At 72.0% G+C, this 55,280-nt stretch carries 53 protein-coding genes (1 of these 53 running past the window's edge); 16 read left to right on the plus strand and 37 right to left on the minus strand.

The genetic code is table 11. From position 1 onward, the window contains the following. Positions 1-194: 194 nt before the first annotated feature. From ACWDEN_RS05225 to ACWDEN_RS05235, 3 genes are read right to left on the minus strand one after another with little or no spacing between them, the layout of a single operon-like run. On the minus strand, positions 195-1,034 hold the full coding sequence (locus tag ACWDEN_RS05225) for a sugar phosphate isomerase/epimerase family protein (RefSeq protein WP_450857336.1): 840 nt from the start codon (positions 1,032-1,034) through the stop codon (positions 195-197). Beyond that, on the minus strand, positions 1,031-2,182 hold the full coding sequence (locus ACWDEN_RS05230; protein ID WP_450857338.1) for a dihydrodipicolinate synthase family protein: 1,152 nt from the start codon (positions 2,180-2,182) through the stop codon (positions 1,031-1,033). The genes ACWDEN_RS05225 and ACWDEN_RS05230 overlap by 4 nt, the downstream gene beginning before the upstream one ends. Continuing rightward, a complete protein-coding gene (locus ACWDEN_RS05235) occupies positions 2,179-3,330 on the minus strand; it encodes a Gfo/Idh/MocA family protein (RefSeq protein ID WP_351608800.1) in 1,152 nt (383 codons plus the stop codon). The genes ACWDEN_RS05230 and ACWDEN_RS05235 overlap by 4 nt, the downstream gene beginning before the upstream one ends. 222 nt (positions 3,331-3,552) lie before the next feature. Here ACWDEN_RS05235 and ACWDEN_RS05240 point away from each other — a divergent pair, with 222 nt between their 5' ends. Continuing rightward, on the plus strand, positions 3,553-4,611 hold the full coding sequence (locus ACWDEN_RS05240; protein WP_351608803.1) for a LacI family DNA-binding transcriptional regulator: 1,059 nt from the start codon (positions 3,553-3,555) through the stop codon (positions 4,609-4,611). On the opposite strand, the gene ACWDEN_RS05245 is transcribed toward ACWDEN_RS05240, so the two are convergent. Together ACWDEN_RS05245 and ACWDEN_RS05250 are read right to left on the minus strand one after the other, a co-directional pair. Beyond that, on the minus strand, positions 4,597-5,826 hold the full coding sequence (locus tag ACWDEN_RS05245; protein ID WP_351608805.1) for an FAD-dependent monooxygenase: 1,230 nt from the start codon (positions 5,824-5,826) through the stop codon (positions 4,597-4,599). The genes ACWDEN_RS05240 and ACWDEN_RS05245 overlap by 15 nt on opposite strands. A 134-nt stretch (positions 5,827-5,960) precedes the next feature. Continuing rightward, positions 5,961-6,224: a hypothetical protein gene (locus ACWDEN_RS05250; protein WP_450857341.1), complete on the minus strand. Its 264-nt coding sequence runs from the start codon at positions 6,222-6,224 to the stop codon at positions 5,961-5,963. Positions 6,225-6,611: 387 nt separating this feature from the next. Between ACWDEN_RS05250 and ACWDEN_RS05255 the strand changes: the two genes are divergently transcribed. Together ACWDEN_RS05255 and ACWDEN_RS05260 are read left to right on the plus strand one after the other, a co-directional pair. Further along, complete coding sequence (locus ACWDEN_RS05255) at positions 6,612-7,541, plus strand: bifunctional helix-turn-helix transcriptional regulator/GNAT family N-acetyltransferase (protein WP_450857343.1); 930 nt, start codon at positions 6,612-6,614, stop codon at positions 7,539-7,541. Positions 7,542-7,581: 40 nt separating this feature from the next. Continuing rightward, positions 7,582-8,382: a sugar phosphate isomerase/epimerase family protein gene (locus ACWDEN_RS05260; RefSeq protein ID WP_351608813.1), complete on the plus strand. Its 801-nt coding sequence runs from the start codon at positions 7,582-7,584 to the stop codon at positions 8,380-8,382. Between the two features lie 178 nt (positions 8,383-8,560). Here ACWDEN_RS05260 and ACWDEN_RS05265 read toward each other — a convergent pair whose 3' ends face one another. Continuing rightward, positions 8,561-9,178, minus strand: a complete 618-nt coding sequence (locus ACWDEN_RS05265) for a hypothetical protein (protein WP_351608815.1) — start codon at positions 9,176-9,178, stop codon at positions 8,561-8,563. 113 nt (positions 9,179-9,291) lie between these two features. After that, a complete protein-coding gene (locus tag ACWDEN_RS05270; RefSeq protein WP_450857345.1) occupies positions 9,292-11,280 on the minus strand; it encodes a glycoside hydrolase family 3 protein in 1,989 nt (662 codons plus the stop codon). A 225-nt stretch (positions 11,281-11,505) separates the two neighbouring features. Between ACWDEN_RS05270 and aroA the strand changes: the two genes are divergently transcribed. Further along, on the plus strand, positions 11,506-12,741 hold the full coding sequence (gene aroA / locus ACWDEN_RS05275; RefSeq protein WP_351608818.1) for a 3-phosphoshikimate 1-carboxyvinyltransferase: 1,236 nt from the start codon (positions 11,506-11,508) through the stop codon (positions 12,739-12,741). A gap of 12 nt (positions 12,742-12,753) precedes the next feature. Here aroA and ACWDEN_RS05280 read toward each other — a convergent pair whose 3' ends face one another. The 4 genes from ACWDEN_RS05280 to ACWDEN_RS05295 all read right to left on the minus strand — a co-directional run bounded on the left by ACWDEN_RS05280 (position 12,754) and on the right by ACWDEN_RS05295 (position 19,145). Continuing rightward, positions 12,754-13,149, minus strand: coding sequence for a hypothetical protein (locus ACWDEN_RS05280; RefSeq protein ID WP_450857348.1), 396 nt, complete (start codon positions 13,147-13,149; stop codon positions 12,754-12,756). A gap of 141 nt (positions 13,150-13,290) precedes the next feature. Beyond that, positions 13,291-17,019 (minus strand): ABC transporter ATP-binding protein, encoded by a 3,729-nt coding sequence (locus ACWDEN_RS05285; protein ID WP_450857350.1) that lies wholly within the window; start codon positions 17,017-17,019, stop codon positions 13,291-13,293. A 111-nt stretch (positions 17,020-17,130) separates the two neighbouring features. Then, positions 17,131-18,159, minus strand: coding sequence for an esterase-like activity of phytase family protein (locus ACWDEN_RS05290; protein WP_450857352.1), 1,029 nt, complete (start codon positions 18,157-18,159; stop codon positions 17,131-17,133). A 65-nt stretch (positions 18,160-18,224) separates the two neighbouring features. Beyond that, positions 18,225-19,145: a serine hydrolase gene (locus ACWDEN_RS05295; RefSeq protein ID WP_351608827.1), complete on the minus strand. Its 921-nt coding sequence runs from the start codon at positions 19,143-19,145 to the stop codon at positions 18,225-18,227. A 146-nt stretch (positions 19,146-19,291) separates the two neighbouring features. On the opposite strand from ACWDEN_RS05295, the gene ACWDEN_RS05300 reads away from it, so the two are divergent. Continuing rightward, positions 19,292-21,544: a glycosyltransferase family 39 protein gene (locus tag ACWDEN_RS05300; RefSeq protein ID WP_450857354.1), complete on the plus strand. Its 2,253-nt coding sequence runs from the start codon at positions 19,292-19,294 to the stop codon at positions 21,542-21,544. A gap of 59 nt (positions 21,545-21,603) precedes the next feature. Here the strand turns inward: ACWDEN_RS05300 and ACWDEN_RS05305 are convergent, their stop codons facing one another. Genes ACWDEN_RS05305 through ACWDEN_RS05315 form a run of 3 tightly spaced genes read right to left on the minus strand, consistent with a single transcriptional unit; the run spans position 21,604 to position 23,476 of the window. Next, on the minus strand, positions 21,604-22,101 hold the full coding sequence (locus ACWDEN_RS05305; protein ID WP_450857356.1) for a hypothetical protein: 498 nt from the start codon (positions 22,099-22,101) through the stop codon (positions 21,604-21,606). 41 nt (positions 22,102-22,142) lie between these two features. Continuing rightward, positions 22,143-23,027 carry a hypothetical protein gene (locus ACWDEN_RS05310; protein ID WP_450857358.1) on the minus strand — a complete coding sequence of 295 codons (885 nt, stop codon included), beginning with the start codon at positions 23,025-23,027 and terminating at the stop codon, positions 22,143-22,145. A gap of 32 nt (positions 23,028-23,059) precedes the next feature. After that, positions 23,060-23,476 carry an ATP-binding protein gene (locus ACWDEN_RS05315; protein WP_450857360.1) on the minus strand — a complete coding sequence of 139 codons (417 nt, stop codon included), beginning with the start codon at positions 23,474-23,476 and terminating at the stop codon, positions 23,060-23,062. Between the two features lie 204 nt (positions 23,477-23,680). On the opposite strand from ACWDEN_RS05315, the gene ACWDEN_RS05320 reads away from it, so the two are divergent. From ACWDEN_RS05320 to ACWDEN_RS05330, 3 genes are read left to right on the plus strand one after another with little or no spacing between them, the layout of a single operon-like run. Next, on the plus strand, positions 23,681-24,532 hold the full coding sequence (locus ACWDEN_RS05320; RefSeq protein ID WP_450857362.1) for a helix-turn-helix domain-containing protein: 852 nt from the start codon (positions 23,681-23,683) through the stop codon (positions 24,530-24,532). Positions 24,533-24,540: 8 nt separating this feature from the next. After that, complete coding sequence (locus ACWDEN_RS05325; RefSeq protein WP_351608835.1) at positions 24,541-24,756, plus strand: DUF397 domain-containing protein; 216 nt, start codon at positions 24,541-24,543, stop codon at positions 24,754-24,756. Beyond that, positions 24,753-25,169 carry a DUF6210 family protein gene (locus ACWDEN_RS05330; RefSeq protein ID WP_351608838.1) on the plus strand — a complete coding sequence of 139 codons (417 nt, stop codon included), beginning with the start codon at positions 24,753-24,755 and terminating at the stop codon, positions 25,167-25,169. The genes ACWDEN_RS05325 and ACWDEN_RS05330 overlap by 4 nt, the downstream gene beginning before the upstream one ends. Here the strand turns inward: ACWDEN_RS05330 and ACWDEN_RS05335 are convergent. Together ACWDEN_RS05335 and ACWDEN_RS05340 are read right to left on the minus strand one after the other, a co-directional pair. After that, positions 25,166-26,056, minus strand: coding sequence for a helix-turn-helix domain-containing protein (locus tag ACWDEN_RS05335; protein ID WP_450857365.1), 891 nt, complete (start codon positions 26,054-26,056; stop codon positions 25,166-25,168). The two genes, ACWDEN_RS05330 and ACWDEN_RS05335, sit on opposite strands and share 4 nt — an antisense overlap. Continuing rightward, positions 26,053-26,856: a peptidoglycan-binding protein gene (locus ACWDEN_RS05340; protein WP_450857367.1), complete on the minus strand. Its 804-nt coding sequence runs from the start codon at positions 26,854-26,856 to the stop codon at positions 26,053-26,055. Before ACWDEN_RS05340 ends, ACWDEN_RS05335 begins: the two co-directional genes overlap by 4 nt. A gap of 344 nt (positions 26,857-27,200) precedes the next feature. Between ACWDEN_RS05340 and ACWDEN_RS05345 the strand changes: the two genes are divergently transcribed. Beyond that, positions 27,201-27,575 (plus strand): hypothetical protein, encoded by a 375-nt coding sequence (locus tag ACWDEN_RS05345; protein ID WP_450857369.1) that lies wholly within the window; start codon positions 27,201-27,203, stop codon positions 27,573-27,575. Positions 27,576-27,644: 69 nt separating this feature from the next. Here the strand turns inward: ACWDEN_RS05345 and ACWDEN_RS05350 are convergent, their stop codons facing one another. Genes ACWDEN_RS05350 through ACWDEN_RS05360 form a run of 3 tightly spaced genes read right to left on the minus strand, consistent with a single transcriptional unit; the run spans position 27,645 to position 31,842 of the window. After that, positions 27,645-29,333, minus strand: coding sequence for a thiamine pyrophosphate-binding protein (locus ACWDEN_RS05350; protein ID WP_351608849.1), 1,689 nt, complete (start codon positions 29,331-29,333; stop codon positions 27,645-27,647). Between the two features lie 23 nt (positions 29,334-29,356). Next, positions 29,357-30,325, minus strand: a complete 969-nt coding sequence (gene speB, locus ACWDEN_RS05355; RefSeq protein ID WP_055706451.1) for an agmatinase — start codon at positions 30,323-30,325, stop codon at positions 29,357-29,359. A gap of 56 nt (positions 30,326-30,381) precedes the next feature. After that, positions 30,382-31,842 (minus strand): sodium:solute symporter, encoded by a 1,461-nt coding sequence (locus ACWDEN_RS05360; RefSeq protein WP_450857372.1) that lies wholly within the window; start codon positions 31,840-31,842, stop codon positions 30,382-30,384. A 115-nt stretch (positions 31,843-31,957) separates the two neighbouring features. Between ACWDEN_RS05360 and ACWDEN_RS05365 the strand changes: the two genes are divergently transcribed. After that, positions 31,958-33,499, plus strand: a complete 1,542-nt coding sequence (locus ACWDEN_RS05365; protein ID WP_450857374.1) for a helix-turn-helix domain-containing protein — start codon at positions 31,958-31,960, stop codon at positions 33,497-33,499. Between the two features lie 10 nt (positions 33,500-33,509). Here ACWDEN_RS05365 and ACWDEN_RS05370 read toward each other — a convergent pair whose 3' ends face one another. The 13 genes from ACWDEN_RS05370 to ACWDEN_RS05430 form a co-directional block, all read right to left on the minus strand. Further along, positions 33,510-34,184, minus strand: coding sequence for a response regulator transcription factor (locus tag ACWDEN_RS05370; protein WP_351608857.1), 675 nt, complete (start codon positions 34,182-34,184; stop codon positions 33,510-33,512). Between the two features lie 86 nt (positions 34,185-34,270). Next, the gene (mslH, locus tag ACWDEN_RS05375) at positions 34,271-35,593 is read right to left on the minus strand and encodes a lasso peptide C-terminal Trp epimerase (protein ID WP_450857376.1); all 1,323 of its coding nucleotides are present in this window, start codon (positions 35,591-35,593) and stop codon (positions 34,271-34,273) included. Beyond that, complete coding sequence (locus tag ACWDEN_RS05380; protein ID WP_450857378.1) at positions 35,590-36,315, minus strand: DsbA family protein; 726 nt, start codon at positions 36,313-36,315, stop codon at positions 35,590-35,592. The genes mslH and ACWDEN_RS05380 overlap by 4 nt, the downstream gene beginning before the upstream one ends. Positions 36,316-36,320: 5 nt before the next feature. After that, entirely contained in the window at positions 36,321-36,884 is a 564-nt protein-coding gene (locus ACWDEN_RS05385) for a MauE/DoxX family redox-associated membrane protein (RefSeq protein WP_450857380.1), read from the minus strand. Between the two features lie 11 nt (positions 36,885-36,895). Further along, positions 36,896-37,765 carry an ABC transporter permease gene (locus tag ACWDEN_RS05390; RefSeq protein ID WP_450857382.1) on the minus strand — a complete coding sequence of 290 codons (870 nt, stop codon included), beginning with the start codon at positions 37,763-37,765 and terminating at the stop codon, positions 36,896-36,898. After that, positions 37,762-38,727, minus strand: coding sequence for an ATP-binding cassette domain-containing protein (locus ACWDEN_RS05395; protein WP_450857384.1), 966 nt, complete (start codon positions 38,725-38,727; stop codon positions 37,762-37,764). The genes ACWDEN_RS05390 and ACWDEN_RS05395 overlap by 4 nt, the downstream gene beginning before the upstream one ends. After that, entirely contained in the window at positions 38,724-39,152 is a 429-nt protein-coding gene (locus ACWDEN_RS05400) for a lasso peptide biosynthesis B2 protein (protein ID WP_351608862.1), read from the minus strand. Before ACWDEN_RS05400 ends, ACWDEN_RS05395 begins: the two co-directional genes overlap by 4 nt. Beyond that, positions 39,149-39,412, minus strand: coding sequence for a lasso peptide biosynthesis PqqD family chaperone (locus tag ACWDEN_RS05405; protein WP_351608865.1), 264 nt, complete (start codon positions 39,410-39,412; stop codon positions 39,149-39,151). Before ACWDEN_RS05405 ends, ACWDEN_RS05400 begins: the two co-directional genes overlap by 4 nt. Further along, complete coding sequence (locus ACWDEN_RS05410; protein WP_450857387.1) at positions 39,409-41,220, minus strand: lasso peptide isopeptide bond-forming cyclase; 1,812 nt, start codon at positions 41,218-41,220, stop codon at positions 39,409-39,411. Before ACWDEN_RS05410 ends, ACWDEN_RS05405 begins: the two co-directional genes overlap by 4 nt. 57 nt (positions 41,221-41,277) lie before the next feature. Then, complete coding sequence (locus ACWDEN_RS05415; RefSeq protein ID WP_351608870.1) at positions 41,278-41,406, minus strand: aborycin family tricyclic lasso peptide; 129 nt, start codon at positions 41,404-41,406, stop codon at positions 41,278-41,280. Positions 41,407-41,523: 117 nt separating this feature from the next. Further along, entirely contained in the window at positions 41,524-42,276 is a 753-nt protein-coding gene (locus ACWDEN_RS05420) for an ABC transporter permease (RefSeq protein WP_450857389.1), read from the minus strand. Further along, a complete protein-coding gene (locus ACWDEN_RS05425) occupies positions 42,269-43,171 on the minus strand; it encodes an ABC transporter ATP-binding protein (protein ID WP_351608876.1) in 903 nt (300 codons plus the stop codon). The genes ACWDEN_RS05420 and ACWDEN_RS05425 overlap by 8 nt, the downstream gene beginning before the upstream one ends. Positions 43,172-43,300: 129 nt before the next feature. Continuing rightward, on the minus strand, positions 43,301-44,434 hold the full coding sequence (locus ACWDEN_RS05430; protein WP_351608879.1) for a sensor histidine kinase: 1,134 nt from the start codon (positions 44,432-44,434) through the stop codon (positions 43,301-43,303). Between the two features lie 184 nt (positions 44,435-44,618). Here ACWDEN_RS05430 and ACWDEN_RS05435 point away from each other — a divergent pair, with 184 nt between their 5' ends. Both ACWDEN_RS05435 and ACWDEN_RS05440 read left to right on the plus strand, forming a co-directional pair. Continuing rightward, positions 44,619-45,311, plus strand: a complete 693-nt coding sequence (locus ACWDEN_RS05435; protein ID WP_351608882.1) for a response regulator transcription factor — start codon at positions 44,619-44,621, stop codon at positions 45,309-45,311. Between the two features lie 97 nt (positions 45,312-45,408). Further along, positions 45,409-46,197: a phosphatase gene (locus ACWDEN_RS05440; RefSeq protein WP_351608884.1), complete on the plus strand. Its 789-nt coding sequence runs from the start codon at positions 45,409-45,411 to the stop codon at positions 46,195-46,197. A gap of 84 nt (positions 46,198-46,281) precedes the next feature. Here ACWDEN_RS05440 and ACWDEN_RS05445 read toward each other — a convergent pair whose 3' ends face one another. From ACWDEN_RS05445 to ACWDEN_RS05465, 5 genes are all read right to left on the minus strand, one after another. Further along, a complete protein-coding gene (locus ACWDEN_RS05445; RefSeq protein ID WP_450857393.1) occupies positions 46,282-46,707 on the minus strand; it encodes a hypothetical protein in 426 nt (141 codons plus the stop codon). Positions 46,708-46,912: 205 nt separating this feature from the next. Continuing rightward, the gene (locus tag ACWDEN_RS05450) at positions 46,913-47,791 is read right to left on the minus strand and encodes an acyl-CoA thioesterase (RefSeq protein WP_351608890.1); all 879 of its coding nucleotides are present in this window, start codon (positions 47,789-47,791) and stop codon (positions 46,913-46,915) included. A 47-nt stretch (positions 47,792-47,838) separates the two neighbouring features. After that, positions 47,839-48,996 carry an acyl-CoA dehydrogenase family protein gene (locus tag ACWDEN_RS05455; protein ID WP_158921020.1) on the minus strand — a complete coding sequence of 386 codons (1,158 nt, stop codon included), beginning with the start codon at positions 48,994-48,996 and terminating at the stop codon, positions 47,839-47,841. 136 nt (positions 48,997-49,132) lie between these two features. Continuing rightward, on the minus strand, positions 49,133-49,666 hold the full coding sequence (locus tag ACWDEN_RS05460) for a Uma2 family endonuclease (protein ID WP_450857395.1): 534 nt from the start codon (positions 49,664-49,666) through the stop codon (positions 49,133-49,135). 50 nt (positions 49,667-49,716) lie between these two features. Further along, a complete protein-coding gene (locus ACWDEN_RS05465; RefSeq protein ID WP_351608895.1) occupies positions 49,717-50,316 on the minus strand; it encodes an SACE_7040 family transcriptional regulator in 600 nt (199 codons plus the stop codon). A 107-nt stretch (positions 50,317-50,423) separates the two neighbouring features. Here ACWDEN_RS05465 and ACWDEN_RS05470 point away from each other — a divergent pair, with 107 nt between their 5' ends. The 4 genes in view from ACWDEN_RS05470 to ACWDEN_RS05485 are tightly spaced (at most 11 nt apart) and all read left to right on the plus strand, a layout consistent with a single transcriptional unit that may run on beyond the window. Next, complete coding sequence (locus tag ACWDEN_RS05470) at positions 50,424-52,040, plus strand: carboxyl transferase domain-containing protein (RefSeq protein WP_351608898.1); 1,617 nt, start codon at positions 50,424-50,426, stop codon at positions 52,038-52,040. Positions 52,041-52,051: 11 nt separating this feature from the next. Then, positions 52,052-53,968 carry an ATP-binding protein gene (locus ACWDEN_RS05475; protein ID WP_450857398.1) on the plus strand — a complete coding sequence of 639 codons (1,917 nt, stop codon included), beginning with the start codon at positions 52,052-52,054 and terminating at the stop codon, positions 53,966-53,968. Further along, entirely contained in the window at positions 53,965-54,909 is a 945-nt protein-coding gene (locus ACWDEN_RS05480) for a hydroxymethylglutaryl-CoA lyase (RefSeq protein WP_351608903.1), read from the plus strand. Before ACWDEN_RS05475 ends, ACWDEN_RS05480 begins: the two co-directional genes overlap by 4 nt. A gap of 5 nt (positions 54,910-54,914) precedes the next feature. Further along, positions 54,915-55,280, plus strand: the 5' end (the start) of a protein-coding gene (locus ACWDEN_RS05485; RefSeq protein ID WP_351608905.1) for an acyl-CoA dehydrogenase family protein. It continues 795 nt past the right edge of the window; 366 of the gene's 1,161 nt are visible here — the first part of the coding sequence; its start codon is at positions 54,915-54,917; its stop codon lies beyond the right edge, outside the window.

Consider the following 55,280-nt stretch of genomic DNA (forward strand, 5'->3'; position numbering starts at 1 on the left):
GGGCGGCGGGGGGGGCCGCGGGGGGTGCGCGTGTGGTTTCCGGTGGGGGGGGCGCGCGCCCGGCCCCGGCGCCCCCCCCCCCCCCCTCGGCTTTCCCCTCCGTATCAGAACCCCGTGAATCCCCCCCCGGGTCCCCTCCCCGGGTTCTGATGACAGGTACGACACTCAGGACCCGGGGAGGGTTGCACGAGTTCTCAAGATTTTTTGAGCACGTGTGCCACGAACCGCGCCGCCGTCTCCGCCAGCACCTCCCGCCCGTCCCGGGCCCACAACTCCTCGTTGAAGAGTTCGACCTCGATCGGACCCGTGTAGCCGGCCGCCTCCACGTACCCCCGCCACTCGCGCATGTCGATCGCGCCGTCGCCGATCTGGCCCCGGCCGTTGAGGACGCCCTCGGGCAACGGGGTGATCCAGTCGGCGAGTTGGAACGTGTGGACACGGCCGCCCGCACCCGCCCGCGCGATCTGCGCCGGAGCTTGGTCGTCCCACCAGATGTGATACGTGTCCACCGTCACCCCGACCTGGTGCGCCGGGAAGCGTTCCGCGAGGTCCAGGGCCTGGGTCAGCGTCGACACCACACAGCGGTCCGATGCGTACATGGGGTGGAGGGGCTCGATGGCCAGGCGGACGCCATGGTCTTCGGCGTAAGGCACGAGTTCGGTCAGGGCGTCGGCGATGCGTTCGCGGGCCGCGCGCAGGTCCCTGCTGCCGGGCGGGAGGCCGCCGGAGACCAGGACCAGGGTGTCGGTGCCGAGCGTGGCCGCCTCGTCCACCGCCCGGCGGTTGTCGTCCAGGGCGCGGGCACGCTCCTCCGGGTCGATCGCCGTGAAGAAGCCGCCCCGGCACAGCGACGTCACCGTCAGGCCCGCGTCCCGGACCAGCTTCGCCGTCGCCTCCAGGCCGTACTCCCGGACCGGCTCCCGCCACAGGCCCACCTGGCTCACGCCCAACTGGCCGCAGGAGTCCGCCAGTTCCGGCAACGACAGCTGCTTCACCGTCATCTGGTTGATGCTGAAGCGCGCGAGATCGGTCATTGGTTCACCCCGTACAGGGACAGAAGGGTCTTCATGCGCTCCTCGGCCGGGTTCGGGTCGGGGAACAGGCCCAGTCCGTCGGCGAGTTCGTAGGCGCGGGCCAGGTGCGGGAGGGAGCGGGCCGACTGCAGGCCGCCGACCATCGTGAAGTGGGACTGGTGGCCCGCGAGCCAGGCCAGGAACACCACGCCCGTCTTGTAGAAGCGGGTGGGGGTCTGGAAGAGGTGGCGGGACAACTCGACCGTCGGGTCGAGCAGTTCACGGAAACCGGTCGCGTCCCCGGTGTCCAGGATCCGTACCGCCTCGGCCGCCAGCGGGCCCAGCGGGTCGAAGATGCCGAGGAGGGCGTGGCTGAAGCCCTGGTCGTCGCCGGCGATCAACTCGGGGTAGTGGAAGTCGTCGCCGGTGTAGCAGCGGACACCGCGTGGCAGCCGGCGGCGCAGGCCGATCTCGCGCCGGGCGTCGAGCAGGGACACCTTGATGCCGTCCACCTTGTCCGGGTGGGCGGCGATGACCTGCAGGAACACCTCGGTCGCCGCGTCCAGGTCGGTAGAGCCCCAGTAGCCCTCCAGCGCCGGGTCGAACATGGGGCCCAGCCAGTGCAGGATCACCGGCCCGGCGGACTGGCGCAGGAGATGGCCGTAGACCTCCAGGTAGTCCTCGGGGCCGGAGGCGGCAGCGGCCAGCGCCCGCGACGCCATCAGGATCGGCTGGGCGCCCGACTCCTCGGCGACCGCGAGCTGTTCCTCGTAGGCCGCGCGGATCTCCGCCGGAGAGCCGGCCTCGATCTGGTCGGTGCCGACGCCGCAGGCGATCCGGCCGCCGACCGACCGTGCCTCGGCCGCGCTCCGGCGGATCAGCTCGGCCGCGCCCGCCCAGTCCAGGCCCATGCCGCGCTGGGCGGTGTCCATCGCCTCGGCGACACCGAGCCCGTGGGACCACAGGTGGCGGCGGAAGGCGAGGGTGGCCTCCCAGTCGACGGCGGCGGGCGCGTCGGGGGACACGTCCGCGAACGGGTCGGCCACGACGTGCGCCGCCGAGAACACCGTACGGGAGGTGAAGGGGGTGCCCGGCGAGACGCGCAACGGCTCGGTGCGGGGCTCGTACGTCCGCAACCGCCCGTCCGCGGAGGGGAGTTGGATGGTCACAGGCCGATCTCCGGTACGTCGATGCGGCGGCCCTCGGCGGAGGACTTCAGGCCCAGTTCGGCGAGTTGGACGCCGCGGGCGCCGGCCAGCAGGTCCCAGCGGTACGCGGTGTCGGCGTGGACGTGCCTGAGGAACAGCTCCCACTGGGCCTTGAAGCCGTTGCCGAAGTCCGCGTTGTCCGGGACTTCCTGCCACTGCTCGCGGAAGGCCTCGGTCGCCGGGACGTCCGGGTTCCAGACCGGCTTGGGGGTCGCCGACCTGTGCTGGACCCGGCAGTTCCTCAGTCCCGCCACCGCCGAGCCCTCGGTGCCGTCGACCTGGAACTCGACCAGTTCGTCGCGGCCCACGCGCACGGCCCAGGAGGAGTTGATCTGGGCGACGGCGCCGCCCTCCAGCTCGAAGATGCCGTAGGCCGCGTCGTCCGCCGTCGCGTCGTAGGGCTTGCCCTGTTCGTCCCAGCGCTGCGGGATGTGGGTGGTGGCGAGGGCCTGGACGGACCTCACGCGGCCGAACAGCTCGTGCAGGACGTATTCCCAGTGGGGGAACATGTCGACGACGATGCCACCGCCGTCCTCGGCGCGGTAGTTCCAGGAGGGGCGCTGGGCGGGCTGCCAGTCGCCCTCGAACACCCAGTAGCCGAACTCGCCCCGCACGGAGAGGATCCGGCCGAAGAAGCCGCCGTCGACGAGCCGCTTCAGCTTCAGCAGGCCCGGCAGGAAGATCTTGTCCTGGACCACGCCGTGCTTGATCCCCTTGGCGTGGGCGAGGCGGGCCAGCTCCAGGGCGCCCGCCAGGCCCGTCGCCGTCGGTTTCTCGGTGTAGATGTGCTTGCCGGCCACGATCGCCTTCTTGATCGACTCCTCACGGGCCGAGGTGACCTGGGAGTCGAAGTAGATGTCCACGGACGGATCGGCCAGTACCGCGTCCACGTCCGTCGAGACGTGGTCGAGCCCGTGGCGGTCGGCGAGCTCCCGCAGGGCGTACTCGCGGCGGCCGAGCAGGATCGGCTCCGGCCACAGCACGGTGCCGTCGCCGAGGTCGAGCCCGCCCTGGTCGCGCAGGGCGAGGATCGACCGGACGAGGTGCTGGCGGTAGCCCATGCGCCCGGTCACGCCGTTCATGGCGATACGCACCGTCTTGCGTGTCACGTCTATCCCCTCTGTCACACACTGCAGCAAGCGCTTTCTATCCCGAGAAGCTAGCCTCTGGGCGGTGGTCCGTACAAGACCGTGTCCCCTTCGAGTTGTTCGAGGGGGCGAACAACCGAGGGCCATGGCTTTAAGGTCTGCTCGACGGATTCTCGGAACCAGCAGCATGACCTGGCTGTCTACGAGGGCGTACGACACGATGCGCGACCGGAGGACGACGAGATGACGGTGACCCTGGCCGATGTGGCGGCCCGCGCCCAGGTCTCACCCGCGACGGTGTCGCGCGTGCTGAACGGCAACTACCCGGTGGCCGCCTCCACGCGCGAGCGGGTGCTGCGGGCGGTGGACGAGCTGGACTACGTCCTGAACGGCCCGGCGAGCTCCCTCGCCGCGGCCACCTCCGACCTGGTCGGCATCCTCGTCAACGACATCGCCGACCCCTTCTTCGGGATCATGGCGAGCGCGATCCAGGCCGAGATCGGGGGCGTCGGGGGCGGCCGGGCGGGCGGTGAGCGGCTCGCGGTGGTCTGCAACACCGGCGGCTCACCGGAGCGTGAGCTGACGTACCTGACCCTGCTGCAGCGGCAGCGGGCGGCGGCCGTGGTGCTGACCGGCGGGGCCGTGGAGGACGCGCCGCACGCGGCGGCGGTCGCGGCGAAGCTGCGCAAGCTCGCCGAGGCCGGGACCCGGGTGGTGCTGTGCGGGCGGCCGCCGGCGCCCGACACCGGTGCCGTCGCGCTCACCTTCGACAACCGGGGCGGCGCGCGCCGGCTCACCGAGCACCTGCTGGGCCTGGGCCACCGCCGGCTCGGCTACATCGCGGGCCCGGAGGAGCGTACGACGACCCGGCACCGGCTGGAGGGCCACCGGGCGGCGCTGGCGGCGGCGGGGGTCGCGGAGGACCCGCGCTGGACGGTGCACGGCCGCTACGACCGCCAGTCCGGGTACGAGGCGACGCTGGAGCTGCTGCGCCGCGATCCGTCGCTGACCGCCGTGGTCGCCGCGAACGACTCCGTCGCGCTCGGGGCGTGCGCGGCACTGCGGGACTCCGGGCTGCGGATCCCGGACGACGTGTCCGTCGCCGGGTTCGACGATCTGCCCTTCAGCGTGGACGCGGTGCCCGCGCTGACGACCGTGCGGTTGCCGCTCGCGGAGGCCGGGGCGCGGGCCGGGCGTATCGCCATGGGGCGGGAGGAGCCGCCGCCGGGCGCCATCGCCGCGATCCGGGGGGAGTTGATGGTGCGGGGGTCCTCGGGGGTGCCCCGGTCAGCCGGGGAGTGACCGTCCCAGCAGGGGCAGTGGCGCCTGGCCCCTGCGGCGGTCCCGGTACCAGCGCTTGCCGGTGTCGTAGGCCCGGCGGGCCCTGCGGACGGCGGAGATCTGCGTGGCGAGGTGGACCTGGTAGCGCCAGGGGCTCTGGTGGCCCTGGCGTACCGCCATGGCGTAGGAGAAGGAGACCGGGTCGCGGTCCAGGTAGTCGTCGAGCTGCTCGAACCAGGCCATGCTGGAGCGCGCTCCGGCCTGTACGGGGTGCATCTCGGCGCGGCGGTGCTGGTCGTACTCGCGCAGCGCCACCCGTGGGTCCGGGTACTGGGAGAGGCTGTGGGCCAGCACGATCGCGTCGATCATCGCGAGCCGGGTTCCGGACCCGAGCGTGAAGTGGGTGGTGTGCGCGGCGTCACCGGCCAGGACGACATTGCCGTCGACCCACGTCCGGTTGCTGAGGTGCTGGAACCGCTGCCACTTCGCCGGTTCGCCGCGTGACCTGCTGATCAGGGAGTGACCGTCGAGTGCGCGGTGGAAGATCTTCTCCAGCAGCGGGACGGCGTCCTCGGGGTCGAGCGTGTCGAGGCCGAGGCCCTGCCAGGTCTGCGGAGAGCACTCCACGATGCAGGTGCTGATCCTCCCCTTGATCGACGGGTAGGCGTGGAACCAGATCCAGCCCGCCGGAGTCTCCTCGAAGTCGAAGACGAAGCTCTCGAACTGCCGGTCCGTGCCGAGCCAGATGTAGGGGTTGCGGCCCGTCTCCACCTTGGTGCCGAAGCGTTCGGCGCGGCTCTGCCGGATCCGGCTGCCCGCCCCGTCGGCGGCCACGATCAGGTCGGCCTCGGGCAGGTCGGCGGGGTCGGCGAGCCTCTCGTGCCGGACGTCGACGCCGAGCGCCCGTGCGCGGCGGGTCAGGACGTCCAGCAGGGCCGCCCGTCCCATGCTGTAGCCGTAGCCGCCGAAGTACGCCGTGCCGTCGTGCCGGCTGCCGTGGACGCGGATCTCCTGGTCCTGCCACAGCACGGAACCGGCGCTCACCGCCCGCGCGCTCTCGGGGTCGTTGCGGTGCAGGATGTCCAGCAGATCGTTCCAGTACACGACACCCCAGCCGTACGTCGCCTCCGGCGGGTCGCGCTCGATCACGGTGATCTCGTGACCGGCGTCCCGCAGCTTCGCGGAGATCGCGAAGTACAGCCCGGCCGGGCCTCCGCCCACGCAGACGATCCTCATCCGGTACCTCCATCGTCACGGTCACACCGGCACATCGCTTGCTACGGCTTCCGGCATATGGATCCGGGTGCCCATGGGGTCGGGCACCCGGATCCACCCTTGGTTTGTCGGGGGGTGTCGGTCAGAGCTGATGCTCAGCAGCCTCCCCAGCCGCCGCCCCAGCCCCAGCCGCCGCCCCAGCCGCCATCGCCCCAGCCCCAGCCCCAGCCCCAGCCGCCGCCGCCCCAGCCCCAGCCGCCGCCCCAGCCCCAGCCGTCTCCGTGGTACGAGACGACCTGCTGCGGAGCAGCGGTGGTGGTGGCTGCCTGAGCGGCTCCGGCTCCGACTGCGAGGGCCAGGACCGGCGCCGACGCGACAGCGATGGCAACTCTCTTGATACGGGTGGTGTGCGCGCGCATGATGAGCCCCTCTCCGGAGGGTGTGGTTGACTTTTCGACGGCCTCGGGGGGCCGTCCGTGCGCTCCAGAGCCTGCGCGTCGCTCTGCGCGCCGCCCGCCACCCGCGGATGCGCGTTCCGGCGGCGGACCGTCACTTTCCTGGTGTAAATCGGACATAAGTGACGTTTCCCCTTCAACCTACGACGAGATTGCGGCGCCGTCAAAAGCAGGACCCGGTACCGAGCTAAAGAACAGGCAAAGGAAGCGGACCCCGGTCCGGACAGTCAACACCCGTGCACCGCAGGTGATTTCGTACGGTCCCCGAGCCGAACCGTGGACGCGGACGGGCGGCTGACCTAGTCTCCGAGGGACGGCATCTCTGACTGAGTCAAACATCCGGGGGCGATCATGACCGTCCAGGACGTCCGCGCCTTCAACCGCTTCTACACCGGCCTCATCGGCGCCCTCGACTACGGCCGCCATCTCTACGCCCCGTACACCCTCACGGAATCCCGTGTGCTGTACGAACTCGCCCGGGTCCCGCACCTGGACGCGATCGATCTGCGCACCCTGCTCGACCTCGACGCCGGGTATCTGAGCCGGATCCTGAACAGGTTCGAGGACGCCGGGCTGATCGAGCGCGGGCCCTCGCAGAGCGATCCGCGCCGACGGCGGGTACGGCTCACCGCGCGGGGGCGGGAGGCCGCCGCCCTGCTCGACGAGCGGGCCCGGGAGACGGTCGGGACCATGCTCGACAGCGTGGTCCCGGCCGACCGGCCACGGCTGGCGGAGGCCATGCGGACCATCCAGGACATCCTCGGCGAGGGCGGGGCCCGGTCCGGCGAGGCCGTGCTGCGCGAGCCCCGCCCCGGCGACCTCGGCTGGATCGTCCAGCGCAACGCGGCCCTGTACGCGGCCGAGTACGGCTGGAACGCCGACTACGAGGGGCTGGTCGCCCGGATCGTCGCCGACTTCGCGGAGGACCACGACCCGCATCTGGAGCGGGTGTGGATCGCCGAACAGGCGGGGCGCCCGGTGGGCTGTGTGATGTGCGTACGGGACGACGCGCCCGGTACCGCGCGGCTGCGGCTGCTGCTCGTCGAGCCGGAGGCACGCGGGCACGGCATCGGCGACCGCCTGGTGCGGGCCGTGATCGACTTCGCGCGCGGGGTCGGCTACCGCGACCTGGCGCTGTGGACCAACGACGTGCTCGACGGCGCCCGCCGGATCTACCAGCGGCACGGCTTCGTGCTCGTCGCGGAGAAGCCGCACCGCTCCTTCGGCAAGGACCTCGTGGGCCAGGACTGGCGACTGGATCTGCACGAATCGGACGAATGACGGGTCACGCACGGGGCGGATGGCGAGTAATGTCCGGCCCATGAAGCTGGCGTTCTCCACTCTCGGTGTCCCCGGCCTGCCCGTCCCTGAGGTCCTGGCGCTCGCGACCGCGCACGGCTACCACGGCGTCGAACTGCGCGCCCACCCGGAGGAGCCGGTCCATCCCGGTCTCTCCCCGGCCGAACGCGCCGCAACCGCGCACCTGTTCAAGGAGGCCGGGGTCGAGGTGCTGGGCCTCGCCGGATACGCGCGGGTCGCCGCGCCCGGTGAGGACGCACCCGTACTGGCGGAGATCCGGGACCTCCTCCACCTCGCCCACGACCTGGGCGCCCCCTACGTCCGGGTCTTCCCCGGCGCCGACCCCCACCGACCCCCGGAGGAGTCCGACGCCCTGGCCGCCCGGCGGCTCGGCACCGCCGCGGAGGACGCTGCCGCGCTGGGGGTGCGGATCCTGCTGGAGACGCACGACTCGCATCGCACCGGTGCCGACGCGATCCGGGTGCTGGGCCCGGTCGGACACCGGCAGGTGGGTGCGCTGTGGGACGTCATGCACACCTGGCTGGGCGGCGAGCAGCCCGCCGACACCTACGCGGCGCTTGCTCCGTATCTGGGGTATGTGCAGGTGAAGGACATCGCGTCGGCGCAGGACACCACGCCGCTGCCGCTGGGCTCGGGGGTGCTTCCGCTCACCGAGTGCGTGGACGTGCTGTGCCGGCGCGGGTGGGACGGGTGGCTGTGCTGGGAGTACGAGAAGCGGTGGTACGAGGCTGCCGCCCCGCTGCCGGGGCTGCTCGGTGCCGGGCGGGAGCATGTGCTGCGCCTGCTGGGTGAGGCTGCGTAGGTTCACTGCGGCCACGAGCTCGGGGCTGCGGCGTCGTTGCCGGGTGCGGGTTCGTCATGGTTTGTCGCGCGGTTCCCCGCGCCCCTTACGGGGCGCTGCGCTGCCCGCGCTGCCGTCGAGGCGCCGGGCCCGGCCACCGAGTGCTGCCGAGTGTCGTGCCGGCAGCCGTGGCGGTCGGTCAGAGCCGTCGTGCGCAGCCCACCGGTGCGGCCCCGCCCAGTTGGACGTACAACGCCGTCGAGCCCGGGCAATCCTCCCGCGTCGCCGTCGCCCTGGTGATCCGGTACTCGGGTTTCCGGCGGCCCGAGCCGTCGCACGGTGTCTCACGGACCTGGCCCCTGCCGGAGTCGTACACGCAGTCGCCGGGGATCGTGCGGGGGCCGCCCCCGCCGCCGGGGTCGCCGGGGTGCGGGGGCTCCAGGTTGCGCATACAGGCGTAGCCCTGGGGGATCACGCCGTCGCCGTCCTCGTCGGCGGCCGTGGACCGGTCGCTGATGTGCAGCACGAAGTCGGTCGTCGCCGGGCACAGGGGGCCGTCGGTGGCCGCGCCGTCGTAGCGGGCGACGACCCTGGCCGCCGCCCGCTCGCTCGCGCAGGGCACCTCGGTGAAGCTGGTCGTGCCGAAGGAGCTGCACTCGCCGACCGCGAGGAACTCGGCGCCGTAGCCGCCGGTCGTGGCCGGGGTGGGGCGGGCGTCGCCGACGGGGGTGCCCGCCGTACCCCGGCAGCCGGTCAGCAGGGCGGCCGGCAGCAGGCAGGCGAGGCACACGGCCGTCACGGCACCCTTCCCACGCATGGCAACCCCCCTGCACACCCCGGTCCAGCGTGGCCCCTGGAGGCGCGGCCACGCCAGACATGTGGGCAGGTTTCCCCCCATTGGAGGTATTGCGCCCGGTGTGTGGCGTACGGCTAGTACGTCAGCCCGTGCCCGATCGGGTACAGCACCTGCGTGGGGGCGTCGGCCCGCTGCACCGGCACCGGCAGCTTGCCGCGCGGGGCCACCCGTCCGGCGATCACCCGTGCGGCGGCGCGCACTTCGACGTCCGTCCAGCCGTAGGAGGTCAGGCAGGCCTTGACGGAGGGGAACTGGGCCACGTCGTAGGGGTTGCGGACGGCGAGGGCCGCCAGGGGCCTGCCCGTGGACCGGAGCTGTTCCACCAGCGTGCCTTGCGCGTTGCCCGCCGTCACGTTGTAGGTCGCGACGACCACCGCGTCCGCGTCCCGCGCGGCCTCGACCGCCTGGGCGATGGCCGCGGCGGAGGGCGCGGTGCCGGTGGACAGGGCGGTGGCGGTGAAGCCCAGCTCGGTGAGGGCGTTGGCCAGCACGCCCGTGGGCGGGCCGTCGGTGCCGGAGGGGGAGGCCGGGTCGGCCCCGACGACCAGGAGGCGGGGCTCGGTGCGCGGGGAGAAGGGGAGGGTGCGGTCCTCGTTGACCAGCAGGGTCGTGGTCCGTTCGGCGATCCGGTCGGCGGCGGCCAGGTGCGCCTCGGTGCCCACCGTGCGGTCGACGCCGCCGGGACGGCCACCGCGCGCGTCGGCGAAGAGGCCGAGCCTGGCCTTCAGGCGCAGGATGCGCAGGATCGATGCGTCGAGGCGGGCCTCGGTCAGCTCGCCGTCCTGGACGGCGTTCAGTACGGCGTTCCAGGCCACGTCGAGGGACGGCGGGTTGAGCAGCTGGTCCACCCCGGCCTTCAGGGCGAGCACCGGCACCCGGTCGTCGCCGTACTTGGTGCGGACGCCCTCCATGCCGAGGGAGTCGGTGATCACGACCCCGTCGTAGCCGAGTTCGCCGCGCAGGATGCCGGTGAGGACCGGGGGGGAGAGGGTGGCCGGGTCGCCGGAGTCGTCCAGGGCCGGGAACTGGATGTGCGCGGTCATGATGCAGTCGATGCCCGCGGCGACCGCGGCCCGGAAGGGGACGGCGTCCAGCTTCTCCCACAGCTCCCTGCTGTGCGTGATGACCGGGAAGCCGGTGTGGCTGTCGGTGGCGGTGTCGCCGTGCCCGGGGAAGTGCTTGGCGGTCGCCGCGACCCGGGAGGCCTGGTAGCCCTTGACCTCGGCGGCCACCAGCGCGGCGACCGCGTCCGGGTCGGCGCCGAAGGACCGTACGCCGATGACCGGGTTGGCCGGGTTGACGTTGACGTCGGCGTCCGGGGAGTAGTCCTGGTTGATGCCCATCGCGCGCAGCTCGGCGCCGGAGATCCGGCCGACGGTGTGCGCGTCCGCGCGGGAGCCGGCGGCGCCGAGCGCCATGGCGCCGGGGAAGAGGGTGGCGGGCTTGCCGACCCGGCACACCGCACCGTGCTCCTGGTCGGTGGCGATGAGCACCGGCAGGCCGCGCGGCTGGTCCAGGGACGCCTGCTGGATGCCGTCGGAGAGGCCGGCGATCTGGTGCGGGTCGCGGGTGTTGTGGGCCCAGGTGAAGTAGATGATCCCGCCGACGCGGTACCTGGCGATCAGCTCGGCGGCCGTGCGGACGCCGATCTCCTTGAGGTTGGCGTCGATGTCGGCCTGGTCGGGGGCGGTGGCGGAGTGGCCGTAGACCCGCATCACGAAGAGCTGGCCGACCTTCTCCTGAAGTGTCATCCGGGAGATCAGGGCGCGCAGCCGGCGGTCGTCGCCGGGCGTGGCGGCGCGGGCGGCCGTCGGTACGGTCAGCGCGGCGGTGAGGCCCGCGGTCGCCGCGAGGACGGCGCGTCTGGAGGGTCTTGCGGTGTTTCCGGTGCGTCCTGTGCTTCTCGTGCTGGTGTCGTCGCTTCCCGTGCTGGTGTGGGGCACGCGCGCTCCTTCCAGAGGAGAACCGCTGAAGGAAACTTCCGAGGAGTCACCAATATCCGGGAGGTTTCTTTCCGTCAAGGGACTGCACAGTACCCGCAGCAGGGGCCGCCACCGGCGCATGGGAGGGGGGCGCGCCGGTGGCGGCGGGCGGCCGGCCGTGCCGCGGCGAAGAGGGTGGGTCGGCGTTCGCGGCCAGTCGCGAGGGGCCGACACCACGGCACGGAAGACTCGTCCGGCAACCTGCGCGTTGGACGAGCCGGACACGCGCCGGGTTCCACCGCCCGGCGCGCGTCCACCTCCCGGACGGCCATGACCGGAGTGCGGACGACGGGTCATCATGCGGGCATGCCCGCAGTCGCCATCCCCGGTTCCAAGTCCATCACCGCCCGCGCGCTCCTCCTCGCCGCCGCGGCCGACGGCGTCAGCACGCTCCTGCGCCCCCTGCGCTCCGACGACACCGAGGGCTTCGCCGAGGGTCTGGTCCGGCTCGGCTACCGGGTGGGCCGTACCCCGGACGCCTGGCAGGTGGACGGCCGCCCGCAGGGCCCGGGGCTCGCCGAGGCCGATGTGTACTGCCGCGACGGCGCCACCACCGCCCGCTTCCTGCCCGTCCTGGCCGCCGCCGGGCACGGCACCTTCCGCTTCGACGCCTCGCCGCAGATGCGCCGGCGCCCCCTCGGCCCGCTCACCCGCGCCCTGCGCGACCTCGGCGTCGACCTGCGGCACGAGGAGGCGGAGGGCCACCATCCGCTCACCGTCCGGGCGGCCGGTGTCGAGGGCGGCGAGGTCGTGCTGGACGCCGGCCAGTCCTCCCAGTACCTGACCGCGCTGCTCCTGCTGGGCCCGCTGACCCGCACGGGCCTCCGGATCCGGGTGACCGGCCTGGTCTCGGCGCCGTACGTGGAGATCACGCTCGCGATGATGCGGGCCTTCGGCGTGGAGGTGGTGCGGGACGGCGCGGTGTACGACGTCCCGGCCGGCGGCTACCGGGCCACCGCCTACGCCGTCGAACCCGACGCCTCCACCGCGAGCTACTTCTTCGCCGCGGCCGCCGTCACCCCCGGCCGTGAGGTGACCGTGCCGGGCCTCGGCGCCGGCGCGCTCCAGGGCGACCTGCGTTTCGTGGAGGTGCTGCGGCGGATGGGCGCCGAGGTGGAGCTCGCGGCGGACCGGACGACCGTACGCGGCACGGGAGTTCTGCGCGGGCTCACCGTGAACATGCGGGACATCTCCGACACCATGCCGACGCTGGCGGCGATCGCGCCGTTCGCCTCCGGCCCGGTGCGCATCGAGGACGTGGCCAACACCCGGGTGAAGGAGTGCGACCGGCTTCAGGCCTGCGCGGACAATCTGCGCAGGCTCGGCGTGCCGGTGGCCACCGGCCCCGACTGGATCGAGATCCGGCCCGGCACGCCCGCGCCCGGCACCGGGATCAGGACCTTCGGGGACCACCGCATCGTGATGTCCTTCGCGGTGACCGGCCTGCGCACCCCCGGCCTGTCCTACGACGACCCCGGCTGCGTCCGCAAGACGTTCCCGGGGTTCCACGAGGCGTTCGCGAGGCTCCCGGAAGCGAGCTGACCGGCCCTGCCGTCAGCAGAGGATCCACCCCGAGCTGACCGACCCCTGCGACCCCACCGCGCCCTTGATCCACACGCAGCGGTGGCCGGCGTAGACCGTCACCGGCCCCGCGTGGTGCCGGTAGCTGCCCGTGTCCACGACCGGGCGGGTGCCACGGGCCTGGACGCTGACGGACATCGTCTGCGCGGGGCCCGGGTGCCGGGCGACGGTCATGGCACAGACGTACCCGTCGCTCTTGTAGACGTGGGTGACCCCACTGCTGAACGGCAGGGCCCGTACCTCGTTCCCGGCGCAGCCGCCGACCGTGCTCGCCTGGGCCGTGCCGGACGTCACGAGCGCGAGCACCCCGCTCGCGGCCAGCATCGCCGTACCGAGCGCCAGACGCCTGCGTATCCCACCACTGTCCACTGTCGTCCTCCCCGTACCACGGTTGTACTCCCCCTGCAGCCGTACTGATGTACGGACGCAGGACGTATGCCGGATGGTTGCACGGCCGTCAGAGAGACGCGTCGACGGGGGGCTTCGGCGGGACGGTGCGACGGGTCCGGCTCAGCGGGAGGCGGTGACCGGCTCCTCCGGTTCGGGGCGGCCGACGAAGGTGCGCCACAGTTCGGCGTACCGGCCGTCGCGGGCGAGGAGTTCGTCGTGGGTGCCGTCCTCCGCGACCCGTCCGTGGTCCATCACCACCACCCGGTCCGCGCGGGCGGCCGTGGTGAGGCGGTGGGCGACCACCAGCGTCGTACGGCGGCCCGCCAGGCGGTCGGTGGCCTGGTTGACCTGGGCCTCCGTGGCCAGGTCCAGGGCGGCCGTGGCCTCGTCCAGCAACAGGATGTCCGGGTCCACCAGTTCGGCCCGGGCCAGTGCGATCAGCTGGCGCTGGCCGGCCGAGAGGTTGCGGCCGCGCTCGGCGACCTCGTGCAGATAGCCGCCCTCCAGCGTGGCGATCATCTCGTGCGCGCCGACCGCCCGCGCCGCCGCCTCCACCTCGGCGTCGGTGGCGTCGGGGCGGCCATAGGCGATGGCGTCCCGGACCGTGCCCGGGAAGAGGTACGCCTCCTGCGGGACCACCCCGAGGCGGTGGCGGTACGAGGTCAGGTCCAGGGCGCGCAGATCCGTGCCGTCGACCGTGACCCGGCCCGCGGTGGGGTCGTAGAACCGCGCCACCAGCTTGACGAGTGTCGACTTGCCGGCGCCCGTCTCGCCGACGAAGGCCACCGTCTGCCCGGCCGGGATCGTCAACTCGATGCCGGTGAGCGCCTCTTCGTCGTCACCGTAGGCGAAGTGCACGTCCTCGAAGGCGATGTCGCCGCGCAGGGACGGCACTTCGCGGGGCTCGTCCGCCGGCTTCGTGGACGTCGGCTCGCGCAGCAGCTCCTGGATGCGGCCCAGGGAGACCGTGGCCTGCTGGTAGCCGTCGAAGACCTGGGACAGCTGCTGGACCGGCGCGAAGAACAGGTCGATGTAGAGCAGGTAGGCGACCAGGGCGCCGGTCGTCAGGGTCGCCGCCTCGATCCGGTGCGCTCCCGCGATCAGCACGCTCGCCGCCGCCACCGACGACAGCAGCTGCACGAACGGGAAGTAGATGGATATCAGCCACTGGCCGCGGATGCGGGCGCTGCGGTAGCTGTCGCTGCGCCCGGCGAACCTCAGCCCGCCGTCCCGCTCGCGCCGGAAGGCCTGCACGATCCGCAGCCCGGCGACCGACTCCTGCAGATCGGCGTTGACCACCGAGACGCGCTCACGGGCGAGTTCGTACGCCTTCACGCTGGCCCGGCGGAAGAAGAAGGTCGCGACGATCAGCGGGGGCAGGGTGGCGAAGACGACGAGCGCGAGCCGGAGGTCGATCACCAGCAGGACGCCCATGATGCCGAAGAAGGTGACGACCGAGACGAACGCCGTGACCAGACCCGTCTGCAGGAAGGTGGACAGGGCGTCGACGTCCGTGGTCATCCTGGTCATGATCCGGCCGGTCAGCTCACGCTCGTAGTAGTCGAGCCCGAGCCGCTGGAGCTGGGCGAAGATCTTCAGCCGCAGCGTGTACAGCACCCGCTCGCCCGTACGGCCGGTCATCCGGGTCTCGCCGATCTGCGCGACCCACTGGACGACGACGGTGACCAGGCCCAGCAGGGACGCCGCCCAGACCGCGCCGAGGGACATCTTCGTCACGCCCGCGTCGATGCCGTGCCGGATCAGCACCGGCAGCAGCAGGCCGGCGCCGGCGTCCACGGCGACCAGCAGCAGGCTGAGCAGCAGGGGCGGGCCGAAGCCGCGCAGCAGGCGGCGCAGGCCGTAGGAGTCCTCCGGGAGGACCGCCCGGGTCTCGTCGATGCCGGGGGTGTCGGTGGCCGGGGGCAGCGCCTCCACCTGGCCGAGGAGTCCGGGGGTGGCCGGGGTGCCGGAGAGCGCTGTGTCCTCGGCGTTCTTCGGTTCGCGGTCGCCGGTCCACAGCCTGGGGGTCACCCCCCGCTCGGCGTCGAACTCGGCGTCCAGCTCCTCGCGGACGGAGGTGTCCTCCTGCGGTACGGCGGGTTCGACCCGGCCCGGGGAGACCCCGCCCAGCTCGTCCGGGTCGGTGAGCAGCCGGCGGTAGAGGGCCGACCGCTGCTGGAGTTCCTCGTGGGTGCCGAGGTCCGCGAGCCGGCCGCCGTCGAGGACGGCGATGCGGTCGGCGAGGTTGAGGGTGGAGCGGCGGTGCGCGATGAGGAGGGTCGTACGGCCCTGCATGACGTGCCCCAGGGCCTCGTGGATCTCGTGTTCCACGCGGGCGTCGACGGCGGAGGTGGCGTCGTCGAGGACGAGGAGCCGTGGGTCGGTGAGCAGGGCGCGGGCGAGCGCGACGCGCTGGCGCTGGCCGCCGGAGAGGGTCAGGCCCTGCTCGCCGACCTTGGTGTCGTAGCCCTCGGGGAGCTCGGCGATGAAACGGTCCGCCTGGGCGGCGCGTGCGGCGGCCTCGATCTCGTCCTGGGTGGCGTCCGGGCGGCCGTAGGCGATGTTGTTGCGCACGGTGTCGGAGAAGAGGAAGGAGTCCTCGGGGACGAGCCCGATCGCGGCGCGCAGGCTGTCCAGGGTGAGCTCGCGGACGTCGTGGCCGCCGATCAGGACGGCGCCGTGGGTGACGTCGTAGAAGCGCGGCAGCAGCAGGGAGAGGGTGGACTTGCCGGAGCCGGAGGAGCCGACGACCGCCAGGGTCTCGCCGGGCCGGATCTCGAAGGTCAGCCCGTCGAGGACCTTGGCCCCGCTGCCGTACCCGAAGGACACGTCGTCGAACTCGACGGTCGCGGGCGCGTCGTCCGGGAGGGTCTTGGTGCCCTCCTTGAGCGTCGGCTCGGTGTCGATCAGCTCCAGGACGCGCTCGGTGCCGGCGCGGGCCTGCTGGCCGACGGTGAGGACCATGGCGAGCATGCGGACCGGGCCGACCAACTGGGCGAGGTAGGTGGAAAAGGCGACGAAGGTGCCGAGCGTGATGTGCCCGCGCACGGCCAGCCAGCCGCCGAGGGCCAGCATGGCGACCTGGCCGAGGGCGGGGACGGCCTGGAGGGCGGGGGTGTACTTGCTGTTCAGCCGGATCGTGCGCAGCCGTCCCGCGAAGAGCCTGCGCCCGACCTCCCTGAGCTTGCCGGTCTCCTGCTCCTCCTGCCCGAAGCCCTTCACCACGCGTACGCCGCTGACGGCGCCGTCGACCACGCCCGCGACGGCGGCGGCCTGCGCCTGGGCGTACCAGGTGGCGGGGTGGAGCCTGCTGCGGCTCCGCTTGGCTATCCAGCCGAGCGCGGGCGCGACGGCGAGGGCGACGAGGGTCAGCGGCAGCGACAGCCACGCCATGATCATCAGGGACATCAGGAAGAGCAGGACGTTCCCGATCGTCATCGGGAGCATGAAGAGCAGGCCCTGGATCAACTGCAGGTCGCTGGTGGCGCGGCCGACGACCTGCCCCGTGGACAGCTCGTCCTGACGGCGGCCGTCGAGGCGGGTGATCGTGCCGTACATCTCGGTCCGCAGGTCGTGCTGGACGTCGAGGGCGAGGCGGCCGCCGTAGTAGCGGCGGACGTAGGTGAGGACGTAGACGAAGAGGGCCGCGCCGATCAGGGCACCGGCCCAGGGGGCCATGGAGCGGGTGTGGTTCCCGATCACGTCGTCGATGATCACCTTGGTGATCAGGGGTACGACGGCCGTGACGGCCATGCCGCCGAGGGAGGAGCCGAGGGCGAGGACGACGTCCTTCGGATACCGCCAGGCGTATGCCGCCAGGCGTCGTGCCCATCCCCGTTGCGCTGCCACGCGGGTGCCTTCCTGTCGTCCTGCTCTACCGGAAGGCACCAACGCGGATGGGAGCCGATTTCATCCCCCTGCAACAAACCGGGGCCAGGGTCGGAGGCGTACCCGCAGGTGTCAGACGCGTACCCGCAGGTAGTAGAACCTCGTCGTCTGGGCCGGGTTCTGGTTGTCGTCGCTCACCAGGAGGACCTTCAGCCGGCCCCGGTGATCACGGCCGGTGATCGTCATCCCTTCGATGTTGTCCAGCAGGGGGTTCGGCTGGGGCTGCCTGGCCGTGGCGCCGAGGGAGGGGCAGGAGGCGATGTCGGTCAGCAGGGTCTTCTTGATCAGGCGGACGTCCGGCTGCCCCGTCAGGTTCTCGATGCCGCTCGTGTCCGTCGCGTGGCGGGGGTCGGCCAGGTAGAGGCGGACGGTGTTGCCGACGCCCGGGGTGAAGCCGCGCTCCAGGACCAGGAGCCGGCCGTCGGGCGTGGCCTGGACCTCGGGGACGCCGAGGCCGGTGTCGGTGCGGTAGGCGTACTGGGCGGAGAGGCGGAAGTGGTCGCCCTTGGTGCGCTGCCAGGTCTGGAAGCGCACGATCCCCGTCGAGTCGCCGGAGATCGCGTCCTCCATGGAGGCCAGCAGGGTGTGCCCGCCGGGCAGCAGGGTCAGGCCCTCGAAGGTCTGGTTGGCGGTGGCGCGGCCGGCCGGGGCGACGAGGAGGGAGGACGGGACCGGGAGGCGGTCCAGGATCCTGCCGTCGGCGGAGTAGCGGCGGACGGACGGCTCGGTCTCGGAGGTGATGAGCCGGGTGCCGTCGCCGTCTATGACCAGACCCTCCGAGTCGAGGTCGGCGCCCTTCTCGTCGGCGAGGCGGACGGCCCGCCGCGGCTGCAGGGTCCTGGGGTCCAGGTCGAACAGGGAGGAACGATCCTCCAGCGCGGCGAGGGAACCGTCACCGTCGACCGCGAGCGCGGAGAAGTTGCCGACGAACCTGCCGTCGTACGTCGTCTTGTCGAGCGCGTCGGAGAAGCGGTCGATGGAGACCGACGGCGAACAGGCCTTGCCGCTCGCGGAGTTGGCGTCGGCGGGCCCGGCGGCGGCCAGGGAGGCGGCCGCCGCCAGGCCGGCGGTCAGGGTGGCGAGTACGGTTCTCAGACGCATGCCGGTCACCGTAGGGCGGGCGGGTGTCCGGCGGGAGACCGCCTCGTGAACCGCCTCGCGCGTCGTCAGCCCTGCGGCGGCACCGCGACGAACGCCTCGCTGGGCCGGCTGGTCGGGGTGTAGACCGCGGTGCCGGGGGTGGTCGGCACGAGGTCCTTGTGGATGGCCTTGGCGACGTTCTGGATGGTGGTGACGCCGTAGTCCATGGTGCTGTTGTCCTGGGTCAGCACCGAGATCATGTAGTCGTGGCCGGCGCCGTCGAAGGTGCCGAGGCTGTGCACCCGCCAGCCGTGCGTCGCGCGCTGCAGCCAGCCGTTCTTGACGTGCACGGAGACCGTGGACGGCGCGCCCGCCGGAGTGCCCCAGCGCTGGGCGGAGATGACCTCGCCCATCAGCTTCAGGATGTAGGCGCGGGAGTTGTCGCTCAGCACGCTGTTCCTGGCGGTGACGAGCTTGAGCAGCTTCTGCTCGTCGGTGACGTTCTCCTGGGTCAGGCCCCAGTAGCCGTTCGCGCCCGGCACGGTGTTCGTCATCCCGGCGGCGGCGAGGAAGCCCTTGATCCTGGTGAGGCCCAGCTGCTTCCACAGCGCGGTCGTCGCGTCGTTGTCCGACTTGGTGATCATGGCCTTGGTGAGCGAGATCTCACGGTCGGTCAGATAGCGGTTGTGCTGCTTGGCGTCCCACAGCAGCGTGGCGAGCACGGTGACCTTGACGGTGCTGGCCGAGTCGTAGGAGCTGGTGGCGCGCAGGGTGCAGGTGGTGCTGGTGCTGCGGTCGTACAGGCCGATCGCGACCGTGCCCTTGCGGGTGGCCAGCGCCGCCGTGATGTCCTTCTGCAGCTTGGCGGCGAGGCCCGCCTTGGCGGACGTACAGCTGACGGTGGGCGTGGCCGCGGCGGCGGGTGTGGCGGCGGTGACGGCGGTGACCGCCGGTATGAGCAGGGCGGCGGCGAGCGCGCCGGTACGCCTCGATGTCCGGGAATTCATGCCCCAGTTGACTCACGGAGGCGGCCCAATGGTTGCACTCCGTTCTTACCGAGGGGATCGGGGACCTTACCCGGCTTTCACCGACACACAGCTTCCGCCCAGGTGCACCACAGCGCGCACCCATCGCGGGTCTGCAGGGTGCAGTGGTGACATCTGCCACCGATCCCCTCCCTCGCGCCACGACGACGACCCCCGCTCCCCCGGCACCGGACGCCGTACCGCCGGAGCGCGCACCGCGCTGGTCGCTGCCTGCGCTGCTCGCGATCCTGCTGCTGGCGGCTGTGCTCTACACCTGGAACCTCTCCGGCGCCGGCCTCAACAGCTTCTACAGCGCGGCCATCTACAGCGGCACACAGAACTGGAAGGCGTGGTTCTTCGGCTCACTCGACGCCGGGAACTTCCTCACCGTCGACAAACCGCCGTTCGCCGACATGGTCATGAGCCTGTCGTGCCGGATCCTCGGCTTCGGCACCTGGCAGATGATGCTGCCGGAGGTCGCGGCCGGGCTCGCCACGATCTGGATCCTGCACTCCTCCGTGAAGCGGGCGTTCGGGCACGCGGCGGCGGCCGTGGCCGCGCTTGTCCTCGCGCTGACCCCGATCACGGTCGCCATCGACCGGGACAACAACCCCGACACGATCCTCGTCCTGCTGATGGTCGGGGGCGCGGCCCTCGCCCTGCGCGCGGTGACCAACGGCCGCCTGCTGCCCCTGCTCGGCTCGGCGGTGTGCTTCGGCCTGGCCTTCAACACCAAGATGCTGGCGGGCTACATCGCCCTCCCCGCCGTCTTCGCGGTCTACCTGCTCGCGGCGCGCCCGAAGCTCGCACGGCGGATCGTGAACCTGCTGCTCGCCGGTGTGGTCCTGGCGGTCTCCAGCTTCTGGTGGGCGGTCGCCGTGTCCCTCGTCCCCGCCTCCGAACGGCCGTACATCGGCGGTTCGACGGACGGCACCGCCTGGGACCTGATCATGGGTTACAACGGCCTCGGCCGGATCTTCGGCGGCGAGGGCAACGGCGGCGGGGGCGGGGGCGGCGGGGGCGGCTTCTCCGGCTCCGCGGGCCTCGGCCGGATGTTCAACGACATCCTCGGCGGCCAGATCTCCTGGCTGCTTCCCTTCTCCGCCGTGGCGCTGGCCGCCGGCCTGATCCTGTGCGGCCGCGCCCCGCGCACCGACCTCACCCGGGCCGCGCTGATCCTCTGGGGCGGCTGGACGGTGCTGCACTACGTCACCTTCGCGACCGCCGAGGGCACGATGCACCCGTACTACACGACGGCCCTGGCACCCGGCATCGCGGCGCTGTGCGCAGGCGGTGGCGTGCTGTTGCTGCGCGCGTTCCGTACCGACAAGCGCTGGGCGTGGGTGCTACCGGCGGGTCTGGCGGTGACGGCTGTCTGGGCAGTCGTGTTGCTGCGCCGGGCCTCCGGCGGGAACACCTGGCTGTGGCCGGCCGTCGGTGTGCTCATGGCGGCGGCGATCGTCGGCCTGTTCGTCTTCCGGTCGGGCAACCGGGTACGGCTGCTCGCGGCATCCGTGGCGGCGGCCGTGGTGGCGGCGCTCGCGGGCCCGGCGGCGTACGCCTGGTCGGTGCCGTCCGGTTCGGGTGGCGGCATGAGCGGGGTGAACCCGACGGCCGGGCCCTCGACGGGTGGCGGCTTCGGCGGCCCCGGTGGCGGCCGGGGCTTCGGCGGGGGCCGGGGCGGCTTCCCGGGCGGCGGTGAGCTGCCGGGGCAGAGCGGCGGGACCGTGCCCGACGGACCGGCGAGCGGCGCGCCCGGGGGCGCCTCGGGCGGAGTGCCGGGCGGAGCCTCCGGTGGGCAGATGCCGAGCGGCGGACAGCAGTCCGGTGGCTTCCTCGGCGGCGAACTCCCCGGAGGCCAGGGCGCGTCGGGCGGTACGGCCCCGGGCGGAACCGGCGCCCCGAGCGGCGGCACGGCAGGCACGGGCGGCCGTATGGGAACCGGCATGGGCGGTGGCATGATGCGCGGCGGCATGATGGGCGGGGCGAACAGCGAGGTGATCGCCTACCTGAAGAAGCACCAGGACGGCGCCACCTGGCTGCTCGCGGTCTCCAACTCGCAGAGCGCGGCCCAGATCGAGCTGAGCGCCAGGGTGCCGGTCATCTCCATGTGGGGGTTCACCGGCACCGACAAGGCGATGACCGTCGCCAAGCTCGAGGAACTGGTCAAGAAGGGCGAACTGCACTACATCCAGCTCGGCGGCGGCATGATGGGCGGCGGCCCCGGAGGGAACAACAACAGCGTGTCGTCCCTGGTGACGGCCTGGGTGAAGAAGCACGGGACGCTGGTGAAGGAGAGTGCGTACAGCAAGAGTTCAAGCTCTTCCTCCTCCACCGACCAGTCCACGATCTACCGTCTGGACCCGTCGGACGTGAGCTGAGACGGACGTCGACAGCGCGCCAAGGGCCTCGATGCCGTTGGCGCGCTGTGCTGCTTCGATCAGCCGGCCGGCCGGCTCGGACGGGCAGGGTCGAAGCTCAGCCCGTTCTCGTCGAGGGCGTTGAAGATCGTCACTCGGCCTGTCTCGAAGGCGAAGCGGACGTCGACGTTCCCCTGAGCGACATCCTTGCCCGTCCACTCGAGCAGTTCGGCCCCCTTGAGGGCCAGGCCCCGCAGAGCCTGCAGTTCCGGGAGAGGCTCGGGACGCCACCGCAGGTCGAAGCCGGGCCACCGCACGGGACAGCTGGGGTCGATCGTGTTCCACGTGAGGGAGAGCTCGTCGAGCTTGTGATGATTGATCTCAACCTGCTCGCCCTCGAAGTCGAACAGCACCGGGCAGTCGGGGAACCACTCGTCGTCCTGAAGGTCCCAGACCATCCAGACCCTCGTAAGGGTCCGGCCGACAAGACCACGCAGGCGGTCCCCATGCGCACGCGCTGTGTCACCACGGCCGGACGACCACGTGGCCTGGTAACCCGCGATGCCGAAATCGAACATCACCTCACCTTGCCAGAGCTGCCCGCGCAACGGCCACGCGCTCACTCCTCGGCGAACAACTCCGTGGCATCCGTGGCGTGTACGGCGCGCTGGGCCCAGACCTCCAGTTGATCGAGGTCCGTGCAGGCTTCCACTCGCTCGCGGACGTCGTCGGGCACGGGAAGCTCGCGCCATTCCAGGATACGCAGGATCATCTCCCGGCGATCCTCGATACGGCCCTGTTCCCGGCCTTCCGCGCGTACCTGCTCGGCCAGCGGGTGTCGCCAGAAGTACTGGATCGCCGTCATCAAATCCCTCCACATCTGCTTCGCCTGGGGGTCGGCCAGGCAGGAGTCGACGAACTGCACGAAGACTGCGGCACTGTCGGCATCGATGGTCCGCAGGGCGGCGGCCAGGGATTCCAGTATGGCCGCAGCCTGCGGTCCACGCCCGTGTGTCATGGCCGAGAGCACCGCAAGGGGGACGTCCTTCTCGGCCTGCCGCTCGTCCGCGATCACCGGCACGTTGTCCGGACCGAGGACCAGCGGCCGCACCGTCAGTGACTCCCAGCCCGGGAAGCCGAGCCGGATCGGGCGCGAGGCCCACTGGGCGGTCCTGCTGCTCTGGGTGATGACGATCAGCACCGGCTCACAGCGGTACTTCTCGTACAAGTAGGACAGGTAGTACGGCCAGCTGCCCCGCTTGCGCTCGCCCACCTTCCCCTGCGACTCCACCACCAGCAGATACGTGCCCTCGTCCGTCTCCGCCCGCAACAGCGTGTCCACGCGGCGCTCGACCGGTTCGATCTCCGTCAGGTCGATGTTCAGCGCCGCGATCTCCCTCGGTTCGGGGAACGGCACATGCAGGACCTTCTGTAACGCCTTCGTCAGCAGCGTCGGATCCTTCTGGAAGATCCGGTGCAGCGCCTCATGCGACGAGCCGACCATCAGCTCTCCTTTCCATCGCCGTGATCAACGAGCTACGCCGCCGCACGTTCGCACCACACGTACTTCCCTCGGTCCCCGAACCGAGCCGTCGGCTGCCACCCCCAGTACTCCGCGCACGCCTTCACCAACCCCAGCCCCCGCCCCTCCTCCAACTCCCCCACCTCCTCCAGCGGACACGGCGGGTCCGGCGGCGCGGGGTCGGTGTCCCACGCCCCGATCCACACGGCGCCCTCCGGGGTACGGCGGACCCTGAGCGCGGCCGGCCCCTTCGTGTGGCGTACGGCGTTCGACACCAGCTCCGCCGCCAGCAGCTCCGCCGTGTCCACCAGGCCGATCAGACCGTGCAGGATCAGGATCAGGCGCAGGGTGCGGCGGCATACGGTCACCGCTCTGAGGTCGTTCGGGATGTAGAGGGTGTAGTCCCAGGTGTCGTCGTCGTTTTCGGGCATGCGTCATCGACTCCAGTCGGTGAATGGGGAGTTCACGCGCGGTGGCCTGCCGCACCCGTCATGGCAGGACGGCGCGGTGCGCTTCCGCTGCGTGTGCGGTACGTCACCGAAGGTAGGCCTTAGAATTAAGAGCAAGCAAGCCGATCCCGTAATCTGACCCCGAACGAGTCGCATAGTCAGGCGTGTTGAAACGAGGAGCGGCCGATGGGGACCAAGCGCGAACCCACAGCGCGGCAAATGCGGCTGGCCGTGGAACTGCGCCGGCTCCGGGAGGCAGCAGGCCTCAGCTCCCGCGAGGCGGCCGCGATGCTCGGTGTGAACTCCGTTCAGATCAGTCAGATCGAGGCCGGTACCTCAGGGGTGAGTGAGCAGCGCCTGCGTCGCATGGCTGCCAACTACGCCTGCGCCGATGCAGAGCTGATCGATGCCCTCGTGGCCATCGCGTCCGACCGGACCCAAGGTTGGTGGGAGGAGTACCGGAGCGTCCTTCCCGCCGCCTACCAGGATCTCGCCGAGCTGGACCATCACGCGACGTTCCGCAACGACGTGGCAGTCATCCACGTACCGGGGCTCTTCCAGACGGAGGACTACGCCCGAGCCCTCTTCGCCTACATGAACCCCGAGTTCCCGGACAGCGAAGTGGACCTCCGCGTGGAGCACCGAATGAAGCGGAGGGTCGTCATCGACGGGCCCGAGCCCATCCCGTACGAGACCGTGATCCATGAGGCGGCACTCCGCATCCAGGTCGCCGGACGGGCGGCCTCCCGGACTCAGCTGAGTCGCATTCTCGAAGCGTCCGAGGCCGACCATGTCTCCGTGCGGGTCATTCCCTTCGCCTTGCACGACTTCGCGGGAGCCGGAAGCACCATGGTGTACCTCGGTGGAGCAGTCCCCCGGCTGGACACCGTCGTACGCGACGCTCCACACGGCACGGCCTTCGTCGACTCCGAAGCCCAACTGGAGCACTTTCGAACACTTTTCCGTAAGGTGAAGGAACAGGCACTGCCCCCAGAGCAGTCACGTGACCTCATCCACCAGTTGGCGAAGGAGCTGTGAGGACCAGCATGATCACCCCTGCCTCATGGAAGAAGTCGTCCTTCTCCGGCGGAGGCGAGGGGAACGACTGTGTCGAAGTCGCCGACCTGGACACCCACATAGCCGTCCGCGACTCAAAGGCCCCTGCCCGAGCCACCCTCACCTTCCCGGCCGCCGCCTTCGCCCCGTTCCTCGAAGCCCTGAAGGTGACTCACTCCAGGCAGGCGGGCCTCACTCACCGGTGAGGTACATCTACCTCGACCCGGAAGGCACAGGCGCCGGTTGGGTGTTCGTCATCGTCGCGGCCGAGACCGGCGTCGTCTACAAGGTGCAGGGTGGTGGCCACCGCTGTGCCCAATACGCGCAGGAGGGCTATCTCATCCCCGTGTTCGGGCGGGGCCTGGACCAGGAGCTGAAGGAGATCTTCGTCGGCGCCTGGAAGGGACAGGGTGCCCGCCACGCGGACTGGCCGCCGGCGCTGCTCGACCGGCTGCGCGCGGCCGTCGCCTTCCATGTGTACGGTTCCGCGAACCAGGACGACCTCTTCCCCACCCCGCTCGCCCTCGACGAGTCCCGCCTCGCCGACGTCGACGAGGCGTGGGTGCCGGTCGTCACCCCCGACGGGCCCGGGGTGCTCGTCTGGGAGAACTCCGACTAGCCCCGCTCCGGGCCGAAGCAGTGCCGCTTGCCGTCCCGGACCAGGCAGGCGCGCACCTGGTCCAGGTCGGACGGGGTGGCGGCGACCATCGGGGTCGACAGGGAGTCCTTGGCGTCGTACCGGTCCTTGACCTCGATCCGCCAGGGCGCGTGATGCGGTACGAGGATCTCCGCGCGGTCCCCCACCTTCCCGAGGTCGATCCGCGCCCACACCGCACCGCAGGCCGTACTGTGCCGGATCTTCACCACCGTCGGCCCGGGGAAGCTCTGCCGCCCCAGGGTCACCGGCACGGGGTCGGCTCCGCAGCCGTACATCTCGGGATCCTTGCCCGTGCAGCCGGTGCCGTGGCATCCCTGCACCGGTACGGGTGCGGAGGGAGACGGGGACGGGGATGCGTCCGAGCCGGACTCGCTGAAGGCGCCGGTGGCCGCCAGTGTCAGGACGAGCGCGGCTGCCGTGAGCCCACCGCCCATGACTCCGGCGATCAGGCCGCGCCGGGCCGGACGCGGAACCGAAAGCGGGAGGGACTCGGCGGGGTCAGGCGCGGGCACTGCCGTAGGAGGGAGCCCACCCGCCGCACGCCCGGCAGAGGCCCCGCCCGCCGTACGTCCGCTCGCCGCCCGCCCACTGGCCACCGCGTCGGCCAGCTCCCACAGCGCGAGCGCCCGTCCGGGGTCCTCGCCCGCCAGGTCGCACAGTTCCGCGACGGCCTGCCGGGGCGGGACGGTCCTGCCGTTCAGGTAGCGGTCCCAGGACGACTTGCTGTACGGCGTCTTCGCGGCCAGCGCGGCCAGGCTCAGCCCGGTCCGGGCCCGCAGCCCGCGCAGGGTCTCCGCCAGCCGCTCGCACTCCAAGGGCCGGCCGGCGGACGGGTCACCGGAGGTCATTTCCGCAGCACTCCCCATGTGTCCTCGCCGACGACCCCGTCCACGCGGAGGTGCGCCCGGTCCTGCAAGCGCTCCACCGCGCGCTCGGTGCGGGAGCCGAACGCCCCGTCGGCGATCCCCGGTGAGAAGCCGTGATGGCGCAGCAGGCACTGCACCTCCACGACGGACCACTGCGACGATCCCATGCCGATCAGGTCGGCACGGGTCGTGCTGTACCCCGCGTACAGCAGCCCGTCCTCGGCCCGGTGCACCTTGCACGGGTGGTCCTTGCCGGCCCGGAACACGAACGCCCCCTTCGCCGCGGCCCCGGTCCCTGGGGCCGGCTCCGTGGCATTCGCCGAGGCCGGCCGGCCGGCGGTCCGTCCCCCGCCGCCGTCCCAGGGCGCGGCCACCAGCAGGGCGGTCACCACCGTCACGAGCACGGCCGACACCAGTACGGCAGCACGTATCCGCCGTCCCCGGCCGTCTCCTGGTGTGTCCTGCTTCTCCGCGCTCGGTTCCGCCTGCGTCGCTTGGCCCAAACCGTGCTCTCCGCCTCGCCCCGCCGCCACCGCCACCTCGTGCAGGGCCAGCAGCCGGGCCGGGTCGATGTCGCAGGCGCGGGCGAGTGCCGTGACCGCCTCCTGCGGCGGTAACGAACGGCCGTTGAGGTAGCGGTCCCACGAGGCACGGCTGTAACCCGTCCGGGCGGCCAAGGCCTGCAGCCCCAGACCGCTGTGGTCCTTGATTCTGCGCATCTGTACGGCGAGTTGTCGTACTCGTGGGTCGAGCGAGTCCGGCAACTGCTTCCAACGAGACACGTTCCACCCCATGTCTGTTGCAACTCCCCGGACGAGCATGCCCCACCACGCGCCCGTGGTTCCCCTGAACGGCCTTTCGAGCACAGGGTTCCGGCCACACCACCGGCGTACGCGCGTCCCGCCGGCGACTCAGTACGCAGGGCGTCTTCGCAGGTCGGAGGGTGGGACGTCCCGCGTCGGCGGCACCTGCCGGGCAGGCCTGTACCCGTCCTGGACCCGCCCCGCACAGTCGGTGGTGCACGGCGGGCGGTGCGGTCCACCCCGCACCGCCCCAGGCAGCCGGCGGCCCGTCCCCACGGGGGTGGGGCGGGCCGCCTCAGGGCAACCGACACCAAGGAGCATCCATGCGATTCCGCATCGCGACCGCAGCCGTCCTGACCGCGTGCGCCATGGCCGGCGGCGGCCTGGCCGTCTCCGCACAGGCCGCCTCGGCCGATACGCACACCGCGTCCACCGCCGCCCGGCCGGCGTGTCCGTATCCGTACGTCTGCTTCTACAACGGCGACACGATGACGGGGAAGTTCAAGGACACCGGGCACTGGCAGACGCTCGGTGCGAGCCGCAACGCGAAGGGCGCGGTCAACACCCGGCACGACGACGTGGCCTACGTGAGGTTCTCCAACCACCCGGCCATCTGCATGAAGCCCGGCGAGGGATGGGCCTTCAACGGGGCGCACCCGACGCAGGTCTACATCAGCAGCTCCAGCACCTGCCACTGAGGCCGCCTCGGCCCCGGACGGTCCGCCCCGGCGCAGGTTCCGCACCCGCGCCGGGGCGGCGCCGGGCGCTCACTGTCCGAGATGCGTCGGTGCGAACATCCGCAGCACCGCCGGGAGGACGACCACCGACGGCCCCGGAGCCGACAGCGCCTTCCGCAGGTCCTCCTCCAGGGTCTCCGGGGTCGTACGGACGCCCGGAACCCCGAAGGACTCCGCCAGCGCCACGTAGTCCGGGCGCGTCAGTTCCGTCGCCGTGGCCTGGCCGAAGGCGTCCGTCATGTACTCGCGGAGGATGCCGTAGCCGCCGTCGTCGACGATCAGCCAGGTGACGGGGAGGTCGTACTGCTTGGCCGTGGCCAGCTCGGCGATCGAGTACAGGGCTCCGCCGTCGCCCGACACCGCCAGCACCGGGCGTGCCGGGTCGGCCGCCGCCGCGCCCAGTGCCGCCGGGAAGCCGTAGCCGAGGCCGCCGGCGCCCTGCGCGGAGTGCATGGTGTTCGCGCCCCGGGGGTCGAAGGCCGACCACGCCCAGTACGCCAGGATCGTCATGTCCCAGAAGGACGGGGAGTCGGCGGGCAGGGCGCGCCGGACGGCTCCCAGCACCTCGTGTTCCAGGGTGAGTCCCTGGGACGCGATGCGCTCACCGACTCGGGACAGCAGCCCCCGCACCCGCTCCGGCGCCGAGTCGTCCGTGCGCTCCTCCACCGTCTCCAGCAGCGCCTGCAACGCCAGGCGCGCGTCCGCGTGGATGCCCAGCGCCGGGTGGTTGGACTCCAGCTTGCCGAGGTCGGCCTCGATCTGGACGACCCGGCCGCGCGGCTTGAACGTGTGGTAGTTGGAGGAGAGTTCGCCGAGGCCCGAGCCGACCACCAGGAGTACGTCCGCGTCCTCCAGGAAGTCCGTCGTGTACCGGTCCTCCAGCCAGGACTGCATCGACAGCGGGTGCTCCCACGGGAACGCGCCCTTGCCGCCGAAGGTGGTCACGACCGGCGCCTGCAGCTTCTCGGCCAGCTGAAGCAGCTTGCCCGAGGCGTCCGACCGCACGACCCCACCGCCGGCGATGATCGCCGGACGCTCGGCCCGTGACAGCAAGTCGGCGGCCACCGCCGTCAGTTCGGGGCGGGGGACCAAGTCCTCGGGAGTCGCGTCCGGCGCCGTCACCACCGGCAGAGCGGTCGGAGCCAGCAGCACGTCCTGCGGGATCTCCACCCACACCGGGCCGTGCGGTGCCGTCAGCGCCGACTTCCAGGCCGCCGCGATCGCGGACGGGATCTGGGACTGCGTGCGGACCGTGTGGACCGACTTCACCACGCCCCGGAACGAGGCTGCCTGGTCGGGGAGTTCATGCAGGTAGCCGTGGCGGCCGCCGCCCAGGCCCGCCGTCGGGATCTGGCTGCTGATCGCCAGCACCGGAGCCGAGGCGGCGGCTGCCTCCTGGAGCGCCGCCAGCGACGTCAGCGCGCCCGGGCCGGTCGACAGCAGCAGCGGCGCCGCCTCGCCCGTCACACGGCCGTACGCGTCCGCCGCGAAGCCCGCGTTGTTCTCCACGCGCAGGCCCACATAGCGAAGAGAGGACCGGCGCAGGGCGTCGAACATGCCGAGGGCGTGCTGGCCGGGCAGGCCGAAGACCGTGGTCGCGCCGAGCCCGGCCAGTGTTTCCACGACCAGGTCTCCGCCGTTGCGCCCCGGGGGAGGATTCAGGGCGGCGGTGATCTGCGCCGGCGTCGGGCGGAGTACCAGGTCGTGGTCGTGAGTCACAGCTCTCGTTCCCCTAGGGAGAGTCAGGCGTTGCGGGCCGCCGCGATCTGGCGGCTCATGATGGTGGTCAGTTCGTAGGCCGTGTGCGAGGCCGCGACCGAGGTGATCTCCGCGTGGTCGTACGCCGGGGCGACCTCGACGACGTCCGCCGAGACCAGGTTGCACGAGGCCAGGCCGCGCAGGATCTCCAGCAGCTCCCGCGAGGTCATGCCGCCCGCCTCCGGCGTGCCCGTGCCGGGCGCGTGCGCCGGGTCGAGGCAGTCGATGTCGATGGAGATGTACAGCGGGCGGTCGCCGATGCGCTGGCGCAGCTGGTCGGCCACCTCGTCGGCGCCCCGGCGGTAGATGTCCGCCGAGGTGACGATGCCGAAGCCCATCTTCTCGTCGTCGGTGAGGTCCTGCTTGCCGTACAGGGGGCCGCGGGTGCCGACGTGGGAGAGGGCCGAGGTGTCGAGGATGCCCTCCTCCACCGCGCGGCGGAACGGGGTGCCGTGGGTGTACTCGGCGCCGAAGTAGGTGTCCCAGGTGTCCAGGTGGGCGTCGAAGTGAAGCAGGGCGACGGGGCCGTGCTTCTTCGCCACCGAGCGCAGCAGCGGCAGGGCGATGGTGTGGTCGCCGCCCAGGGTCATCAGGCGGGCGCCCGTGCCGAGCAGCTCGTCCGCCGCGGCCTCGATGGTCTCGACGGCCTCGTTGATGTTGAACGGGTTCACGGCGATGTCGCCGCCGTCCGCCACCTGCGCCAGCGCGAACGGCGACGCGTCCTGCGCGGGGTTGTACGGGCGCAGCAGCCGGGACGCCTCGCGGATGGCGTTGCCGCCGAAGCGGGCGCCCGGCCGGTACGAGACGCCGGAGTCGAACGGCACGCCCACCACGGCGACGTCGGCGGTGCCGACCTCGTCCAGGCGGGGCAGCCGGGCGAAGGTCGCGGGGCCGGCGTACCGCGGGATGCGGGAGGAGTCGACGGGGCCGCGGGGCGTCTCGTTGCTGCTCATGGTCAAATGCCTTCTTTCTTGCGCTTCGTCGCGCATGTACTGCTTTCCCTATGACTCTACTGGTGAGCCGGGACCGGTTCGGACGCGAGTTCGGGGGTGCGGCCGGCGAGGCGCTCGCGCCAGGTGGCGAGAACCGTCTCGTCGGTGGGCTTCGTCGCCAGGGAGACGACGACGTAGGCGGCGAGGGAGGCGAGCAGGCCGTAGTAGACCGGCTCGTTGGCCAGGATGCCGTAGCCCGCCATCAGGCCGATGACCGCGAGGCCGCCGACGGTCACGGAGGCCAGCGCGCCCTGCACCGTTCCACGCTTCCACAGCAGGCCGCCGAGGATCGGCACGAGCAGGCCGCCGACGAGGAGGTTGTAGGCGACCGTCAGCGCCTCGACCACGTTGTTCAGGGCGATCGCCGTACCGATCACCGCCACACCCATGATCAGGATGAAGGCGCGGTTGCCGCCGACCTCGTCGTGATCCTCGCCGTCCCGGCGTACGGCACCCCGCAGCCGCGACCAGATGTCGTTGTTGGCGACCGTGGCGCAGGCGATCAGGGCGCCGGAGGAGGTGGACATGACGGCGGCGAGGGCGGCGGCCAGAACCAGGCCGCGGACGCCGACGGGGAGTTCGTCCTTGACGACGGTGGCGAACGCGTCGTCGGGGCTGCCGAGCTTGGGGTAGAGCACCTTGGCCGCGGTGCCGATCACCGCGCCGGCGAGGGCGTAGGCCAGACAGTAGGTTCCGGCCACCGTGCCGCCCCACTTGGCGGTCCTGTCGCTGCGGGCGGTGAACACGCGCTGCCAGATGTCCTGGCCGATCAGCATGCCGAACGTGTAGATCAGGACGTAGGTGAAGATCGTCTCGCCGCCGATGCCCAGCGGGTCGAAGTACGAGGTCGGCAGCTTGGCCTTCATCTCGCCGAAGCCGCCCGCCTTGACCACGGCGATGGGCAGGAGCAGGAGCAGCACGCCGATGGTCTTCACCACGAACTGGACCATGTCGGTCAGCGTGATGGACCACATGCCGCCGAGAGTGGAGTAGGCGACGACGATCGAGCCGCCGAGGACGATCGCGACGGTCCGGTTCATGTCGAACAGGACGTCGAAGATGGTGGCGTAGGCGATGGTCGAGGTGACGGCCAGCATGAGGGTGTACGCCCACATGACCACGCCGGAGATGACGCCGGCCCGGCCGCCGTAGCGCAGGTCCAGCATCTCGGAGACGGTGTAGACCTTCAGGCGGGAGATGCGGGCGGAGAAGAACACCGACAGGGCGAGCAGGCCGAGGCCGATGGTGAAGACCATCCAGGCACCGGAGAGGCCGTACTGGTAGCCGAGGCCCACGCCGCCGATGGTGGAGGCGCCGCCGAGGACGATCGCCGCCATGGTGCCGGAGTACATGGCAGGTCCCAGGCGGCGGCCCGCCACGAGGAACTCGCTCTTGGACCTGGCGCGGCGCATGCCCCACCAGCCCATGGCCAGCATGCCGGCCAGATAGACGACGATCACTGTGTAGTCGACGGCCATGGGGCCTCCTCCACTCGAAGTCGTACTGGGGATCGCCGGCGGGTGATGTCCATCGACAGTAGGTGGCCGGAAAGCGACTGCGAAGTGTACGTTTCATCCATATGAAGGGGCGCGGATGGAGGGAACGCACACCATGCCGGAAACAACCGCCCCGGTCACCCCGGCGGTCCCACCGACCCCACCGGTACCGCTCTCGGCCCTGCTGGCCCGCGAGGATCTCGCCCTGCGCCAGATCGCGGGCCCGGAAGACCGGGGGACCGTGATCCACTGGGCGCACACCTCGGAGATGGCCGACCCGTACCCGTATCTGCTGGGCGGCGAGCTGCTGCTCACGGCCGGGGTGCACGTCCCTGAGGCGGCGGGTTCGGATGGGGGCGCCCCCGGTCGAGCGAATTCGAGACTGGGGGACTACTTCGACGATTACGTCTCCCGGATCGTCGCGGCGGGCGGCGCGGCCCTCGGCTTCGGCCTGGCCCCGGTGCACGACACGGTCCCGCGCGCCCTGGTGGCGGCCTGCGACCACCACGGCCTGCCCCTCCTGGAGGTCCCGCCCCAGACCACCTTCTCCGGGGTGGCCCGCGCGGTGTGGCAGCTGATGGCCCAGGCCCGCCTGGCGGAACTCCGCCGCGTCACGGAGGCCCAGCAGAGCCTCGCGGCGGCCGCCTCCAGCCCGGATCCGGTGCCTTCGGTGCTGCGCCGGCTGGCCCAGCGCCTGGCCGGGCACGCGGTGCTGTACGGCCCCGACGGCAGCGGGGTCGCGGCGGCGGGCCGGGAGCCGGCGGAGGGGGTGCGGGGGGCGCTCGCGGAGCTGTCGGGCGTGGTGCGGCCCACGGGGCGTACGGCGCCCAGGGCCACCTCCGCCACCGACACCGTCGGCGACATCCACCTGGCCGTCTACGCCCTCGGCGCCGGCGAAGGGTTCGTGCTCGGCGTGGCCACGGCCCGGCGCGACCCCGGCGACCACACCATCGCCTCCGTCGCCGCCGTACTGCTGTCCCTGCTGACCGGTGAGCACCACAGCGGCGCCGGTGCCGCCCGTTCCTCCGCTCTGGTACGGCTGTTGCTGGGCTCCCCGCCCGAGCGGGTGGCCCCGCTGCTCGGCACCGGAAGGTGGCTGATCGTGCACGCCCGGCCGGAGACTCAGCTGCCCGATGCCGTCGCCGCGTCCGCGCTCGGGGCCGCGCTGGGCTCGCCGCTGGTCGACCTCGGGCACGACGTCGTACGGGTACTGGTGCCGGGCGGACGGGTGCCGGAGCCACAGGCCGGCTGGACGCTCGGGGTGAGCGCCGCCGTGGAGGCGTCCGAGTGGCAGGCCGCCGATGCGCAGGCGGGCCGTGCGCTCGCCCGGGCCCGCGCCACCCGCACCCCGCTGATCCGGCACGGTGCCCGGCCGGGGCTGGAGGACCTGGTGCCGCGGGCGGACGCCGAGGCACACGCCCACGCGCTGCTCGCCCCCCTCTCCGGCCGCCCCGAGCTCACCGAGACCCTGCGCAACTGGCTGGCACTGCACGGCAGTTGGGACCGAACGGCGGTGGCGCTGGAGGTGCACCGCAACACCGTGCGGCAGCGCATCGCGCGCTGCGCCGCCCTGTTGGACACCGACCTGGACGACCCGGACGTGCGCATGGAGCTGTGGTTCGCGCTGCGGCACAGCTGAACCGCCGCGGTCATCTTGGCATGCCGCGCTCGGCCAGGCCGCTCTCGTAGGCGATGATGACCAGCTGCGCGCGGTCCCGGGCGTGCAGTTTGGCCAGGAGGCTGCCGACATGGGTCTTCACCGTCGGCATGCTGACGACGAGACGTTCGGAGATCTCCGCGTTGGACAGCCCGTTGGCGATCAGCACCAGGACTTCCTGTTCCCGCTTGGTGAGCCCGACGACCCGCGGGGCCGGGCGAGCCGGCTCGCCGCGGCGGGAGAAGTTCGCGATCAGACGCCGGGTGACACTGGGAGCCAGGACTCCCTCGCCGGTGGCGATGACCCGGATGCCGTTGACCAGGTCGGACGGTGAGGCGTCCTTCAGCATGAAGCCGCTGGCGCCGGCCTGCAGCGCCGGATAGACGTATTCGTCCATGTCGAACATGGTGAGGGCGAGCACCCGGACGCCGGACAGCGTGGGGTCGGAACAGATCTCCCGGGTGGCCGCGATGCCGTCCATGACCGGCATGCGCAGATCCATCAGGACGACGTCCGGGGTGAGCTCACGGGCGAGCCGGACGGTCGCGGCGCCGTCGGCCGCCTCGCCGACGACCTCCATCCCGGGGGTGGAGTCCACCAGGACACGAAAGCTGCCCCGCAACAGCGCCTGATCGTCCGCGATCAGCACGCGCACCGCCTCGGCCATCTCCGTGTTCCCCGTCGTCCGCCCATGAAGGTTATGCGGCAGTTTAGCCGGGTTGTTCGGGTAACTCAGTTCGCGCGTACGCCACTTCAGGCCAAGTCGATCAGCAGATCCCCGATGCCGTCGTCGGCCACCTGGACCGTCGTGCCGTACGGCTCCGACAGCCGTGCCACGTCCGTGAGGATCTCCTTGGCCTCGCGCTCGTCGGCCAGGCGGGGGCGGCCACGGCGGTGGACCGGCAGGCCGAAACCGAGGTCCACCGGGTGGAGACGCGCCCGTACGAGGGTGCGGTCCTCGAAGGTGAGGACCGGCAGGACCGACTGCCAGTACCGCCGGTGCGGGGCGAACAGGCGGCGGCCGTGGCCGCTGAGCAGATCGAAGTACCGGCCGGGCGTGGGCGTGCGGTCGGTGGTGACCTTCGCGTAGTCCTCGGCCGGGACCCGGTCCGCCAGTTCGATCTGGCTGACGATGTTGCCGAGGCTGTAGAAGATCGGCTTGTTCCGGTACAGCTCGACGCCGCGCAGGAAGTGCGGTCCGTGCCCGAATACCGCGTCGGCGCCCTCCTCGATCATCCGGTGGGCGAACGCGCGCAGGAACTCCCCCGGTGTCCCGGGCGTCGGGCCGGGCTCGTGCGCGTGCACACCGACGACGACCAGATCCGCGCGCGGCCGGGCCTCGCCGACCCAGCGGGCGATCTCGTCGAGGTCGCGCGCGTCGCACTCGGTGGTCAGACCCGGCTCCTCGGCGGTGCGGAAGCGAGTGCCGAACAGGTTGAGCCGGTCCGGCGCGAGGAGGGCCGGGTCGACCCCGAGCAGGGTCCGGGCCTCGGCCCGGCGCTCCCGCAGCCCCGTCTCGGCGTCGATCCGGCGCAACGCGGCCATCTGCGCGGCCGTCACCCGGAGCGTCGCCAGGTGGCGCAGCGGGTTCAGGCCCGGCCGGCCGGGCAGCTCGGGAGACGGGTCCGCGGCCTCCTGACCGGGCAGGAACGTGGCGCTGCACGAGAGCAGCGCCAGGCTGCCGCCCGATCGGTCGACGTAGACCGGACGGCGCGCCGCGCTCAGGTCGGGGCCGATGCCGGCGAACGGGATCCGGCGCCGCCTCAACAGGTCGACGGTGCCGAGCAGGCCCGTCGTGCCCAGGTCCATGGCGTGGTTGTTGGCGCAGTTCAGTACGGTGAAGCCGGCTGCGGTGATCTCGTCCAGCACCCCGGAGTCCGCGATGAGGCAGCCGCCGCCGGCCGCGTTGTGCACGGGATGTCCGCGTCCGTCGCCGGGCACCACCTCCAGGTTGGTGAGAGCGAAGTCCGCGGTGTGCAGCAGCTCTTGGAGGCGGCCGGCGGCAGGGTCGGAGGTGATCAGCGCGCCCCGGGTCGCCATGCAGTCCCCGGACAGGGCGACGGTCAACCGGGTCACCGCCGGGCCTCGGTGACCGCGCGGGTGAGGGCGGCGGCCGGATCGGAGCCGGTGACGTCGACGCGCCGGCCCGCCACCACGACGGTCGGGGTCAGCGCCACCTTGTGGGAGGCGGCCACCTCGGACACGTACTTCACCCAGGGCCGGTACGGGGCGTCCCGCACGCAACGCGCGAAGGCGTCACCGGTGACACCGGCGTCCCGTCCCACGGCAATCAGCTGGGCCTCGTCGAGCCCCGGGCCCTGTTCGGCGGGCTGTTTCGCGAAGAGGGCGGTGGTGTACTGCTCGAACCTCCCGGCGTCCGCCGCGCAGGCCGCCGCCGCGGCTGCCCGGGTCGAGTAGCCGGTCGGCCTGCTGCGGTCGTCGAGGAAGGCGACCGGGTGGTAGACGACACTCACCGCGCCGCGCGCCCTCAGGCCGTCCAGGGCGGTGGTCAGGGCGCGCTCGGTGCGCCGGCATTCGGGGCAGAGGTAGTCGAGGTAGAGGTCGACGCGGACCGCGCCGGTGGAGGCGGCCAGGCCCGACCTGTCGGCGGCGACGCCGGCCGGCACCCGGCTCGGCGCCTTGTCGGGAGCGGTGTTGTTCGCCCGGACCAGTCCCGCACCCACCAGCGCGGCACCGGCCACCACCAGCACCGCCACGAGCGAGGCCACGAGAGTGCGTCGCCGCCGGTGCCGACGGTGCACCATCTCCCGCACCTGGGCGTCGGTCGTCTGCGTCATGCCTGTCACTCCTTCGTCTCCGGCGTGTGAAGGACCCACCCGTCCAGGGCGTAGGGGGTGCGCGGCCTGCGGACGAGGAGGAGGGCCACGCCGAGCAGCACCAGGTCGCGCGCGATGTCGAGCGCGTAGCCGCGTTCCGCGCCGCCGCCGAGGCGGCCTGCGCCGCCGAAGCAGCCGCAGTCGATGGACAGTCCGCGCGCCCACACCGAGGCGACGGCCGCGATGTACGCCGTCAGCAGCACGGCCGCGCCCACCGCGGCCGCCCTGGTGGCGAGCCCGAGCGCCAGCAGCATCGCGAGCGCCAGCTCGACGAACGGCAGGATGCCGCCGACCAGTTGGGCGGAGTCGTCGGGCACGATCCGGTAGAGCGCGACCACCCGGCCGGCCCCGGTGAGGTCCCCGATCTTCGCCAGGCCCGCGTAGGCCAGGACCGCCGCCAGCAACAGCCGCGCGACGCCGCCCGGCCACCCGGTGGCGAGCAGCCGGGCCGCCCCGCCCGGGGATCCGGTGGCCGCCGGCCCGCGCACCGCCGTAGTGCCGCCCGTCGTGCGCTCTCCTTCCCGGCTCATGGATTCCCCGCTCATGACGAACGGGAGAACCGGTAGCCGGCCAGGCCCAGCGCGGCCGCGGTGAGTGCGGCCAGCAGTCCGAGTTCGGCGGCCACGGGCGGATGCCAGTGGCCGAGCAGCAACCGGGTCTGCTCCGAGGTGAGGACGTCGGGGCCGGGCAGGGTCCGGCGGACCGCGTCGACGCCGTAGGTGAGCGGGTTGAGTTTGACGACGGTGTCGAGCCAGCCCGGCAGCCCGTTCGGCGGGAACATGGCGCCGGAGAAGAACATCAGCGGCATCAGGCTCAGGTTCACCACGACCTGGAAGGTGTCCACCTGCCGGATCGTGACGGCGGCGAGCAGTCCGAGCGAGGTGAACATCAGCGAGACCAGCAGGAGTTCGAGGGCCACGACCAAGAGCACGGGCGTGTAGTGGATGCTCGCGATGCCGCCGACGGACAGCACCATCAGGCCGTAGACCGCACCCGTGGTGGCGCCGCCGAGGGCCAGGCCGAGCACGATCCCCGCGCGCGGGAAGGGCGCCACCAGCATCTGACGGAGCACACCGAGCCGGCGGTCCCACACCAGCGAGATGCCCACCGCGATCGCCGGGGCCTGTACGGACATGACCAGCGTGCCGGGGAACAGATAGGCCCGGTAGCCGTTCAGCTGCGCCTTGCCGAGGCTGGACGACGCGGCGTCGAGTCCGGTGCCGAGGACCACGAGGAACAGCAGGGGTGTCACGAGCCCCATGGCGAGGCGCACCGGGTTGTGCCGCAGCCGGGTCATCTCCCGCCGCCACAACAACAGGACCGGCCGCGCGAAGTGGCGGGACCGCTGCGGCGCCGGGGCCACGGCGGCGGCACCGGCGAGTACGGCCGGTGCGGTGTCGGTCCGGCTCATCGCAGTCCCTCCCCGAGGTTGCCGAGCGTGCGCGGTCCGGTCGCGCTCTCCCGGATGGCGAGACCGGTGTGGTGCAGGAATACGTCGTCGAGCGTCGGCGGGGCGACGCTCACCTCGTCCACGGCCACGCCGAGTTCCGTGCACAGCCGGGGTACGAGGCGGGCGGCGCCCGCGACGCGCAGCAGCAGCCCGTCCGGAGAGGGCCGCGCCGTCAGGGAGAAGCGGTCGGCCAGGGCCTCGGCGGCACGCCGGTCGTCCGCGGTGCGCAGCACCACGAGGTCGGCTCCGACGACGGACTTCAGGTCGGCGGGCGTGCCCTCGGTGATCACCTTGCCCTGGTCGACGATCGCGATCCGGTCGCAGTGCTCCGCCTCGTCCAGTTGGTGGGTGGTGAAGAAGACCGTGATGCCCTTCTCCTGCCGCAACCGGCCCAGATGCTCCCAGACGGCGGCGCGGGTCTGGGCGTCCAGGCCGGTCGTCGGCTCGTCGAGGAACAGCACCCGGGGCTCCGCCAGCAGCCCGCGGGCGATCTCCAGCCGGCGGCGCAGGCCGGTGGAGAACTGCCGTACCGGCACCCGGCCGCGTTCGCTCAGGTCCATCAGTTCCAGCAGCGAGGCGATCGCGTCGCGTGCCGTGCGGCGCGGCAGCCCGCACAGGTCGGCCTGGAACCGCAGGTTCTCCACGGCGGTGAGGTCCAGGTCCAGGGTCGACTCCTGGAACACGATGCCGATCCGGCGCCGGACCTCGGCGGGCCGTGCGGCGACGTCGTAGCCGGCCACCTCGGCGCGGCCCGCGGTGGGCCGCAGCAGGGTGATCAGCATGTTGATGGTGGTGGTCTTGCCGGCGCCGTTCGGCCCCAGGAAGCCGTACATGCTGCCGGTGGGCACGGTCAGGTCGAGGCCGTTCACGGCCGCCGTGGTGCCGTAGTACGCGTAGAGGCCCTCGGCATGGATCGCGGTCATGAGCCGCTCCGGTCGGGGCAGCGCACCGCCAGGACGGTGCGGAAGACGCTCAGCTCGCCGGGTTCGTCCACCGGCCGTCCGTCCGCCTCCACCCAGGCGTGGGCGCCGAACGGCTCGGTACGGAAACCGGTGCACCAGTCGGGCCATCGGCCACGGGCCCGGCACAGCAGCACGGTGGCCACGGACCGCTGGAGGCAGCCGAGGCCCGCGCAGCGCGTGCTGACGAAGACGACGGACCGCCGGGCTCGCGCGGCCTGCGCGTACCCGGCGGGACGGGCGCCCCGGCTGACGACACGCAGAACGCGATGCAGCCGGGCCGGGGGCAGCCGGACCAGCAGGCGTGCCGCGCCGGCCGCGCAGCGCGGGGCGAGCTGCCGGTGCAGGGGAAGTCGCGGGGCCTGTTCGGCGACGGCCGGTGTGGTCACGGGGCGACCTCCACGAGATTGGCTGCTCGGAGCGCGTCGATGAGGGCCTGGACGTCCTGCCGGGCCCGGTCGTCGCCGACCGGGGCCGTGGCGGTCAGGCTCACGGCGGCCGCGTCGGGTGCCTCGCCGTCGAGCAGCCGGCGCAGCACGCCGGCCCCGGACCGGTTCAGCTGCCAGTAGCGGCCCCGGCGCCCGTCGAGCAGCACGGCCCCCGAGTCGACCTCGGTCAGGGTGACGTCGCGGGCGAGGGTCAGCTTCATCGGAGTTCTCCCTGCGGCTCGGGATGGGTGCGCAGCCAGCTCTCGCACGCCACCGTGGTGTCGATCGGCTGGAGATGACGGGACATCGGCCCGGGATTGAGGACCGCGGACCGGAAGGCCTCCGGGTCGATGAGCCCGAGTCCGGCGAGCTGCGAGTCCTCGCACAGCGAGAGGATCCGGGCCCGGTTGCGGGCCAGCCCGCGGAACGCCTCGGCGCTGAACTCGCCCTTGTCGCGGCGGTCCAGGAGGTCGCCGGGGACGAATCCGCGCAGGGCCGAGGTGAGCAGTGGTTTGAACCGCCCGGGTGCCAGCCGCTGGTCGATGCGGGTGCTGAGCGCGGCCTCCACCACCCGGTCGTCGAGGAACGGCGCGTCCCAGGCGATGCCGGAGCCGGTGAGGGCGGTGTTGACCTGGCGGACGGTGGTTCCCTCGAAGACGAGCGAGGCGAGCGCCTGGTGCCTGGCCCGGTCGCCGTCCAGCGGCCCGGGGCCCTCGGTGGCGGCGGCGACGATCAGATCGCGGACCGCGGCCACGGCGTCCGGGGTCGCCCAGGAAGGCATGCGGGGCGGGAACACCCAGCCGAAGTCGGGTTCGTCGACCGGCGGTGGCGGGGCGCTGATGCGGGCGGCGACCCCGGCGAGGTTCTGCCGGTACGTCGACCGGTCCAGCAGCGCTCGTACGGTCGCCCGCCAGGGCCAGCGGTTGGCCAGCCGGTAGCGGTTGACCAGCCGCAGACCGCCGACCGGGGCGGCACGGGCCAGGGACCAGGCGCAGGCGGGCATCCGGCCGAACAGTTCGTCGCCGCCGAAGCCGGTCAGATGCAGTGACGCGCCCTCCGCCGTGGCCCGCTTGGCCAGGTCCTGGACGTGGGCGAGACCGGAGGCCCAGGTCGAGGGGCCCTCCGGGGCCGCGCCCGCGAGGTCGGCGGTGTAGCCGACGTCGAAGAGGTTCTCGGCGCGTTCGGCGGACAGGGTGTGGTGCCGGGCCGCCGGGAGCCGTTCCGCGGCCCTGTGGGCCCAGAAGGTGTCCGCGTTGGCGCTGTCGAGCGGCGTCACGTGGTAGGTCACCAGGTCGGCGCCGGCCGCCTGGGCGAGGAAGCACAGCGAAGTGGAGTCCAGGCCGCCGGACAGGTCGGCACTGAGGATCCGGCCCGGGGCCACGCGGGCGCCGATGGCGTCGTCCAGCGCCGAGCGGACGGCCGCCGCGCCCTGTGCCAGCGTGCGGGACGCCTCGGGCAGGCTCCACCAGCGAATCTGCCGGGCCCGCCCGTCACGGTCCAGTTCCAGCCAGTGGCCGGTGGTGACCGCTTCGACGCCCCGGCGGACGGGGCGCTGGGCGAGCGGCCAGGGGGCGCCGCCGGGCGCCAGCAGGCGGGCGGCGAGCAGGGTCTCGTCGAGGCTTGCGCCGGTGAGCCGCAGCAGCGGCGCCACACCGCTCGCGGCGACCGTGACGCCGCCGGCCCGGGCCGTGAAGATCTGCCGTACGCCCAGGACCGATCCCTGCACCCGGGTCCTGCCGTCCAGGGACACGGCCAGGTGGAAGACGCCCCGCAGCCGGGACGCGATCCGGTCGCCGTCGTGCAGTGAGCGCAGCCGGCCGAGCGCGGCCGGCGTGGCGTTCTCGTCCGGCCGGGTGTGTCCCAGCAGCACCATCCGCCGCGGGCCCGCCTCGATGGTGGTGACCGTGTCCTCGGGCCAGTCACCGATGATCCAGGGCCGCCCCGACGCGTGATCGATGCGGTGTGCCGCCCGCAACCGTCCGGCCAGCCGGGCGGCGGCCGGGCAGTCCGGAAGAACCACGAATTCCATGTCGCCTCGTTCCCCCGGCGGTGCCGGTGCGCGCGAGCGCACCGGCACCGGATGTGATCACCAGAAGCAGACGACCGCGTAGCCGCAGCCGGCGAAGTCGTTGCAGCTTCCGACGCCGAGGCACTTGGTGAGCTCGTCGAAGTCGCCGACTTCCTGCAGCATGGGGGGCTCGTAGATCGCGGACATGGGTGACCTCCCGTTTCGGATCGGTCAGGCCGACTTTTTCGGCCTGTTTGATCTGCCACGGAAACTACGGGGCCGTGCGTCCCGTCCGCGTGGGGCAGGCGTCCCGGGGCTGTCCCGTCAGTTGTCCCAGCGGTGGTGGCGGACCCAGCCCCAGGCGAGTGCAGCGAGCGTCCAGGCGAGCAGGACGGCGACGCCGAAGGCGGTGTGCGGCGAGTCGACCTTGAGCAGTTCCCGTCCGGCCTGGTCGGGGAAGTAGCGGGCCAGCCTCTTGGTCGCGCCGAGGACGGACAGGATCTGCGTCCCGGCGAGCACCATGGGCAGCAGGACGGCGAGCGGGATCACCGCGTTGCGGGCGATGGCCGCCGTGCCGGCCGCGAACAGGCCCATCAGGGTCAGGTAGACGACGGCGCCGGCCAGGGCGCGGGGCACCCCACTCGCGCCGATCGAGGCACCGTGCGAGCCGAGCGCGGACTGGGTGACCAGGTAGCCGAGCACCGTGACGGGCACGGAGACGGCCACCGCGGTCGCGGTGGTGACGGCGATCTTCGCCAGGTAGAGCCTGCCGCGCCGGGGCACGGCGAGCAGGGAGACCCGCATCATGCCGGAGGTGTACTCGCTCGTCACGACGAGCACCCCGAACACGATCAGAGCCAGCTGGCCGTAGAGGATGCCGTCCAGGCCGGCCTGCTGGGGGGTGAAGTCCGAGCGCAGATTGTGGTTGCCGGAGTCCAGCGCGTTCTTGGCGGACCAGCCGTCCAGAGCGGCGACGAGCACACTGATCACGGCGAACAGCAGCAGCGTCAGCTGGGTGCCGCGGATCCCGCGCAGCTTGGTGGTCTCGGCCCGGACGGCCGCGAGTGTCTCAGACATGGGTGCTGTGTCCTCCCTCGCCGATGACTCCGAGGAAGGTCTCCTCCAGGGAGCCCGCATGGGTGCTCAGTTCGTCGAGCGGGAAGCCGCCCGCCGCCGCGAGCCGGCTGATCTCCGCGGCCTGCAGGCCGACGACGTCCAGGGCGCCGTCCGCCGTACGGGTCAGGGAGGCGCCGTGGCGTCGCAGCTCCCGGCCGAGCCCGTCGGCTCGCGGGGTGCGCACCCGTACGTACGGCCGCCCGTGACGCTGGATGAAGTCCGACATGCCCGTGTCCGCGAGGAGCCGGCCGCGGCTGATGACGATCAGGTGGTCGGCGACCATGGACATCTCCGTCATCAGATGGCTGGAGACGAGTACGGTGCGGCCCTCGTCGGCCATCGAGCGCAGCAGTCCCCGCAGCCACCGAATGCCCTCGGTGTCCAGGCCGTTGACCGGTTCGTCGAGGACCAGCACGGGTGGGTCACCGAGCAGGGCGGCGGCCAGCCCGAGGCGCTGTCCCATGCCGAGGGAGAAGGTGCCGATCCGGCGCCGGGCGGCGTCCTCGAGTCCGACCGCCTCCAGGACCTCCCGGACCCGGCCGCGGCCGATCCGGTTGCTCTGGGCGAGCCACCGCAGATGATCGCGTGCGGTCAGGCTGCGGTGCGGGGCCGAGGTCTCCAGCAGCGCGCCGACGTGCCGGAGCGGATGGGTCAGTTCGCGGTAGGCGTGCCCGTCGATCCGTGCGGAGCCGGCGTCCGGGCGGGTCAGGCCGAGCATCATCCGCATCGTCGTCGACTTCCCCGCGCCGTTGGGACCGAGGAAGCCGGTGACGGATCCGGGCCGCACCGTGAAGGTGAGGCCGTCCACGACGGTGGCCTGCCCATACCGTTTCGTCAGGTTCTGGACGTCAATCACGGGACGAGTCTGGCGGCGGCCGTCACCGGGCACATCGGACCGGGGTCGGGACCGTCGCGGCCGGTTCCGCGAGCCGGACTCATACCTGGGTATGAACCGAGTTCAGGACATATCCGGGGTGCGCTCGCCTCAGTACGGCAGGGTCGCGCGGACCCGGAATCCGGCGCCGGGGCGGGGACCGGCGGTGAGGGTCCCGCCGTGCGCCGCGGCCCGTTCCTTCATGCCGACCAGGCCCATACCGCTGCCGGGCACGGCGGGCCGGTGCCCGTGACCAGGGCCGTCGTCGGTGACCTCGATCGTCAGCGTTCCGTCCACGGCGGCGAGTTGGACCAGGCATCGGGTGGGAGCGGCGTGTTTGACGACGTTGGTCAGCGCCTCCTGGACGATCCGGTACGCGGCCAGCGCGACCCCGCCGGGGGGTTCTTCCGCCTGGTCGGACCGCAGTTCGACGCGTACGCCCGCCGCCTCGGCCGTGCGGACCAGCAAGGGCAGGTCCGCCAGGCCCCGGACCGGCCGCAGGTCCTGCTCGCCGTCGCCCGGCTCCCGGCGCAGCACCTTGAGGGTGGCCCGCATGTCGCGCAACGCCCTGCGGCTGACGTCCTCGATGACCGCAAGGGCCTCGCGGGCTTCCTCGGGGCGGGTGGCGACCACGTGGTTGGCCACGCCGGCCTTGATCGCGATCAGGCCCACGCTGTGCGTGACGACGTCATGCAGGTCCCGGGCTATACGCATGCGCTCCTCGACCTTCGCCTGCTCGGTCGCCTGCTCGATGGCCCGGCGCAGGCTCTCCCGCCGCTCCCGCACGGCCGCTCCCGCCGCCCAGGTGGCACCCAGCGCGAGCATCCCGAACAGCAGTTGCACCGCCCGGGTACCGCCCTCGTAGTGCTGCCCGCCGGTCACCGTGAGCAGGGCCGCGCCGGCCGCGCTCGCCGTACCGATCACGACGGCCGAGCGGCCCGGCCTGCGTGGCCGGGTCGACGCGACCAGGTACAGGGCGTAGGCGGCGGCGAGGAAGACGGCCGGGCCGAGTCCGGCCGCCGACGCCGCGCAGGAGGCGGTGAGGACGAGCGCGAGGACCGGGACGGGCCACAGCCGCCGGACGGCGAGCGGCAGCGCGGTGGCGAGCGAGAGCAGCCAGGCCGTGGTCCCGCCCGGCCCGCTCCCGGTGTCCGGCCGCACCACCGACAGCTGAGGGAGCAGGGCGAAGCCGAGGGCGGCCACCCCGTCGAGGAGGATCAGGTGTCGGCGCGAGGCGTCTCCCATGCCCTGAACGTATGCGTTCGGCCGGCGCAACGTCCAACCATCCGCCCGGGGTTGTGCCGGCGCGGTGCGCCCCGAGTCGGCCACCGGGGGATGCCAACGGCCAGATCGTCACCATGACCGCCGTCGACCGTCACCCTAGGCTTGCCCCATTCACGCAGAATCGTTCCAACGGGGGTAGGGAACCATGCGGTTCAACCTGTTCATCCTCAGTGAGGACCCGGTCGCCCTGGCGGGACTGGAGGCGATCGTCGAGCAGGACGACGGCTTCCGTCTCATCGGCACGGCCGCGGACGAGTCCCGTGGTCTGCGATGTCTCGAGGACAGCGTGCTGCAGCCGGACGTGGTGATCCTCGGCGAGCCGCCGTCGAAGAGAGCCATCTCCAGGGATGTCACGGGGATCGTGTCCCGGTATCGCCTGCAGCGGACCCGGCCGCGCATCGTCGTGGTGTCGCAGAAGGACTACGACGATGTCATCCTCTCCGCCCTGCGCCTCGGCGTGAACGGCTACCTCGCGCGGATCGCGTCGTCCGAGGAACTGCTGCAGTCCCTGCAGATCGTGGCTCGCGGGGGCGCGGCGTTCAGCCCGTCGATAGCGGCCCGGTTCAGCAGCTATTTCGCCGGTGTGCGCGGCGTCCCGGAGCCGGCGGAGCTGACCCATCTGACCAGCAGGGAGACGGAGATCCTGGAACTGCTCGCGGGCGGCATGAGCAATCGGCAGATCGCCCGCACTCTCTTCCTGGCCGAGAAGACCATACGCAACTACGTCTCGCGCATCTTCACCAAACTGGAGGTGCACGACCGGGCAGCGGCGGTGCTGCGCGCCCGCGACGCCGGGCTGGGCGCGCGGCCGGACGCGGTGGCGCCACAGCGCGCCTGACGACCGGGCGCCGCCGAGCCGGTCCGCCGGGGTGACCCCCGTCCCACCCGCCGGTACCGCGAGGACGGCCGTCGTACGCTGCCTCACAATAGGAGGCATGCCGATATCCGGGACACCCAGCCGCGCCCAGCTCGTCGACCACCTGGTGAGGACCCGTATCGCGGGGGACGTCGCCACGCCCCGCGAGAACAACCTCTCCCACTACCGTCAGCTCGCCAACGGTGTCCGCAACTTCTGGCTCGGCCTGGAGCTGGGCGACCGCTGGACGGACGAGCAGGACGTGCTCGCGGTGATGGCGGAGAGGGTCGGCGTCAACGACGATCCCGAGTACCGGTACGGACAGGACACCATCGACCCCGAGCTGACGGTGGACGCACTGGAGCGGATGGCGGCGCGGCTGCGCAAGGCGGCCGAGGACCGGCAGCGGGTGCTGTTCGCGACCGGGCACCCGGGGGGTCTGCTGGACGTGCACCGGGCCACGGCCGCCGCGCTGCGCGCCGCCGGCTGCGAGATCGTGGTCATCCCGGACGGGCTGCAGACGGACGAGGGGTACGTCATGCAGTTCGCGGACGTGGCGGTGCTGGAGCACGGGGCGACGCTGTGGCACACCCACTCCGGGGAGCCGATGCGGGCGATTCTCACGGGACTTGAGCGGGAGGGGCGGCCCCTGCCGGACCTGGTCGTCGCCGACCACGGGTGGGCGGGCTACGCGGGACAGCACGGCCTGGACTCGGTGGGATACGCCGACTGCAACGACCCGGCGCTGTTCCTCGCCGAGTCCGAGGGCACCCTCCAGGTCGTCGTACCGCTCGACGACCATGTGGTGAGCCCCCGTCACTACGACCCGTTGACGGCGTATCTGCTGGCGGCGGCCGGCCTTTCCTGACCGGCTCCCGAACGCCGTCCGCCGGCGCGGCACTGTGCGGCCCCGCACGCGGAGCCGCACAGTGTGGACGCGACCGGCACCGGATCAGCTGCTGCCGCTGCTCATGCTGGTACTGCTGTTGCTGGCGTGGCTGCTACTGCTGCTACTGCTGCTGCTCTTGCCACTGCTGGTGTTGCTGCTGGTGTTGCTGCTCTTGCCGCTGTTGCTCCAGCCACCGTTGCCGTTGCCCCAGTTGCCGTTGCCCCAGTTGCCGTTGCCCCAGTTGCCATTGCCCCAGCCCCAGCCCCAGCCACCCCAGCGGCCGCCCCAGCCCCAACCGCCGCGGTGGTGGTGGCGGCGGTGGTGCCGACCCCAACCACAACCGCAGTCGACGAGCCGGGTGTGGACACTGAGGTTGTGCTGTGCAGGGGCCGCAGAGGCGGTGCCTGCCGTGCCGATTGTGACTCCGCCCGCCAGCAGGAAACCTGCCGCGGACATCACGACGTAACGCTTGACGCGCTGTGCTCGCATGGGAAGCTACCCTTCTGTTGCCATCATTTCCCGCGGCTCCATGAGGAAGACACGGGGCGGATGGTCAGCGCCGTGCTCACTGAGGGGGACGTCACGGCGCGCTCTTCAGGTGTCACCGCAGAGGAACGGCCGGTTACACCGTGTGCTGCGGCGCTCACTCATAGAGACTAGTGCCACACCGGCCACTCGGCACCTCGGGGCAACATCAGTCACGCGGGACGCGGACGACACCCTCCTGGATGACGGTGATGGCGAGCCGTCCGTCCTGTGTGTAGATGCGCGCCTGGCCGAGCCCGCGGCCGCCGTGCGCGGACGGCGACTCCTGGTCGTACAGCAGCCATTCGTCGGCGCGGAAGGGGCGGTGGAACCACATCGCGTGGTCCAGGGAGGCCCCGACGACGTCCCCGACCGCCCAGCCGCCGCGGCCGTGCGCGAGCAGCACGGAGTCGAGGAGGGTCATGTCGGAGACGTAGGTGGCGAGGACGACATGCAGCAACGGTTCGTCAAAAGCACAGTCCAGCTTGCCGTTGGTGCGGAACCACACCTGTGAGTGCGGCTCGCGCGGCGCGCCGAACTGCCCGTACGGGGGCTCCTCCACGTACCTGAGGTCGATCGCCTCGCGGGCCTCGAGGAACTTCTCGACGACCGCGGGGGCGAGGTGGTCGTAGCCGCGCAGCCGTTCCTGAGAGGTGGGCAGGGTCGCCGGGTCGGGCGAGGCGGGCATGGGTGCCTGGTGCTCCAGCCCCTCCTCGTACACCTGGAAGGACGCCGACAGGTGGAAGATCGGCTTGCCGTGCTGGACGGCGACCACGCGGCGGGTGGTGAAGGACCGCCCGTCGCGGATGCGGTCGACGGTGTAGACGATCGGCGCGCCGGGATCGCCCGGGCGCAGGAAGTAGGCGTGGAGCGAGTGGGCGGGCCGGTCGGCGGGGACCGTCCGCCCGGCGGCGACCAGCGCCTGTGCCGCGACCTGGCCGCCGAAGACACGGGGTACGACGGCGGAGCGGGACTGGCCGCGGAAGATGTTCTCCTCGATCTGCTCGAGGTCGAGCAGATCGAGGAGATCCTGGAGTGCCTGGCTCATGGCATCTAGTTGTACAGGCCAGTGATGTCGGCGGTGACCGGTCCGCCCTACAGGCCCATGTCCTTCGCGATGATCGTCTTCATGATCTCGCTGGTGCCGCCGTAGATGCGGTTGACGCGGTTGTCCGCGTACAGGCGGGCTATCGGGTACTCGTTCATGTAGCCGTAGCCGCCGTGCAGTTGCAGGCAGCGGTCGATCACGCGGTGGGCGACCTCGGTGCAGAACAGCTTGGCGGAGGCGGCCTCGGCGGGCGTCAGCTCGCCGGCGTCCAGGGCCTCGGTCGCGCGGTCGGCGACGGCCTCGGCGGCGTCCACCTCGGCCTGGCAGGCGGCCAGCTCGAACTTGGTGTTCTGGAAGTGGGCGACCGGCTTGCCGAAGACGGTGCGCTCCTGCACGTACTGCTTGGCGAACCGGACGGCGGCCTTGGCCTGCGCGTAGGCACCGAAGGCGATGCCCCAGCGCTCGGAGGCCAGGTTGTGGCCGAGGTAGTAGAAGCCCTTGTTCTCCTCGCCGAGCAGGTCCTCGACCGGGACCTTGACGTCGACGAAGGCCAGCTCGGCGGTGTCGGAGGTCTTCAGGCCGAGCTTGTCGAGCTTGCGGCCGACGGAGTAGCCCTCGGACTTGGTGTCCACGGCGAACAGGGAGATGCCGTGGCGGCGGTCCTCGGCGGTGGGCGCGGAGGTACGGGCGCAGACGATGACGCGGTCGGCGTGGACGCCGCCGGTGATGAAGGTCTTGGCACCGTTGAGGACGTAGTGCGTGCCGTCCTCGGAGAGCTTGGCGGTGGACTTCATGCCCGCGAGGTCGGAGCCGGTGCCCGGCTCGGTCATCGCGATGGCCCACATCTCCTCGCCGGTGACGAACTTCGGCAGGTAGCGCTTCTTCTGCTCGTCCGTGGCCAGCATCTTGATGTACGGCAGGGCGAGCAGCACGTGGACGCCGGAGCCGCCGAACTGGACGCCCGCGCGCGCGGTCTCCTCGTAGAGGACGGCCTCGAACTTGTGGCTGTCCAGGCCCGCGCCGCCGAACTCCTCCGGCACGTTGATGCCGAAGATGCCCAGCTCACCGAGCTTGTAGTAGAAGTCGCGCGGCGCCTGGCCGGCGGCGAACCACTCGTCGTAGACCGGCACGACCTCGGCCTCGATGAAGGCGCGCAGGGTCTCCCGGAACGCCTCGTGATCCTCGTTGAACACCGTACGGCGCACGCCGCCCACCTCCAGGTACCTGTCTAAGCGCTTGCTCAGATTCGAAGATACCGGCGAGTACGACGACGCGTCCAGGGTGAGCTTGGCCACGGCCCCGGTCAGTCGCCTTTCCCGTACCGGCGGAACTCGGAGGTCTTCACCATCCAAGGGCCGAACGGAACCGAGTCCCCGAGATGTACGGCTCCGTGTGGGCGTAACGGCCCTTGACCGGGTCGGAGTGGACCTCGACAGTGCCGGTGCGCGGGTCGACGATCATGTAGAGGGCGATCCCCATGGCCGGGTAGTCATCGAGCTTCTCACCGAAGCCGGGATGCGGGTTCGGCGAGAGAACCTCGACCACCGCGAGCACCTGCGCCGCATCGACGGCGAACCCCTCCTCGTCCAGGAGGGCCTCGGGGATCACGACGACGTCCGGCCGACGCATACGGCCCATCGCCGGATACTCGATCTCAGGGCCGTTCACGCAGACGCAGCCCGGATGAGTGGCGCGGACCTGCTGGTCGAGCTGGTCGCGAATGCGGCGCAGCAGACCGTGTCGGCGCAGCAGACCGTGTCGGCGCAGCGACGGCCATCTCATGGCCAGCAGCGGACCGGACGGTCCGATCTCGACACTCCAGGATCCTTCGAGCCGCTCGGACCAGGCATCCAGCTCCTCGGCGATCGCGCGCATCTTCGCGTACTCCGCACCCGGAGGGTAGTGAGCAGCCGCAGGCTACCGCGTCACCCCTCCCCCGCCGCCTCGAACGCCCCCCGAGCCATCCGGTGCAGCAGCGCCGCCGTGGCCCCCCGCCCCGGCAGGGTCCCCGCGCGCCCCAGGTGTGGTGTGGAGTTCAGCAGGCCGAAGACCGAGTGGACGGCCGAGCGGGCCGTCGGTTCCGACAGCCCCGGGTAGACCTCGCGGACCACCTCCACCCACAGCTCGACGTACTGCCGCTGGAGCTGCCGCACCAGCTTGCGGTCGCTGTCGCGCAGGCGGTCCAGCTCGCGGTCGTGCAGGGTGATGAGGGGACGGTCGTCCAGGGCGAAGTCGATGTGGCCCTCGATGAGGGAGTCCAGGACCGCCGAGGGCCGGGCGTCCCCGTCGGTCTCCGCCAGGCGGCGCTTGGCGCCCGTCAGCAGCTGGCCGCTGATACCGACCAGCAGCTCGGCGAGCATCGCGTCCTTGCCCGGGAAGTGCCGGTACAGGCCGGGGCCGCTGATGCCGACCGCGGCGCCTATCTCGTCGACGCCGACGCCGTGGAAGCCGCGCTCGGCGAAGAGCCGGGCGGCCTCCTTGAGGATCTGCTCGCGGCGGGTCGGGGCGTCGGTTCTGGTGACCATGCAGGCAATTCTAGACAGCGAGGTTAGCGGTCGTTAACCTGAAGGAAATGGTTAACGCTCATTAACAGCGGATCGCAGGTTCGATCACCGGGTGAGGGGACCGCAGGATGCAGGAGGCACCGGAGCTCCGGAGCGCGGCAGATCCCGCGTCGGAGGCCTGGCGGGCCAATGAACAGGCTCATCTCGCGCTCGTCGAGGAGCTGCGCGCCAAACTGGCCGCGGCGGCGCTCGGTGGCGGCGAGAAGGCGCGCGCCCGGCACACCGCGCGGGGCAAGCTGCTGCCGAGGGACAGGGTGGACACGCTGCTCGACCCGGGGTCGCCGTTCCTGGAGCTGGCGCCCCTGGCGGCAGACGGGATGTACGACGGGCAGGCCCCGGCCGCCGGGGTGATCGCCGGGATCGGGCGGGTCAGCGGGCGCGAGTGCGTGATCGTCGCCAATGACGCCACGGTGAAGGGGGGGACGTACTACCCGATGACCGTGAAGAAGCACCTGCGCGCCCAGGAGATCGCCCTCGACAACCGCCTGCCGTGCGTCTACCTCGTGGACTCCGGCGGCGCCTTCCTGCCCATGCAGGACGAGGTCTTCCCGGACCGGGACCACTTCGGGCGGATCTTCTACAACCAGGCCCGGATGTCCGGCGCCGGGATCCCGCAGATCGCCGCCGTGCTCGGATCGTGCACGGCCGGCGGGGCGTATGTGCCCGCCATGAGCGACGAGGCCGTGATCGTCCGCAATCAGGGGACGATCTTCCTCGGCGGGCCTCCGCTGGTGAAGGCCGCCACCGGCGAGGTCGTCACGGCGGAGGAGCTGGGCGGCGGCGAGGTGCACTCCCGGATCTCCGGGGTCACCGACCACCTCGCCGAGGACGACGCGCACGCCCTCCGGATCGTGCGGAACATCGTCGCCACGCTCCCGGCCCGGCAGACCCTGCCCTGGGAGGTCCAGCCGGCGGCAGAGCCCAAGGTGGACCCCTACGGGCTCTACGGCGCCGTCCCGGTCGACTCCCGTACCCCCTACGACGTACGCGAGATCATCGCGCGCGTGGTCGACGGCTCGCGGTTCGCCGAGTTCAAGAGCGAGTTCGGGCAGACCCTGATCACCGGCTTCGCCCGCATCCACGGCCACCCGGTCGGGATCGTCGCCAACAACGGCATCCTGTTCTCCGAGTCCGCCCAGAAGGGCGCCCACTTCATCGAGCTGTGCGACCAGCGCGGGATCCCGCTGGTGTTCCTGCAGAACATCTCCGGGTTCATGGTCGGCAGGGACTACGAGGCGGGCGGCATCGCCAAGCACGGCGCCAAGATGGTGACGGCGGTGGCGTGCACGCGCGTGCCGAAGCTGACGGTGGTGGTCGGCGGTTCGTACGGCGCGGGCAACTACTCGATGTGCGGCCGGGCCTACTCCCCCCGGTTCCTGTGGATGTGGCCCAACGCCAAGATCTCCGTGATGGGCGGCGAGCAGGCCGCCAGTGTCCTCGCCACGGTCAAGCGCGACCAGCTCGAGGCCCGGGGAGAGGCCTGGCCCGCCGAGGACGAGGAGGCCTTCAAGGCGCCGATCCGCGCGCAGTACGAGCGCCAGGGCAATGCCTACTACGCCACCGCCCGCCTCTGGGACGACGGCGTGATCGACCCGCTCGAGACCCGTCAGGTGCTGGGCCTCGCCCTGACCGCCTGCGCCAACGCGCCTCTGGGGGACCCCCAGTTCGGCGTCTTCCGGATGTGAGGAGGGGAACCGTGTTCGACACAGTGCTGGTCGCCAACCGGGGCGAGATCGCCGTACGCGTCATCCGTACGCTCCGCTCGCTGGGCGTGCGCTCGGTGGCGGTCTTCTCCGACGCCGACGCCGACGCGCGGCACGTCAGGGAGGCCGACACGGCGGTACGGATCGGTCCGGCACCGGCCGCCGAGAGCTATCTGTCCGTCGGCCGCCTTCTGGACGCCGCCGCCCGCACCGGCGCCCAGGCCGTCCACCCGGGGTACGGCTTCCTCGCCGAGAACGCCGGCTTCGCGCGCGCCTGCGAGGAGGCGGGACTCGTCTTCATCGGCCCGCCCGCGGACGCCATCGCGCTCATGGGCGACAAGATCCGCGCCAAGGAGACCGTGCAGGCGGCCGGGGTGCCGGTGGTGCCGGGCGGACGTGACCCCGAACTGGCCCGGTCGGCCCGCGAGTTGGGCGCGCCCGTGCTGCTCAAGCCCTCCGCCGGCGGTGGTGGCAAGGGCATGCGGCTGGTGCGGGACATGACCGTGCTGGAGGAGGAGATCGCCGCCGCCCGCCGCGAGGCCCGCGCCTCCTTCGGCGACGACACCCTGCTGGTGGAGCGGTGGATCGACCGGCCCCGGCACATCGAGATCCAGGTGCTGGCCGACGGCCACGGCAACGTGGTCCACCTCGGCGAGCGCGAGTGCTCGCTCCAGCGGCGGCACCAGAAGATCATCGAGGAGGCGCCGAGCGTGCTCCTCGACGAGGCCACGCGCGCGGCGATGGGCGAGGCGGCCGTGCAGGCGGCCCGCAGCTGCGGGTACCGGGGCGCGGGCACGGTGGAGTTCATCGTGCCGGGCGGGGACCCGTCCGCGTACTACTTCATGGAGATGAACACCCGCCTCCAGGTGGAGCACCCGGTCACCGAGCTCGTCACCGGCCTGGACCTGGTGGAGTGGCAGCTGCGGGTCGCGGCCGGGGAGAAGCTGGGCTTCGCCCAGGAGGACGTGAGGCTCACCGGGCACGCGGTCGAGGCCCGGATCTGCGCGGAAGACCCCGCCCGCGGCTTCCTGCCCTCCGGCGGCACCGTCCTGCTGCTGGACGAGCCGCAGGGCGACGGCGTCCGCACCGACTCCGGGCTCAGCGAGGGCACCGAGGTGGGCAGCCTGTACGACCCGATGCTGTCCAAGGTGATCGCCCACGGCCCCGACCGGGAGACCGCGCTCCGCAAGCTCCGGGCGGCGCTCGGGGAGACGGTCACGCTGGGCGTGCAGACCAACGCGGGGTTCCTGCGGCGGCTGCTGGCCCATCCGGCGGTCGTGGCAGGGGACCTGGACACCGGGCTGGTGGAGCGCGTGGTGGAGGAGCTGGTCACCACGGACGTACCGGAGGAGGTGTACGAGGCGGCTGCGGCCGTACGCGCGAAGGCGCTGGAGCCGCGTACGGACGGCTGGACCGACCCCTTCTCGGTGCCGAGCGGCTGGCGGCTCGGCGGCACCCCGAGGCCGCCCGCCTTCCACCTCCGGGTGCAGGACCCGGTGACGTACACCCCGCGCGGCAGCTCCACCGTCACCGACGCCACGGTCTGCGTCACCCTCGACGGTGTCCGGCACACCTTCCACCGGGCCGGTGACTGGATCGGCCGCGGCGGCGACGCCTGGCAGGTGCGGGACCACGACCCGGTGGCCGCGTCCCTCAGCCGGTCCGCGCACGCGGGCGCCGACTCCCTGACCGCGCCCATGCCGGGCACGGTGACCGTGGTGAAGGTCGCCGTCGGGGACGAGGTGACCGCCGGCCAGAGCCTGCTGGTGGTGGAGGCGATGAAGATGGAGCACGTCATCTCCGCCCCGCACGCCGGCACGGTCGCCGAGCTGGACGTGACGCCGGGCGCGACGGTCGCCATGGACCAGGTGCTCGCCGTGATCGCACCCCACGAGGAGGTGGCGGAGTGACTGCCGAGGGTCTCCCCATGGTCGTACCGGCCTCGGACCTGCCCGCGCGGGTGCGGATCCACGAGGTCGGCGCGCGTGACGGGCTGCAGAACGAGCAGCGGACCGTACCGACCGAGATCAAGGCGGAGTTCATCCGCCGGCTCGCCGACGCGGGCCTGACGACGATCGAGGCGACGAGCTTCGTGCACCCCAGGTGGGTGCCGCAACTGGCCGACGCCGAGCAGCTGTTCCCGCTGCTCGGCGGGCTCGAAGGGGTCGAGCTGCCGGTGCTGGTGCCCAACCAGCGCGGCCTGGACCGGGCGCTGGCCCTCGGTGCCGACCGGGTCGCCGTCTTCGCCAGCGCCACGGAGTCCTTCGCGAAGGCCAACCTCAACCGCACGCTGGACGAGTCGCTGGCCGTGTTCGCGCCGGTGGTGCGGCAGGCCAAGGACCGGGGCGTGCACGTGCGCGGCTATGTGTCGATGTGCTTCGGCGACCCCTGGGAGGGCGCGGTCCCCCTCCACCAGGTGGCCCGCGTCTGCACGGCCCTGAGGGACATGGGCTGCGACGAGCTGAGCCTGGGCGACACGATCGGCGTCGCCACTGCGGGCCATGTCCTCGAACTGCTCTCCGTCCTCAACGAGAAGGGCGTGCCGACGAACGTGATCGGCGTGCACTTCCACGACACCTACGGCCAGGCGCTCGCCAACACCCTGGCCGCCCTGCAGCACGGCGTCACCACCGTGGACGCCTCGGCGGGCGGGCTCGGCGGCTGCCCGTACGCGAAGTCCGCCACCGGCAACCTCGCCACCGAGGACCTCGTCTGGATGCTGCACGGACTCGGCATCGAGACCGGGGTCGACCTCGGCCGTCTGACCGCCACGAGCGTGTGGATGGCCGCCCATCTGGACCGGCCCAGCCCGTCCCGTACCGTCCGCGCCCTCTCCCACAAGGACCAGTGATCAGCATGGACCACCGTCTCAGCCCCGAGCTGGAGGAACTCCGCCGTACGGTGGAGGAGTTCGCGCACGACGTCGTGGCGCCGAAGATCGGCGACTTCTACGAGCGGCACGAGTTCCCGTACGAGATCGTCCGCGAGATGGGCCGTATGGGCCTGTTCGGGCTGCCGTTCCCGGAGGAGTACGGCGGCATGGGCGGCGACTATCTGGCGCTCGGCATCGCCCTGGAGGAACTGGCGCGAGTGGACTCCTCCGTCGCCATCACGCTGGAGGCGGGCGTCTCGCTCGGTGCCATGCCCCTGCACCTCTTCGGCACGGAGGAGCAGAAGCGCGAGTGGCTGCCCCGCCTGTGCACGGGCGAGATGCTGGGCGCG

It is taken from the genome of Streptomyces sp. NPDC001153 (assembly GCF_053598315.1).

Coding starts and splice junctions, on each gene's coding strand:
- ACWDEN_RS05385 (WP_450857380.1), bottom strand. CDS start 36,884: ATGAGCCGGGAAGGAGAGCGCACGACGGGCGGCACTACGGCGGTGCGC.
- ACWDEN_RS05415 (WP_351608870.1), bottom strand. CDS start 41,406: ATGTCCGCGATCTACGAGCCCCCCATGCTGCAGGAAGTCGGCGACTTC.
- ACWDEN_RS05440 (WP_351608884.1), top strand. CDS start 45,409: ATGCCGATATCCGGGACACCCAGCCGCGCCCAGCTCGTCGACCACCTG.
- ACWDEN_RS05250 (WP_450857341.1), bottom strand. CDS start 6,224: ATGCGCGCGCACACCACCCGTATCAAGAGAGTTGCCATCGCTGTCGCG.
- ACWDEN_RS05380 (WP_450857378.1), bottom strand. CDS start 36,315: ATGACGCAGACGACCGACGCCCAGGTGCGGGAGATGGTGCACCGTCGG.
- ACWDEN_RS05420 (WP_450857389.1), bottom strand. CDS start 42,276: ATGTCTGAGACACTCGCGGCCGTCCGGGCCGAGACCACCAAGCTGCGC.
- ACWDEN_RS05470 (WP_351608898.1), top strand. CDS start 50,424: ATGCAGGAGGCACCGGAGCTCCGGAGCGCGGCAGATCCCGCGTCGGAG.
- speB (WP_055706451.1), bottom strand. CDS start 30,325: ATGAGCAGCAACGAGACGCCCCGCGGCCCCGTCGACTCCTCCCGCATC.
- ACWDEN_RS05395 (WP_450857384.1), bottom strand. CDS start 38,727: ATGACCGCGATCCATGCCGAGGGCCTCTACGCGTACTACGGCACCACG.
- ACWDEN_RS05255 (WP_450857343.1), top strand. CDS start 6,612: ATGACCGTCCAGGACGTCCGCGCCTTCAACCGCTTCTACACCGGCCTC.
- ACWDEN_RS05265 (WP_351608815.1), bottom strand. CDS start 9,178: ATGCGTGGGAAGGGTGCCGTGACGGCCGTGTGCCTCGCCTGCCTGCTG.
- ACWDEN_RS05260 (WP_351608813.1), top strand. CDS start 7,582: ATGAAGCTGGCGTTCTCCACTCTCGGTGTCCCCGGCCTGCCCGTCCCT.
- ACWDEN_RS05450 (WP_351608890.1), bottom strand. CDS start 47,791: ATGAGCCAGGCACTCCAGGATCTCCTCGATCTGCTCGACCTCGAGCAG.
- ACWDEN_RS05290 (WP_450857352.1), bottom strand. CDS start 18,159: ATGCGTCTGAGAACCGTACTCGCCACCCTGACCGCCGGCCTGGCGGCG.
- ACWDEN_RS05465 (WP_351608895.1), bottom strand. CDS start 50,316: ATGGTCACCAGAACCGACGCCCCGACCCGCCGCGAGCAGATCCTCAAG.
- ACWDEN_RS05225 (WP_450857336.1), bottom strand. CDS start 1,034: ATGACCGATCTCGCGCGCTTCAGCATCAACCAGATGACGGTGAAGCAG.
- ACWDEN_RS05405 (WP_351608865.1), bottom strand. CDS start 39,412: ATGAAGCTGACCCTCGCCCGCGACGTCACCCTGACCGAGGTCGACTCG.
- ACWDEN_RS05370 (WP_351608857.1), bottom strand. CDS start 34,184: ATGGCCGAGGCGGTGCGCGTGCTGATCGCGGACGATCAGGCGCTGTTG.
- ACWDEN_RS05410 (WP_450857387.1), bottom strand. CDS start 41,220: ATGGAATTCGTGGTTCTTCCGGACTGCCCGGCCGCCGCCCGGCTGGCC.
- ACWDEN_RS05430 (WP_351608879.1), bottom strand. CDS start 44,434: ATGGGAGACGCCTCGCGCCGACACCTGATCCTCCTCGACGGGGTGGCC.
- ACWDEN_RS05335 (WP_450857365.1), bottom strand. CDS start 26,056: ATGACCTCCGGTGACCCGTCCGCCGGCCGGCCCTTGGAGTGCGAGCGG.
- ACWDEN_RS05360 (WP_450857372.1), bottom strand. CDS start 31,842: ATGGCCGTCGACTACACAGTGATCGTCGTCTATCTGGCCGGCATGCTG.
- ACWDEN_RS05240 (WP_351608803.1), top strand. CDS start 3,553: ATGACGGTGACCCTGGCCGATGTGGCGGCCCGCGCCCAGGTCTCACCC.
- ACWDEN_RS05390 (WP_450857382.1), bottom strand. CDS start 37,765: ATGAGCCGGACCGACACCGCACCGGCCGTACTCGCCGGTGCCGCCGCC.
- ACWDEN_RS05305 (WP_450857356.1), bottom strand. CDS start 22,101: ATGTTCGATTTCGGCATCGCGGGTTACCAGGCCACGTGGTCGTCCGGC.
- ACWDEN_RS05315 (WP_450857360.1), bottom strand. CDS start 23,476: ATGCCCGAAAACGACGACGACACCTGGGACTACACCCTCTACATCCCG.
- ACWDEN_RS05435 (WP_351608882.1), top strand. CDS start 44,619: ATGCGGTTCAACCTGTTCATCCTCAGTGAGGACCCGGTCGCCCTGGCG.
- ACWDEN_RS05325 (WP_351608835.1), top strand. CDS start 24,541: ATGATCACCCCTGCCTCATGGAAGAAGTCGTCCTTCTCCGGCGGAGGC.
- ACWDEN_RS05445 (WP_450857393.1), bottom strand. CDS start 46,707: ATGCGAGCACAGCGCGTCAAGCGTTACGTCGTGATGTCCGCGGCAGGT.
- ACWDEN_RS05345 (WP_450857369.1), top strand. CDS start 27,201: ATGCGATTCCGCATCGCGACCGCAGCCGTCCTGACCGCGTGCGCCATG.
- ACWDEN_RS05270 (WP_450857345.1), bottom strand. CDS start 11,280: ATGCGCCGGTGGCGGCCCCTGCTGCGGGTACTGTGCAGTCCCTTGACG.
- ACWDEN_RS05245 (WP_351608805.1), bottom strand. CDS start 5,826: ATGAGGATCGTCTGCGTGGGCGGAGGCCCGGCCGGGCTGTACTTCGCG.
- aroA (WP_351608818.1), top strand. CDS start 11,506: ATGCCCGCAGTCGCCATCCCCGGTTCCAAGTCCATCACCGCCCGCGCG.
- ACWDEN_RS05460 (WP_450857395.1), bottom strand. CDS start 49,666: ATGCGCGCGATCGCCGAGGAGCTGGATGCCTGGTCCGAGCGGCTCGAA.
- ACWDEN_RS05310 (WP_450857358.1), bottom strand. CDS start 23,027: ATGGTCGGCTCGTCGCATGAGGCGCTGCACCGGATCTTCCAGAAGGAT.
- ACWDEN_RS05365 (WP_450857374.1), top strand. CDS start 31,958: ATGGAGGGAACGCACACCATGCCGGAAACAACCGCCCCGGTCACCCCG.
- ACWDEN_RS05295 (WP_351608827.1), bottom strand. CDS start 19,145: ATGAATTCCCGGACATCGAGGCGTACCGGCGCGCTCGCCGCCGCCCTG.
- ACWDEN_RS05320 (WP_450857362.1), top strand. CDS start 23,681: ATGGGGACCAAGCGCGAACCCACAGCGCGGCAAATGCGGCTGGCCGTG.